At 70.1% G+C, this 57,403-nt stretch carries 52 protein-coding genes (2 of these 52 only partly in view); 37 read left to right on the plus strand and 15 right to left on the minus strand.

The features are described from left to right. The 3 genes from mqnC to OHA73_RS25270 all read left to right on the plus strand — a co-directional run. On the plus strand, nucleotides 1–325 hold the final stretch of the coding sequence (gene mqnC, locus OHA73_RS25260; protein WP_266712895.1) for a cyclic dehypoxanthinyl futalosine synthase. 875 nt of this gene lie to the left of the window's left edge; only the last 325 of its 1,200 coding nucleotides appear in the window; its start codon lies off the left edge, out of view; the stop codon is at nucleotides 323–325. A 7-nt stretch (nucleotides 326–332) separates the two neighbouring features. Beyond that, nucleotides 333–965, plus strand: a complete 633-nt coding sequence (locus tag OHA73_RS25265; protein ID WP_266712897.1) for a hypothetical protein — start codon at nucleotides 333–335, stop codon at nucleotides 963–965. A gap of 646 nt (nucleotides 966–1,611) precedes the next feature. After that, nucleotides 1,612–2,307 (plus strand): demethylmenaquinone methyltransferase, encoded by a 696-nt coding sequence (locus OHA73_RS25270; protein WP_266712899.1) that lies wholly within the window; start codon nucleotides 1,612–1,614, stop codon nucleotides 2,305–2,307. A 45-nt stretch (nucleotides 2,308–2,352) separates the two neighbouring features. On the opposite strand, the gene OHA73_RS25275 is transcribed toward OHA73_RS25270, so the two are convergent. Together OHA73_RS25275 and OHA73_RS25280 are read right to left on the minus strand one after the other, a co-directional pair. Then, on the minus strand, nucleotides 2,353–2,706 hold the full coding sequence (locus OHA73_RS25275) for a PASTA domain-containing protein (protein ID WP_266718779.1): 354 nt from the start codon (nucleotides 2,704–2,706) through the stop codon (nucleotides 2,353–2,355). Nucleotides 2,707–2,814: 108 nt separating this feature from the next. Further along, complete coding sequence (locus OHA73_RS25280; RefSeq protein ID WP_266712901.1) at nucleotides 2,815–3,318, minus strand: GNAT family N-acetyltransferase; 504 nt, start codon at nucleotides 3,316–3,318, stop codon at nucleotides 2,815–2,817. 96 nt (nucleotides 3,319–3,414) lie between these two features. Between OHA73_RS25280 and OHA73_RS25285 the strand changes: the two genes are divergently transcribed. Then, entirely contained in the window at nucleotides 3,415–4,707 is a 1,293-nt protein-coding gene (locus tag OHA73_RS25285) for a geranylgeranyl reductase family protein (protein WP_327656202.1), read from the plus strand. Between the two features lie 71 nt (nucleotides 4,708–4,778). Continuing rightward, nucleotides 4,779–5,105: a putative quinol monooxygenase gene (locus OHA73_RS25290; protein WP_266712905.1), complete on the plus strand. Its 327-nt coding sequence runs from the start codon at nucleotides 4,779–4,781 to the stop codon at nucleotides 5,103–5,105. Between the two features lie 193 nt (nucleotides 5,106–5,298). On the opposite strand, the gene OHA73_RS25295 is transcribed toward OHA73_RS25290, so the two are convergent. After that, on the minus strand, nucleotides 5,299–6,129 hold the full coding sequence (locus tag OHA73_RS25295) for a C40 family peptidase (RefSeq protein ID WP_266712907.1): 831 nt from the start codon (nucleotides 6,127–6,129) through the stop codon (nucleotides 5,299–5,301). Nucleotides 6,130–6,839: 710 nt separating this feature from the next. On the opposite strand from OHA73_RS25295, the gene OHA73_RS25300 reads away from it, so the two are divergent. From OHA73_RS25300 to recQ, 15 genes are all read left to right on the plus strand, one after another. Continuing rightward, a complete protein-coding gene (locus OHA73_RS25300) occupies nucleotides 6,840–7,199 on the plus strand; it encodes an NADH-quinone oxidoreductase subunit A (protein WP_266712909.1) in 360 nt (119 codons plus the stop codon). Between the two features lie 34 nt (nucleotides 7,200–7,233). Beyond that, entirely contained in the window at nucleotides 7,234–7,788 is a 555-nt protein-coding gene (locus tag OHA73_RS25305) for a NuoB/complex I 20 kDa subunit family protein (RefSeq protein WP_006133126.1), read from the plus strand. Next, nucleotides 7,785–8,537 carry an NADH-quinone oxidoreductase subunit C gene (locus OHA73_RS25310; protein ID WP_266712911.1) on the plus strand — a complete coding sequence of 251 codons (753 nt, stop codon included), beginning with the start codon at nucleotides 7,785–7,787 and terminating at the stop codon, nucleotides 8,535–8,537. Before OHA73_RS25305 ends, OHA73_RS25310 begins: the two co-directional genes overlap by 4 nt. Next, on the plus strand, nucleotides 8,534–9,856 hold the full coding sequence (locus OHA73_RS25315; RefSeq protein WP_266712913.1) for an NADH-quinone oxidoreductase subunit D: 1,323 nt from the start codon (nucleotides 8,534–8,536) through the stop codon (nucleotides 9,854–9,856). Before OHA73_RS25310 ends, OHA73_RS25315 begins: the two co-directional genes overlap by 4 nt. Continuing rightward, nucleotides 9,853–10,713, plus strand: coding sequence for an NADH-quinone oxidoreductase subunit NuoE (nuoE, locus tag OHA73_RS25320; RefSeq protein WP_266712915.1), 861 nt, complete (start codon nucleotides 9,853–9,855; stop codon nucleotides 10,711–10,713). Before OHA73_RS25315 ends, nuoE begins: the two co-directional genes overlap by 4 nt. Next, entirely contained in the window at nucleotides 10,713–12,080 is a 1,368-nt protein-coding gene (nuoF, locus tag OHA73_RS25325; RefSeq protein ID WP_266712917.1) for an NADH-quinone oxidoreductase subunit NuoF, read from the plus strand. The genes nuoE and nuoF overlap by 1 nt, the downstream gene beginning before the upstream one ends. Continuing rightward, on the plus strand, nucleotides 12,077–14,593 hold the full coding sequence (locus OHA73_RS25330) for an NADH-quinone oxidoreductase subunit G (protein ID WP_327656203.1): 2,517 nt from the start codon (nucleotides 12,077–12,079) through the stop codon (nucleotides 14,591–14,593). Before nuoF ends, OHA73_RS25330 begins: the two co-directional genes overlap by 4 nt. A 26-nt stretch (nucleotides 14,594–14,619) precedes the next feature. Then, nucleotides 14,620–15,993 (plus strand): NADH-quinone oxidoreductase subunit NuoH, encoded by a 1,374-nt coding sequence (gene nuoH / locus OHA73_RS25335; protein WP_266718780.1) that lies wholly within the window; start codon nucleotides 14,620–14,622, stop codon nucleotides 15,991–15,993. Then, on the plus strand, nucleotides 15,986–16,609 hold the full coding sequence (nuoI, locus tag OHA73_RS25340) for an NADH-quinone oxidoreductase subunit NuoI (RefSeq protein ID WP_266712921.1): 624 nt from the start codon (nucleotides 15,986–15,988) through the stop codon (nucleotides 16,607–16,609). Before nuoH ends, nuoI begins: the two co-directional genes overlap by 8 nt. After that, on the plus strand, nucleotides 16,606–17,448 hold the full coding sequence (locus tag OHA73_RS25345) for an NADH-quinone oxidoreductase subunit J (protein WP_266712923.1): 843 nt from the start codon (nucleotides 16,606–16,608) through the stop codon (nucleotides 17,446–17,448). Before nuoI ends, OHA73_RS25345 begins: the two co-directional genes overlap by 4 nt. Further along, nucleotides 17,445–17,744, plus strand: coding sequence for an NADH-quinone oxidoreductase subunit NuoK (nuoK, locus tag OHA73_RS25350; RefSeq protein ID WP_003974374.1), 300 nt, complete (start codon nucleotides 17,445–17,447; stop codon nucleotides 17,742–17,744). The genes OHA73_RS25345 and nuoK (OHA73_RS25350) overlap by 4 nt, the downstream gene beginning before the upstream one ends. Nucleotides 17,745–17,758: 14 nt before the next feature. After that, nucleotides 17,759–19,654, plus strand: a complete 1,896-nt coding sequence (gene nuoL / locus OHA73_RS25355) for an NADH-quinone oxidoreductase subunit L (RefSeq protein ID WP_266712925.1) — start codon at nucleotides 17,759–17,761, stop codon at nucleotides 19,652–19,654. Between the two features lie 5 nt (nucleotides 19,655–19,659). Continuing rightward, entirely contained in the window at nucleotides 19,660–21,234 is a 1,575-nt protein-coding gene (locus OHA73_RS25360) for an NADH-quinone oxidoreductase subunit M (protein WP_266712927.1), read from the plus strand. A gap of 8 nt (nucleotides 21,235–21,242) precedes the next feature. Continuing rightward, nucleotides 21,243–22,892, plus strand: a complete 1,650-nt coding sequence (nuoN, locus tag OHA73_RS25365) for an NADH-quinone oxidoreductase subunit NuoN (RefSeq protein ID WP_327656204.1) — start codon at nucleotides 21,243–21,245, stop codon at nucleotides 22,890–22,892. A gap of 212 nt (nucleotides 22,893–23,104) precedes the next feature. After that, the gene (gene recQ, locus OHA73_RS25370) at nucleotides 23,105–25,048 is read left to right on the plus strand and encodes a DNA helicase RecQ (protein ID WP_443063127.1); all 1,944 of its coding nucleotides are present in this window, start codon (nucleotides 23,105–23,107) and stop codon (nucleotides 25,046–25,048) included. A gap of 111 nt (nucleotides 25,049–25,159) precedes the next feature. Here the strand turns inward: recQ and fahA are convergent, their stop codons facing one another. After that, nucleotides 25,160–26,497: a fumarylacetoacetase gene (gene fahA, locus OHA73_RS25375; RefSeq protein WP_327656206.1), complete on the minus strand. Its 1,338-nt coding sequence runs from the start codon at nucleotides 26,495–26,497 to the stop codon at nucleotides 25,160–25,162. Nucleotides 26,498–26,742: 245 nt separating this feature from the next. On the opposite strand from fahA, the gene OHA73_RS25380 reads away from it, so the two are divergent. The 3 genes from OHA73_RS25380 to OHA73_RS25390 all read left to right on the plus strand — a co-directional run bounded on the left by OHA73_RS25380 (nucleotide 26,743) and on the right by OHA73_RS25390 (nucleotide 30,228). Further along, a complete protein-coding gene (locus tag OHA73_RS25380; RefSeq protein WP_266718782.1) occupies nucleotides 26,743–27,993 on the plus strand; it encodes a carboxylate--amine ligase in 1,251 nt (416 codons plus the stop codon). A gap of 71 nt (nucleotides 27,994–28,064) precedes the next feature. Continuing rightward, complete coding sequence (locus tag OHA73_RS25385) at nucleotides 28,065–29,267, plus strand: FAD-dependent oxidoreductase (RefSeq protein WP_327656207.1); 1,203 nt, start codon at nucleotides 28,065–28,067, stop codon at nucleotides 29,265–29,267. 157 nt (nucleotides 29,268–29,424) lie between these two features. Then, nucleotides 29,425–30,228 carry an HAD family hydrolase gene (locus OHA73_RS25390; protein WP_327656208.1) on the plus strand — a complete coding sequence of 268 codons (804 nt, stop codon included), beginning with the start codon at nucleotides 29,425–29,427 and terminating at the stop codon, nucleotides 30,226–30,228. 90 nt (nucleotides 30,229–30,318) lie between these two features. On the opposite strand, the gene OHA73_RS25395 is transcribed toward OHA73_RS25390, so the two are convergent. Further along, the gene (locus tag OHA73_RS25395) at nucleotides 30,319–32,343 is read right to left on the minus strand and encodes a CocE/NonD family hydrolase (protein WP_327656209.1); all 2,025 of its coding nucleotides are present in this window, start codon (nucleotides 32,341–32,343) and stop codon (nucleotides 30,319–30,321) included. Between the two features lie 9 nt (nucleotides 32,344–32,352). Beyond that, on the minus strand, nucleotides 32,353–33,849 hold the full coding sequence (locus OHA73_RS25400; protein ID WP_267069547.1) for a peptide MFS transporter: 1,497 nt from the start codon (nucleotides 33,847–33,849) through the stop codon (nucleotides 32,353–32,355). A gap of 224 nt (nucleotides 33,850–34,073) precedes the next feature. Here OHA73_RS25400 and OHA73_RS25405 point away from each other — a divergent pair, with 224 nt between their 5' ends. The 5 genes from OHA73_RS25405 to OHA73_RS25425 all read left to right on the plus strand — a co-directional run bounded on the left by OHA73_RS25405 (nucleotide 34,074) and on the right by OHA73_RS25425 (nucleotide 39,463). Continuing rightward, a complete protein-coding gene (locus OHA73_RS25405) occupies nucleotides 34,074–35,084 on the plus strand; it encodes a polyprenyl synthetase family protein (RefSeq protein WP_267069546.1) in 1,011 nt (336 codons plus the stop codon). Nucleotides 35,085–35,198: 114 nt separating this feature from the next. Then, nucleotides 35,199–36,104, plus strand: a complete 906-nt coding sequence (locus tag OHA73_RS25410) for a CHRD domain-containing protein (RefSeq protein WP_327656210.1) — start codon at nucleotides 35,199–35,201, stop codon at nucleotides 36,102–36,104. 253 nt (nucleotides 36,105–36,357) lie between these two features. Then, entirely contained in the window at nucleotides 36,358–37,596 is a 1,239-nt protein-coding gene (locus OHA73_RS25415; RefSeq protein ID WP_327656211.1) for a LolA family protein, read from the plus strand. Between the two features lie 66 nt (nucleotides 37,597–37,662). Next, complete coding sequence (locus OHA73_RS25420) at nucleotides 37,663–38,607, plus strand: ABC transporter ATP-binding protein (RefSeq protein WP_267069543.1); 945 nt, start codon at nucleotides 37,663–37,665, stop codon at nucleotides 38,605–38,607. Then, nucleotides 38,594–39,463, plus strand: a complete 870-nt coding sequence (locus OHA73_RS25425; protein WP_267069542.1) for an ABC transporter permease — start codon at nucleotides 38,594–38,596, stop codon at nucleotides 39,461–39,463. Before OHA73_RS25420 ends, OHA73_RS25425 begins: the two co-directional genes overlap by 14 nt. Nucleotides 39,464–39,482: 19 nt before the next feature. Here the strand turns inward: OHA73_RS25425 and OHA73_RS25430 are convergent, their stop codons facing one another. The 4 genes from OHA73_RS25430 to OHA73_RS25445 form a co-directional block, all read right to left on the minus strand. Next, nucleotides 39,483–41,093 (minus strand): hypothetical protein, encoded by a 1,611-nt coding sequence (locus tag OHA73_RS25430; protein WP_267069541.1) that lies wholly within the window; start codon nucleotides 41,091–41,093, stop codon nucleotides 39,483–39,485. 266 nt (nucleotides 41,094–41,359) lie between these two features. Beyond that, a complete protein-coding gene (locus tag OHA73_RS25435) occupies nucleotides 41,360–41,809 on the minus strand; it encodes a VOC family protein (protein ID WP_266712941.1) in 450 nt (149 codons plus the stop codon). Beyond that, a complete protein-coding gene (gene rarD, locus OHA73_RS25440) occupies nucleotides 41,806–42,819 on the minus strand; it encodes an EamA family transporter RarD (protein WP_266712942.1) in 1,014 nt (337 codons plus the stop codon). Before rarD ends, OHA73_RS25435 begins: the two co-directional genes overlap by 4 nt. Nucleotides 42,820–42,952: 133 nt before the next feature. Next, nucleotides 42,953–43,810 carry an SDR family oxidoreductase gene (locus OHA73_RS25445; protein WP_327656212.1) on the minus strand — a complete coding sequence of 286 codons (858 nt, stop codon included), beginning with the start codon at nucleotides 43,808–43,810 and terminating at the stop codon, nucleotides 42,953–42,955. A 135-nt stretch (nucleotides 43,811–43,945) separates the two neighbouring features. Here OHA73_RS25445 and OHA73_RS25450 point away from each other — a divergent pair, with 135 nt between their 5' ends. Next, nucleotides 43,946–44,290 carry a winged helix-turn-helix transcriptional regulator gene (locus tag OHA73_RS25450; RefSeq protein ID WP_266718784.1) on the plus strand — a complete coding sequence of 115 codons (345 nt, stop codon included), beginning with the start codon at nucleotides 43,946–43,948 and terminating at the stop codon, nucleotides 44,288–44,290. A gap of 60 nt (nucleotides 44,291–44,350) precedes the next feature. Here OHA73_RS25450 and OHA73_RS25455 read toward each other — a convergent pair whose 3' ends face one another. The 5 genes from OHA73_RS25455 to OHA73_RS25475 all read right to left on the minus strand — a co-directional run bounded on the left by OHA73_RS25455 (nucleotide 44,351) and on the right by OHA73_RS25475 (nucleotide 51,323). Further along, entirely contained in the window at nucleotides 44,351–45,352 is a 1,002-nt protein-coding gene (locus OHA73_RS25455; RefSeq protein ID WP_266718786.1) for a 2-oxoacid:ferredoxin oxidoreductase subunit beta, read from the minus strand. A gap of 121 nt (nucleotides 45,353–45,473) precedes the next feature. After that, nucleotides 45,474–47,420 (minus strand): 2-oxoacid:acceptor oxidoreductase subunit alpha, encoded by a 1,947-nt coding sequence (locus OHA73_RS25460; RefSeq protein WP_266712944.1) that lies wholly within the window; start codon nucleotides 47,418–47,420, stop codon nucleotides 45,474–45,476. A 246-nt stretch (nucleotides 47,421–47,666) separates the two neighbouring features. Continuing rightward, complete coding sequence (locus tag OHA73_RS25465; RefSeq protein ID WP_323179676.1) at nucleotides 47,667–48,326, minus strand: response regulator transcription factor; 660 nt, start codon at nucleotides 48,324–48,326, stop codon at nucleotides 47,667–47,669. Nucleotides 48,327–48,579: 253 nt separating this feature from the next. Further along, a complete protein-coding gene (locus OHA73_RS25470; protein WP_327656213.1) occupies nucleotides 48,580–49,989 on the minus strand; it encodes a sensor histidine kinase in 1,410 nt (469 codons plus the stop codon). Nucleotides 49,990–50,129: 140 nt separating this feature from the next. Beyond that, nucleotides 50,130–51,323, minus strand: a complete 1,194-nt coding sequence (locus OHA73_RS25475; protein WP_266712947.1) for a sensor histidine kinase — start codon at nucleotides 51,321–51,323, stop codon at nucleotides 50,130–50,132. 241 nt (nucleotides 51,324–51,564) lie between these two features. Here OHA73_RS25475 and OHA73_RS25480 point away from each other — a divergent pair, with 241 nt between their 5' ends. From OHA73_RS25480 to OHA73_RS25515, 8 genes are all read left to right on the plus strand, one after another. Then, complete coding sequence (locus tag OHA73_RS25480) at nucleotides 51,565–51,963, plus strand: NADH-quinone oxidoreductase subunit A (RefSeq protein ID WP_327656214.1); 399 nt, start codon at nucleotides 51,565–51,567, stop codon at nucleotides 51,961–51,963. 5 nt (nucleotides 51,964–51,968) lie between these two features. Beyond that, entirely contained in the window at nucleotides 51,969–52,625 is a 657-nt protein-coding gene (locus tag OHA73_RS25485; protein WP_443063128.1) for an NADH-quinone oxidoreductase subunit B, read from the plus strand. Beyond that, a complete protein-coding gene (locus tag OHA73_RS25490) occupies nucleotides 52,622–53,731 on the plus strand; it encodes an NADH-quinone oxidoreductase subunit C (protein WP_327656215.1) in 1,110 nt (369 codons plus the stop codon). The genes OHA73_RS25485 and OHA73_RS25490 overlap by 4 nt, the downstream gene beginning before the upstream one ends. Continuing rightward, entirely contained in the window at nucleotides 53,728–54,696 is a 969-nt protein-coding gene (locus OHA73_RS25495; RefSeq protein WP_266712951.1) for a complex I subunit 1/NuoH family protein, read from the plus strand. Before OHA73_RS25490 ends, OHA73_RS25495 begins: the two co-directional genes overlap by 4 nt. A gap of 110 nt (nucleotides 54,697–54,806) precedes the next feature. Beyond that, entirely contained in the window at nucleotides 54,807–55,406 is a 600-nt protein-coding gene (locus OHA73_RS25500; RefSeq protein WP_266712952.1) for a NuoI/complex I 23 kDa subunit family protein, read from the plus strand. Next, nucleotides 55,403–56,095, plus strand: coding sequence for an NADH-quinone oxidoreductase subunit J family protein (locus tag OHA73_RS25505; RefSeq protein WP_327656216.1), 693 nt, complete (start codon nucleotides 55,403–55,405; stop codon nucleotides 56,093–56,095). Before OHA73_RS25500 ends, OHA73_RS25505 begins: the two co-directional genes overlap by 4 nt. Next, entirely contained in the window at nucleotides 56,095–56,487 is a 393-nt protein-coding gene (nuoK, locus tag OHA73_RS25510; RefSeq protein WP_327656217.1) for an NADH-quinone oxidoreductase subunit NuoK, read from the plus strand. The genes OHA73_RS25505 and nuoK (OHA73_RS25510) overlap by 1 nt, the downstream gene beginning before the upstream one ends. Beyond that, nucleotides 56,484–57,403, plus strand: the beginning of a protein-coding gene (locus OHA73_RS25515; RefSeq protein ID WP_327656218.1) for an NADH-quinone oxidoreductase subunit 5 family protein. It continues 1,108 nt past the right edge of the window; only the first 920 of its 2,028 coding nucleotides appear in the window; it begins with the start codon at nucleotides 56,484–56,486; its stop codon lies off the right edge, out of view. The genes nuoK (OHA73_RS25510) and OHA73_RS25515 overlap by 4 nt, the downstream gene beginning before the upstream one ends.

Raw genomic sequence — 57,403 nt, forward strand, 5'->3', positions numbered from 1 at the left:
CCAGGGTTCGTGGCTGACCACCGGCAAGGAGGTCGGCCAGCTGTCGCTGCACTACGGCGCCGACGACCTCGGCTCGATCATGCTGGAGGAGAACGTCGTCTCCTCCGCCGGTGCCAAGCACCGCTCCAACCGCATGGAGATCATCGACCTGATCCGCAAGGCCGGCCGCGTCCCCGCGCAGCGCGCCACGACCTACGAGCACCTCGTCGTGCACGACGACCCGGCGAACGACCCGGTCGACGACCGCGTCACCTCGCACATCTCGTCGACGGCGATCGACGGCGGGACGGCTCACCCCGAGCTGAAGCTCGTCTCCACCAACTGAGCCCGCCTTGGCGACACTTCACGTCGACGGCGACGGGTTCTCGGTCCTCGTCGAGGGCGAGACCGTCAAGGCGCTCGGACCGTACGAGGAGCTGGCCGACGCGCTTCCCCAAGCTCTCGGCTCCGCTCGAGCAGGGGAGACCCCATTGCAGGCGCGGGTGCGGCGCTGGCCGGGCATCCTGACGCCGGGTCTCCTCAACCCGTACGGTCCCGAGATCCTGGAGCACACGTACCACCCGGATCCGCGTGAGGCGGATACGTACGGGACGGTGCCGATCGGTGGCGAACGGGCGCGGGAGATCTTCCGCGCGGACCCGTCCCGGCTGGGCGCGAGTGCCCGGCGGGGCGTGCAGCGGCTGTTCGCGCACGGGACGGTGGCCCTCGCGGGCGAGCTGCGCTCCAAGGCGGTCCTCGAGGTGGCCCGACGCTCCGGGCTCGCGTTCGGCGGCCGTCCCGCGCGGCTGCCGGGGCCGGTGTCCCTGTCCCCGAAGCCGATGGTGCTGTTGCCGGCGCTGACGGTGGGCGGGGCGGCGCGCTTCGCGGTGTTCGACGTCGCGGACCGCGCGGAGCTTGTCGCCAAGGGGGCGTCCACGTGCGTGGCGACGGTGGTGGCGGGCCGCCTGGTGTACCGCGCCCGGTAACCGGACCCCGCCGGTCCTACGCCACGGGGCTCCGCCCGGACCTCGGCGGGTGCCTACGCCTCGGGGCTCCGCCCGGACCCCGCGCCTCAAGCGCCGGCGGGGCTAGATTTGCCCACCCGCCGCGGGGCTTGAAGGATCGGGCTCCGCCCTGGCCCCTGCGCCTCGAGCCGCGACGGGGCTCAAAGATCGGGGCTCCGCCCCGGACCCCGCGGGCTCCCGTCCCAGAGCGGGGCTTGATCTGCCCACCCGCAGGCAATCGCTCTGGGCTCCCGCCCATCTCCCACCCACCGCTCCCTCCGGGGGCGTCGCCCCGACGGGGTACCGCCACCGACTTGGGCAACCTCCGCCGACCCCGACTCCCCCACCCGTCGCGGTCGACCGCCACCACCTTGGGCGATCCGCCGCAAGCACGGCTCCCCACCCCTCGCGGTCGTCGCGATCCCCGCCTTGGGCAGCGCCCACCACAGCTCCCCACCCGCTGCGGTCGGCCGCCACCGACTTGGGCAATCTGCCGCCTTGGGCGGCAGGGTGGGCAAGGCGGCGCCCCGGTGCCGTGCAATCAGGACGGTGGGCGTCGACCCCGGCGCGGTCCACGGGCCCCGGTACCGTCCGTCGGTGACCGGGGGCCGCCTGCCACAATGGCCGGGTGACCCGTGCATCCCTGGACAAGCAGCCCCACGAAGTCGCCTCGATGTTCGACGACGTGGCGGAGAAGTACGACCTCACCAACGACGTGCTGTCCCTGGGACAGACCCGGCTGTGGCGCAAGGAGGTCGCCAGGGCCGTCGACGCCCGCCCCGCACAGAAGGTCCTCGACCTCGCCGCCGGCACCGCCACCTCCTCGCAGCCCTTCGCGCAGGCCGGCGCCTACGTCGTGCCCTGCGACTTCTCCCTCGGCATGCTGCGCGTGGGCAAGCAGCGCCACCCGTGGATGCCGTTCACGGCGGGCGACGGCACGAAACTGCCGTTCAAGGACGACACGTTCGACGCCGTGACGATCTCCTTCGGGCTGCGCAACATCCAGGAGACCGAGGCCGCGCTGAGCGAGATGCACCGCGTCACCAAGCCGGGCGGCCGCGTCGTCATCTGCGAGTTCAGCCACCCGACGTGGGCCCCCTTCCGCACCGTGTACACCGAGTACCTGATGCGCGCCCTGCCGCCGGTCGCGCGCGCGGTGTCCTCGAACCCGGACGCGTACGTCTATCTCGCCGAGTCCATCCGCGCCTGGCCCACGCAGCCCGAACTGGCCACGCTGATGCAGAACGTCGGCTGGCAGCAGGTGGCCTGGCGGGACCTCACCGGCGGCATCGTCACGCTGCACCGCGGCTACAAGAAGGCGTGACACGGGAGGATCACAGGGCTGAGGCTCAGCCCGACCCCTCGCGCCTCACGGACACGGACTGAACGACCCCGTACGCGCCGGCGGCTCATCCGGCTCGCCGATCTCCCTGCGCATCCCGCCACCCCGCGGCCCCGGCGCCCGCGGCACCCGCACGCCCGCGCCGCCACCGCCCTCGCCCTCACCGAAGTCGAACCAGACCGTGACGACGGCGTCCCGCGGCACCTCGACGCCGGGCAGCGGGTACTGGCGGACCACGTACTCCACCGCCACCCGGTCGAAGTCGTCCCGGTCCGCCGCCGCGATCAGCACGCCGTGCTCACGCGCCGCCTGCCGCGCGTCGACCGCCATCAGGCCGACGAGCTTCGGCACGGGCACGTCCGGCGGCCCGGCATCCGGCATCTTGGGCGTCTTGGGTGTCTTCACCACAGATGTCACCCCCAGGAGGTACCGGGAGGATAGCCCGTGGGATGTGGTGTCCGGAAGGTCCGGTACCGGCTCCGGGCGGACTCAGAGCTCCAGGCGGAAGCAGTGGCCCTTCTTCCCGGTCGGCGTCACGAACGTCTCGGCCAGCTCCATGCCGAGCCGCCGGGTCACCGCGATCGAGCGCTCGTTGCGGGCGTCGACCATCGCGACGACGCTGCGCAGGCCCGCCGCCCGTACCTGATCCAGCGTCAGGCCCGCCGCCGCCGTCGCGTACCCCTGCCCCCAGTACGCCCGCCCGAGCCGCCAGCCGATCTCGATCTCGCCTACCGGCCCCCAGGTGCCCGGCCAGGGCTGCGCGCCCGTGAACCCGATGACGTCCCCCGCGCCGTCGGTCATCGTCCACAGGCAGAAACCGTGCTCCGCCTCGTGCCTGCGCTGCCGCGCGGTCAGCTCCTCGTACACGGAGAGCTCCGCCGACGCGCCTCCGTGGAACTCCATGACATCGGGGTGGTCGAACACCCTGTGCCAGGCGAGCGCGTCCTCATGGGTGGGGACGCGCAGATCCACGGCGGGCAGAACTCGACTCATGGGCTGGCCCTTCGGCTGAGTGGTCACGGTCGCTGAATAGACTGCCCATGTCCGTGCCGGACGGCACACTGTTTTCGAGCCTGGGGAGAACCCGCCGTGACCGAGCAGCCCAAGCCCCTCTCCGAGCACAGCGCGGACGTGATCGTCGTCGGGGCCGGACCCGCTGGTTCGACGACCGCCTACTACCTCGCCAAGGCCGGCCTCGACGTCCTGTTGCTGGAGAAGACGGCGTTCCCGCGCGAAAAGGTGTGCGGCGACGGCCTCACCCCGCGCGCCACGAAGCAGCTCGTCTCCATGGGGATCGACATCTCCGAGGAGGCCGGCTGGCTGCGCAACAAGGGCCTGCGCATCATCGGCGGCGGCGTCCGCCTCCAGCTCGACTGGCCCGACCTCGCCTCGTTCCCTGACTACGGTCTCGTTCGCAAGCGCGACGACTTCGACGAGCAGCTCGCGCGGCAGGCCCAGAAGGCGGGCGCCCGCCTGTACGAGCGGTGCAACGTCGGCGCACCGATCACCGACGAGCGCACCGGCCGCATCACCGGCGTGCACGCGAAGCTGGGCGAAGGGAAGCGCGAGGTCACCTTCCACGCCCCGCTCGTCGTCGCCGCCGACGGCAACTCGACCCGCCTCTCCCTCGCCATGGGCCTGCACCGCCGCGAGGACCGCCCCATGGGCGTCGCCGTCCGTACGTACTTCACGTCCCCGCGCCACGACGACGACTACCTGGAGTCCTGGCTGGAGCTGTGGGACCGGCGCGGCGCCGAGGACCGGCTGCTTCCCGGCTACGGCTGGATCTTCGGCATGGGCGACGGCACGTCCAATGTCGGCCTCGGCATCCTCAACTCCTCGAAGGCTTTCCGCGAATTGGACTGGCGCGAGGTCCTCAAGGCCTGGTGCGCGTCGATGCCCGAGGACTGGGGGTACACCCCGGACAACATGACGATGCCGATCCGCGGCGCCGCCCTCCCCATGGCCTTCAACCGCCAGCCGCACTACACCAAGGGCCTGCTCCTGGTCGGCGACGCGGGCGGCCTGGTCAACCCGTTCAACGGCGAGGGCATCGCGTACGCCATGGAGTCCGGCCAGATCGCGGCCGACGTCATCGTGCAGGCGCACGCGCGCGCCACCGACGCCCAGCGTGAACTGGCCCTGCAGCGCTACCCGAAGGTCCTCAAGGACACCTACGGCGGCTACTACACGATGGGCCGCGCCTTCGTGAAGATGATCGGCAACCCGAAGATCATGAAGATCGCGACGCAGCGCGGTCTGACCCACCCGATGCTGATGAAGTTCACGCTGAAGATGCTCGCGAACCTGACGGACCCGACCGGCGGCGACGCGATGGACCGGGTCATCAACGGACTGAGCAAGGTCGCCCCGAAGGCCTGACCTGGGCCTGACCTGGGCCCGGTGCCCGGCTCGACTTTGCCGGGCCGGGCGGCTCGGGGCAGGGTGGACCCATGATTTTCATCGCCGTGAAGTTCACCGTCCGCCCCGAGCACGCCGACTCGTGGCTGGAGAAGACCGCCGCGTTCACCGCGGCCACCCGCGCCGAGGAGGGCAACCTCTTCTTCGACTGGTCCCGCAGCGTCGAGGACCCGAACCAGTTCGTGCTCCTGGAGGGCTTCCGGGACGGCGACGCCGGCGCCGCGCACGTCGGTTCCGACCACTTCAAGGCGGGCCTGGACGCCATGGCGCCGCTCATCGCCGCCACCCCGGAGATCATCAACGCGGATATCCCGAACGAGGGTTGGGGCGAGATGGGCGAACTCGCGCCGCAGGCCTGAGCCGCAGTTCCGGCGCAGCGCTGTCCCGGTTTTTCCGGACAAACACCGAAGGCCGCCGCACCCCGCAGGGGGAGCGGCGGCCTTCGGCCTTGCGCGCTGTGAAGCCCTCAAGGGGCCTCAGGCGGCTGTGTGCGGCCTTTGAGTACCGCAGGGGCCCCGGAGGGCCCGGAAGTTCACGGAACCTCGGAGAGGCTCAGAGAACGCGCACCGCGCCGGTCGGCTGGTCGTAGGAGAGCGGCTTCTCGACGACACCGGTCGAGGAGTTCTGCGCGCCGACGAAGTTGCCACCGCCCACGTAGATCGCGACGTGGTAGGCGCTGCCGGAGCCGCCCCAGTACAGGATGTCGCCCGCCTGGAGGTTGTCCAGGCCGACCTGGGTGCCCTGCGTCGACTGGTCCTGCGAGACGCGCGGCAGGTCGACACCGGCCTGCTTGTACGCGGCCTGCACCAGGCCCGAGCAGTCCCAGGAGCTGGGGCCCGTGCCGCCGGACACGTAGGCGTCGCCGATGTGCGACTTGACGAACGAGACCACGGCGGCGGCGGAGCCGCTGGCCGGGGCGGGGGCCTCGTCGGAGGAGGACGCGGTGGTCGCCTGGAGCGTGGTGCGCTCGCTGGAGCGGGAGGCGGCGGCCTTCTCGGCGGCCTCGCGCTTGGCGGCGGCCTCGGCCTTGGCCTTGGCTTCGGCCTTCTTCTTGGCCTCGGCCTTCTTCTCGGCGGCGACCTGGTCCTTCTTCGCCTGGTCCGCGGCCTTGTCGAAGGCCGCCTGGCGCTCGGCCTGGACCTGGTAGTTCGCCGCGGCCTGCTGGGTGGCGTCCGCGGACTGGGCGACCTGCGAGGACAGGTCGGTGGTGAGCGTGGGCATCTCCATGGTCTGCGTCACCGGCTCGGCGGCGTTGGCCGAACCAGCCGCACCAGCGACTGCCAGGGTGCTGAGGACGCCACCGGTAACTCCGGCGCGCAGGGCCATCTTCGAGGCGCTGCGACGGGGCTTCCGGTGGCTGGGTATGTGAGCGGTGTGGGACATGAGACCAACCGGTATCAGGGCCTCCCCGATCCCTTCAAGAAACGTGTGGTGCGCCACAGTTGTGAAGCACGGGCACGAAACCCCGGCCCGACAGGCTTTATTGACGCCGTAACGGGCAAAGCGGACAGCCCTCCACGAGCCCCTGAACACGGGTTTTCTGCAATACGCCCGAATTGCCCGACGCTTACCACCCGTTGAGGCAGTTGGCCAAGCCCGGTTTCTGACGGTGTGACTACCACGTGACGCAGGTCACAAGTGGACCCCTAGGGGATGCGATGCACACGCGATGAACACATCTCGCGTCCACTCCCGTTCACACTCATCACGCCAACGTGTGAACGACGTCCAATATCAGCCAACCGCGTCCAGCACCAATTTGCTTGCGGTCTCCGCGCCTTGATAGTGGGCGCACCTCTGCGACCTGGGGTAACGCACCAAGTTGTCACCACTGGTGATCACTCAGGTGCTTCGCGTGTGAAGATCACCGCTCATCCGACTTCATGATCCTTCGTCAGGTGGTGGAGATCACAAAGTAGTTGGCGCACCCCGTGTCGCAGATCACAGAGTTGCAGGCATAGGATGCGGGGCAAGTTGGGCTTGTGACCCGCTTCACATGTAGGCGATCTTCGACTGTTCGCAGGACGTGGGGGGCGGGGCGCGAGCTCATGCAACCGCCAGCAGTCAGTGCCGACTGAGAGGAGCGAGGAGCGGTGAACGCCTATGCGCCCATCCTCGTACTGGGAGCCCTCGGGGCAGGCTTTGCGATCTTCTCCGTGATCATGGCCTCCCTGACCGGCCCGAAGCGGTACAACCGGGCCAAGCTCGAGGCCTATGAGTGCGGGATCGAGCCCACCCCCACGCCGGCCGGTGGCGGGCGCTTCCCCATCAAGTACTACCTGACGGCGATGCTCTTCATCGTCTTCGACATCGAGATCGTCTTTCTCTACCCCTGGGCCGTCACCTTCGACGCCCTGGGGGTGTTCGGGCTCGTAGAGATGCTGCTCTTCGTGCTCACCGTCTTCGTCGCGTACGCGTACGTATGGCGGCGCGGCGGCCTGGAATGGGACTGAGCCCCGTATAGGGGAGACCAGGAGCCACAGACCAATGGGACTCGAAGAAAAGCTGCCGAGCGGATTCCTGCTGACCACCGTCGAGCAGGCCGCGGGCTGGGTGCGCAAGTCGTCCGTCTTTCCCGCCACGTTCGGCCTCGCCTGCTGCGCCATCGAAATGATGACGACGGGCGCGGGCCGCTACGACCTGGCGCGGTTCGGCATGGAGGTCTTCCGCGGATCGCCCCGCCAGGCGGACCTGATGATCGTGGCCGGGCGGGTGAGCCAGAAGATGGCGCCCGTCCTTCGCCAGGTCTATGACCAGATGCCGAACCCCAAGTGGGTCATCTCCATGGGCGTCTGCGCCTCGTCGGGCGGAATGTTCAACAACTACGCGATCGTGCAGGGCGTCGACCATGTCGTCCCGGTCGACATCTATCTGCCCGGCTGCCCGCCCCGGCCCGAGATGCTGATGGACGCGATTCTCAAGCTCCATCAGAAGATCCAGTCCTCCAAGCTCGGCGTGAATGCCGAGGAGGCGGCCCGCGAGGCGGAGGAAGCGGCGCTCAAGGCGCTCCCGACGATCGAGATGAAGGGGCTGCTGCGGTGAGCGACGCGCACAGCGACAAGGGATCGAACGGGGTCAACCCCGAAAAGGACCTCAGCGCTGCCAACCTTCCGGGGCAGCGCGGGGATCAGGGCGAGGAGATCCGCGTCCAGCGCGGCATGTTCGGCGCCAACAACGGCGGCGACACCTCCGGCTACGGCGGCCTCGTCCGCTCGGTCCGGCTGCCCGGCGAATCCTCCCGCCCCTACGGCGGCTGGTTCGACGAGGTGGCGGACGAGCTGGAGGGCGCCCTGGAGGAACAGGACCTCGTCCCCGAGAACGCCATCGACAAGACGGTCGTCGACCGCGACGAGCTCACCTTCCACATCGAGCGCGAGCACCTGGTCCGCGTCGCCCGCACCCTGCGCGACGACCCGGCCCTGCGCTTCGAACTGTGCACGGGTGTCTCGGCGGTGCACTACCCCGGGGACAAGGGCCGCGAGCTGCACGCCGTCTACCACCTGCGCTCGATCACCCACAACCGGCTGATCCGCCTCGAGGTCTCCGTGCCCGACGCGGACCCGCACGTCCCGTCCCTGGTCCCGGTGTATCCGACGAACGACTGGCACGAGCGCGAGGCGTACGACTTCTTCGGGCTCGTCTTCGACGGCCACCCCGCGCTGACGCGGATCATGATGCCGGACGACTGGCAGGGCTTCCCGCAGCGCAAGGACTATCCCCTCGGCGGCATCCCCGTCGAGTACAAGGGCGCCCAGATCCCGGCTCCGGACCAGCGGAGGTCGTACTCGTGACCACACCCCACGCAACCCCGCGCGCGACCACGGAAGGCACCGTCTACACGGTCACCGGTGGCGACTGGGACGAGATCGCCGAGGCCGCGGTCAAGTCCGACGACGAGCGCATCATCGTCAACATGGGCCCCCAACACCCGTCCACGCACGGGGTGTTGCGCCTGATCCTGGAGATCGACGGCGAGACGGTCACCGAGGCCCGCTGCGGCATCGGCTACCTCCACACCGGCATCGAGAAGAACCTCGAGTACCGCACGTGGACGCAGGGCACCACGTTCGTGACGCGCATGGACTACCTGACGCCGTTCTACAACGAGACGGCGTACTGCCTCGCCGTCGAGAAGCTCCTCGGCATCGAGGACGAGATCCCGGACCGCGCCAGCATCATCCGCGTGCTCCTCATGGAGCTGAACCGGTTGTCCTCGCACCTGGTGGCCATCGCCACCGGTGGCATGGAGCTCGGCGCGACCACGATCATGATCTACGGATTCCGTGATCGTGAACTCGTTCTCGACGTCTTCGAGTTGATCACCGGCCTGCGCATGAACCACGCGTACATCCGGCCCGGCGGACTCGCCCAGGACCTGCCGCCCGGCGCGGTGGACCAGCTTCGCGAGTTCGTGAAGAAGATGAAGAAGAACCTTCCCGAGTACGACAAGCTCGCCACCGGGAACCCCATCTTCAAGGCCCGTATGCAGGACGTCGGCTACCTCGACCTCGCGGGCTGCATGGCCCTCGGCGCCACGGGACCGATCCTGCGCTCCGCCGGCCTGCCGCACGACCTGCGCAAGGCGCAGCCGTACTGCGGCTACGAGAACTACGACTTCGACATCCCGACCGCCGACACCTGCGACTCCTACGGGCGCTTCCTGATCCGCCTGGAGGAGATGCGCCAGTCGCTGCGCATCGTCGAGCAGTGCCTGGACCGCCTGGAGCCGGGTCCGGTCATGGTCGGGGACAAGAAGATCGCCTGGCCCGCCCAACTGGCCCTCGGCCCGGACGGTCTCGGCAACTCGCTCGACCACATCAAGAACATCATGGGCACCTCCATGGAGGCCCTCATCCACCACTTCAAGCTGGTGACCGAGGGATTCCGTGTCCCGCCGGGACAGACGTACGCGGCCGTGGAGTCGCCCAAGGGCGAGCTCGGTGTGCACGCCGTGTCCGACGGCGGCACCCGCCCGTTCAGGGTCCACTACCGCGACCCGTCCTTCACCAACCTTCAGGCCATGGCAGCGATGTGCGAGGGCGGCCAGGTCGCCGACGTCATCGTCGCCGTCGCGTCCATCGACCCCGTGATGGGAGGCGTCGACCGGTGACCACCAGTTCTTCGGAGCAGGGCGTAAGTCTGGGCATGCCACAACTGCCCGCGCCCGCGTACCCGGACGACGTCCGAACCCGTCTGGAGGCCGACGCGAAGGAGATCATCTCCCGCTACCCCGGCTCCCGCTCGGCGCTGCTTCCGCTGCTGCACCTCGTGCAGTCGGAGGAGGGTCATGTCACGCGCACCGGAATGCAGTTCTGCGCGGACATGCTCGGCCTGACCACCGCCGAGGTCACGGCCGTCGCGACCTTCTACACGATGTACCGCAGGAAGCCGAGCGGCGACTACCAAGTGGGCGTCTGCACCAACACGTTGTGCGCCGTCATGGGCGGCGACGCCATCTTCGAGTCGCTCCAGGACCACCTCGGCGTCGGCAACAACGGCACCACGGACGACGGCAAGATCACGCTGGAGCACATCGAGTGCAACGCCGCTTGTGATTTCGCTCCCGTGGTGATGGTCAACTGGGAGTTCTTCGACAACCAGACGCCCGAGACCGCCAGGCAGCTCGTCGACGATCTGCGCGCGGGGTCCGAGGTGTCACCCACGCGCGGCGCTCCCTTGTGCACCTTCAAGGAGACCGCGCGGATCCTGGCCGGGTTCCCCGACGAGCGCGCCGGCGCCGTCGAGGCCGGCGGCAGCGCCGGGCCCGCCTCGCTGATCGGGCTCCGCCTGGCCAAGGGCGAGACGGAGCCCGCGCGCGTGGTCCACCCGCGCGGCGAGGGCATCGAGGGCGAGGCGCCCCACGACCCGTCGCCCACCGAGCACTTGAGCTCGCACGACGCGCCGCAGGACACGTCGGCCTCCGACCCGCAGCACCCAGCGGGACCGACCGCCGAGGAGGGGGAGTGATGACCTTGGCAGCCGAGATCGACAACAACGACACCAGCCCGGAGAAGCTGCTCTCTCCGGTCCTGTCGGCCTTCTGGGACCAGGACAAGTCCTGGTCTTTGGATGTGTACCGCCGGCACGAGGGATACGAGGGGCTGCGAAAGGCCCTCGCCATGGCACCGGACGACCTGATCGCGTATGTGAAGGACGCGGGGCTCCGCGGGCGTGGTGGCGCCGGGTTCCCGACCGGGATGAAGTGGCAGTTCATCCCGCAGGGAGACGGCAAACCGCACTATCTAGTTGTCAACGCCGACGAATCGGAGCCGGGGACCTGCAAGGACATCCCGCTCCTCTTCGCGAACCCGCACAGCCTCATCGAGGGCATCGTGATCGCCTGTTACGCGATCCGTTCCGAGCACGCGTTCATCTACTTGCGCGGTGAAGTGGTCCCCGTACTGCGGCGCTTGCACGAGGCCGTGCGCGAGGCCTACGCCGCGGGGTATCTCGGGCAGAACGTCCTGGGCAGCGGTCTCAACCTTGAACTCACCGTGCACGCCGGCGCGGGCGCGTACATCTGTGGTGAGGAGACCGCACTCCTGGACTCGCTCGAAGGCCGCCGTGGTCAGCCGCGACTCCGTCCCCCCTTCCCTGCCGTCGCGGGCCTCTACGCCTGCCCCACTGTGGTGAACAACGTCGAGTCCATCGCGTCGGTTCCCGCAATCATCAATCGGGGCAAGGACTGGTTCAAATCGATGGGGAGCGAGAAGTCCCCGGGCTTCACGCTCTACTCGCTCAGCGGCCACGTCACGAGCCCCGGCCAGTACGAGGCCCCGCTCGGCATCACGCTGCGCCAGCTGCTCGACATGAGCGGCGGCATGCGGGCGGGCCACCGCCTCAAGTTCTGGACCCCCGGCGGCAGCTCGACGCCGATGTTCACCGAGGAACACCTCGACGTACCCCTCGATTACGAGGGCGTCGGCGCCGCCGGATCGATGCTCGGCACCAAGGCGCTGCAATGCTTCGACGAGACGACCTGCGTTGTGCGCGCGGTCACAAGGTGGACCGAGTTCTACGCCCACGAGTCCTGCGGCAAGTGCACGCCGTGCCGTGAAGGAACGTACTGGCTCGTGCAGTTGCTGCGGGACATCGAGGCCGGCAAGGGCACGATGTCCGACCTCGACAAGCTGAACGACATCGCCGACAACATCAACGGCAAGTCGTTCTGCGCCCTCGGCGACGGCGCGGCCTCGCCGATCTTCTCCTCGCTCAAGTACTTCCGCGACGAGTACGAGCAGCACATCACGGGCAAGGCCTGCCCCTTCGACCCGGCCAGGTCCACGCTGTGGGCCGGCCGGGGCGACAAGCACCGCACGGAGGTGAACGCGTGACCGTCACGACCAACGCTCCCTCCGGGGGCGGCGAAGCGGCTGTTCCGCCGGAGGACCTCGTCTCCCTCACCATCGACGGCATCGAGATCAGCGTCCCCAAGGGCACGCTGGTGATCCGGGCCGCCGAGATGCTGGGCATCGAGATCCCCCGGTTCTGCGACCATCCGCTGCTCGACCCGGCCGGCGCCTGTCGGCAGTGCATCGTGGAGGTGGAGGGCCAGCGCAAGCCGATGGCGTCCTGCACCATCACCTGCACCGACGGCATGGTGGTCAAGAGCCAGCTCTCCTCCCCGGTCGCCGAGAAGGCGCAGAAGGGGGTCATGGAGCTGCTGCTCATCAACCACCCCCTCGACTGCCCGGTCTGCGACAAGGGCGGCGAGTGCCCGCTCCAGAACCAGGCCATGTCGCACGGCCAGGCCGACTCGCGCTTCGAGGGCAAGAAGCGCACCTTCGAGAAGCCGGTCCCGATCTCGAAGCAGGTGCTGCTCGACCGCGAGCGGTGCGTGCTGTGCGCACGCTGCACCCGGTTCTCCAACCAGATCGCGGGCGACCCGATGATCGAGCTGCTGGAGCGCGGCGCGCTCCAGCAGGTCGGCACGGGTGAGGGTGACCCCTTCGAGTCGTACTTCTCCGGGAACACGATCCAGATCTGCCCGGTCGGCGCGCTGACCTCGGCGGCGTACCGGTTCCGCTCCCGCCCCTTCGACCTCGTGTCGTCGCCGAGCGTGTGCGAGCACTGCTCCGGCGGCTGCGCGACCCGCACCGACCACCGGCGCGGCAAGGTGATGCGCCGCCTCGCGGCCAACGACTCCGAGGTCAACGAGGAGTGGATCTGCGACAAGGGCCGCTTCGGCTTCCGGTACGCGCAGAAGCCCGACCGGCTCACCAACCCCCTCGTACGGGACGCGGAGAGCGGTGAACTGCGGCCCGCTTCCTGGCCGGAGGCGCTGGAGGCCGCCGCGCGCGGGCTCGCCGCCGCCCGCGGCCGCACCGGTGTCCTCACCGGTGGCCGTCTCACCGTCGAGGACGCCTACGCGTACAGCAAGTTCGCGCGCGTCGCCCTCGACACGAACGACATCGATTTCCGCGCGCGCGTGCACAGCAGCGAGGAAGCCGACTTCCTGGCGGCACGCGTCGCCGGTCGTGGTCGCGACCTGGACGGCAGTGGGGTCACGTACAAGGCGCTCGAGAAGGCGCCCGCGGTCCTCCTCGTCGGGTTCGAGTCGGAGGAGGAGGCGCCCGGCGTCTTCCTCAAGCTCCGCAAGGCGTGGCGGGGACACGGACAGAAGGTCTACTCACTTTCTACGTATGCGACGCGCGGCCTGGAGAAGGCAGGTGGCACGCTGCTGCCTGCTGCTCCCGGCACCGAGCCCGAGTGGCTGACTGCGTTGTCTGAAGGCGTGCTCGCCTCCGGTGTCGGCCTCGAAGGCGCCGGAGCGGACGCCGCGCAGGCGCTGCGCGGCGAAGGCGCCGTGATCGTCGTCGGCGAGCGGGTCGCGGCCGTGTCGGGCGGTCTCACCGCCGCCGTACGGGCCGCGTCCGCGACGGGGGCCGAGCTGGTGTGGATCCCGCGCCGGGCCGGTGAGCGCGGGGCCGTCGAGGCGGGCGCGCTGCCCTCGCTGCTGCCGGGCGGCAGGCCCGCGACCGACCCGCGCGCGCGGGACCAGGTCGCCGCCGCCTGGGGTGTGGCGGAACTGCCGCACCGTTTCGGGCGGGACACCGGGCAGATCGTGGAGGCCGCGGCCACCGGTGAACTGGGGGCCCTTGTGGTGGCCGGGGTCGAGGTCGCCGACCTGCCGTCCCCGGCACGCGCGCGTGAAGCCCTTCACGCGGTGGGTTTCCTGATCTCCCTGGAGCAGCGGCCCAGCGAGGTCACCGACCACGCCGACGTCGTCCTTCCGGTGGCCGCGGTCGCCGAGAAGGCGGGGACGTTCCTCAACTGGGAGGGGCGTGCCCGGATGTTCGAGGCCGCGCTGAAGCCCGACCAGATGACGCGTCGCGTCGCGCCCACGGACGCACGCGCGCTGCAGATGGTGGCGGACGCCATGGACGTCCACTTGGGGATCCCCGATCTTCGTTCGCTGCGCGGCGAGTTGGACCGCCTGGGCAACTGGGACGGGCCGCACGCCACGGAGCCCCTTGAGACGTCGGGCCAGCTGCCGCGCCCCTCCTCCGGAGAGGCCGTCCTCGCCGGACACCGGCTGCTGCTCGACCTGGGCCGCCTCCAGGAGGGCGACGACGCGCTCGCCGGGACCCGGCACGCCGCCCACGCGCGCGTGTCCGCCACGACCGCCACGGAGGCGGGCGTGAAGGACGGCGACGTACTGACGGTCACCGGGGCACTGGGCAGCGTCGCGTTCCCGCTCCAGGTCACCGAGATGCCCGACCGCGTCGTGTGGCTGCCGCTCAACTCCGAGGGCGGCGGCGTCGCTTCGGACACCGGGGCCGTCCCCGGCGACCTGGTGAAGATCGGCCCGGCCGTCGCCGCCGGAGCCCCGGAGGTGCAGTCATGAGTCCCATGGCACTGAGCCCGACAGCGCTGAGCCCACTGGCGCTCGAAGACCTCTCCATGTTCGGCCGCGACCCCTGGTGGCTCGTCGTCGTCAAGGCGGTCTTCTGCTTCGCCTTCCTGATGGTGACCGTGCTGTTCTCCATCGTGTGGGAGCGCAAGGTCGTCGCCTGGATGCAGCTGCGCATCGGCCCGAACCGGCACGGCCCCTGGGGCATGCTCCAGTCGCTCGCCGACGGCATCAAGCTGATGCTCAAGGAAGACGTGATCGTCAAGCGCGCGGACAAGGTGGTCTACGTCCTTGCGCCGGTCATCGCGGCGATCCCCGCCTTCATGGCGATCGCCGTGATCCCGTTCGGCCCGGCAGGCAACGAGGTCTCGATCTTCGGCCACCGCACGACGATGCAGCTCACCGACCTGCCGATCGCGATGCTCTACATCCTCGCGGTCGCCTCCGTCGGCATCTACGGCATCGTCCTCGCGGGCTGGTCGTCCGGGTCGACGTACCCGCTGCTCGGCGGCCTGCGGTCCTGCGCGCAGATGATCTCGTACGAGATCGCGATGGGTGCCGCGTTCGCCTCGGTGTTCCTGTACTCGGGCTCGATGTCGACCTCGGAGATCGTCGCCCAGCAGCACGACCGCTGGTACATCGTCCTGCTGCCCGTCTCGTTCCTGATCTACATCGTGACGATGGTCGGCGAGACGAACCGCGCTCCGTTCGACATGCCGGAGTCCGAGGGCGACCTCGTCGGCGGCTTCAACACCGAGTACTCGTCCATCAAGTTCGCGATGTTCATGCTCGCCGAGTACGTGAACATGGTGACGGTCTCGGCGGTGTCCGTGACGCTCTTCCTGGGCGGCTGGCGCGCACCGTGGCCCATCTCCACGTTCTGGGAGGGCGCGAACCACGGCTGGTGGCCGATGCTCTGGTTCGTCATCAAGGTCCAGCTGCTGCTGTTCTTCTTCATCTGGCTGCGCGGCACGCTGCCTCGCGTCCGCTACGACCAGCTGATGAAGCTCGGCTGGAAGGTCCTCATCCCGGTCTCCGTGGTGTGGCTGATGCTGGTGGCGACCGTACGGACGCTGCGCAACGAGAACTACGACTTCGCCTCCATCGCCCTGTACGTCGGCGCCGCGATCCTTGTGGTCCTGATCCTGTCGTTCGTCGTGGACATCTTCCGCGACCGCGGGGCCAAGCAGCGCGAGGCCGCCGAAGAGCCCGTCGCCTTCGACCCGATGGCGGGCGGATTCCCCGTGCCGCCGCTGCCCGGACAGACCCTGCCGCCCGTGCCGCGCAGGCGCTCCCGCCGGGAGCGGGAGCTGATTGTCAGTGGTGGCCCCGATACTCAGAGTGACGAATCGCTTGGCGGATCTCACGATGGAAAGGAGGCGTCCGATGGCTGACGAGACCGACTCCGGCCAGCAGAAGGACACCGAGCCGGGGTTCCAGAACCCCGTCGCCGGCTTCGGCGTGACCTTCAAGGCCATGTTCAAGAAGCGGCTGACCGAGCAGTACCCGGAACAACCGAAGACCACTGCTCCCCGCTTCCACGGCAGGCACCAGCTCAACCGCCATCCGGACGGCCTGGAGAAGTGCATCGGCTGCGAGTTGTGCGCCTGGGCCTGCCCGGCGGACGCGATCTATGTGGAGGGCGCGGACAACACGGAGGAGGAGCGCTACTCGCCGGGTGAGCGCTACGGCCGCGTCTACCAGATCAACTACGCCCGCTGCATTCTGTGCGGACTGTGCATCGAGGCGTGCCCCACGCGCGCGCTGACGATGACGAACGAGTTCGAGCTGGCCGACAGCAGTCGCGCCAACCTCATCTACACCAAGGAGCAGCTGCTCGCCGGGCTCGACGAGGGCATGGTCGACAGCCCGCACTCGATCTTCCCCGGCACGGACGAGCAGGACTACTACCGGGGTCTCGTCACCGAGGCGGCACCCGGCACGGAGCCCCAAGTGGCCGTCTCCAAGGGCGAGAAGCCTTCCGAGGACGCCGAGGGGGCGGACGTATGAGCGCGCAGCTCACCGCGGCGACCACGCTCGCCGCGGGCACCTCCACCGGTGAGGCCTTCCAGTTCTGGATCCTCGGCACGGTCGCCGTCATCGGCGCCCTGTGCACGATCCTGATGAAGAAGGCCGTGCACAGTGCCCTGTGCCTGGCCGGCACCATGATCATCCTGGCGATCTTCTACCTCGCCAACGGGGCGTACTTCCTGGGCATCGTGCAGATCGTCGTCTACACGGGCGCGATCATGATGCTGTTCCTCTTCGTGGTGATGCTCGTCGGCGTCACCGCGGCCGACTCCCTGACGGAGACCATCAAGGGACAGCGCTGGCTCGCCGCCCTGTGCGGGATCGGCTTCGGGGTGCTGCTCATCGCGGGCATCGGCCAGGCCTCGTTGACGCAGTTCAACGGACTCGGCAAGGCGAACGCCGGGGGGAACGTGGAGGGCCTGGCGGCCCTCATCTTCTCCAAGTACGTCTTCGCCTTCGAGATCACCGGCGCCCTGCTGATCACGGCCACCGTCGGCGCGATGGTGCTCACGCACCGCGAGCGCACCGAACGGGCCAAGACGCAGCGCGAGTTGGCGGAGGAGCGGGTGCGCGAGGGCAAGCACCTCCCGCCGCTGCCCGCCCCGGGTGTCTACGCCCGGCACAACGCGGTGGACATCGCAGGCCTGCTGCCCGACGGCACCCCCTCGGAGCTCACGGTCATGCAGACGCTGCGCGAGCGCGGTCAGATCCGGGATGTCTCCGGTGAGGCGATGAGCGATCTGAAGGCTCTGGAGCAGCGGTCGTCCGACCGCCTGGAGCGCTCGGATCGCGACCGGGCCGAGGAGGCTTCTAAGTGAATCCGGTCAACTACCTGTATCTCGCCGCCCTGTTGTTCACGATCGGCGCCACCGGCGTGCTCATCAGGCGGAACGCGATCGTCGTGTTCATGTGCATCGAGCTGATGCTGAACGCGTGCAACCTCGCGTTCGTCGCGTTCTCCCGGATGCACGGCAATCTCGACGGCCAGATCATCGCGTTCTTCACGATGGTCGTCGCCGCCGCCGAGGTCGTGGTGGGGCTCGCGATCATCGTGTCGCTGTTCCGTTCCCGCCACTCGGCCTCGGTCGACGACGCCAGCCTGATGAAGCTGTAAGGGGTCGCTGAATCGTGGAGAACCTGATTGCGCTGCTCGTCGCAGCGCCACTGCTCGGAGCGGCCGTACTGCTGTGCGGCGGGCGGGCGTTGGACCGGGTGGGTCATCTGCTCGGCACACTGCTCGCGGCCGTCTCCTTCGTGATCGCCGTCGTGCTCTTCACCGACATGCTCGGCATGGGCCCGGAGGACCGCACGCTCAGCCAGCACCTGTTCAGCTGGATCCCCGTCGAGGGCTTCCAGGCGGACGTCGCCTTCCAGCTGGACCAGCTGTCGATGACGTTCGTCCTGCTGATCTCCGGTGTGGGCACGCTGATCCACCTGTACTCGATCGGCTACATGGAGCACGACGAGCGGCGCCGCCGCTTCTTCGGCTACCTGAACCTGTTCGTCGCGGCGATGCTCCTCCTGGTCATCGCCGACAACTACCTGCTGCTGTACGTCGGTTGGGAGGGTGTGGGCCTCGCCTCGTACCTGCTCATCGGCTTCTGGCAGCACAAGCCGAGCGCGGCCACCGCCGCGAAGAAGGCGTTCCTGGTCAACAGGGTCGGCGACATGGGTCTGTCCATCGCCATCATGTTGATGTTCACGACCTTCGGGACGTTCGCCTTCAAGCCGGTGCTCGACAGCGTCGGTGACACCTCCGAGGGCAAACTCACCGCGATCGGTCTGATGCTGCTGCTCGCCGCGTGCGGCAAGTCGGCGCAGGTGCCGCTGCAGTCCTGGCTCGGGGACGCGATGGAGGGCCCGACCCCGGTCTCGGCCCTCATCCACGCCGCGACCATGGTGACCGCGGGCGTCTACCTGATCGTCCGCTCCGGCGCGATCTTCAACGGGGCGCCGGACGCACAGCTCGTCGTCACCATCGTCGGCGCGGTCACGCTGCTGTTCGGTGCGATCGTCGGTTGCGCCAAGGACGACATCAAGAAGGCGCTCGCCGGCTCGACGATGTCGCAGATCGGCTACATGATCCTCGCCGCGGGCCTCGGCCCCATCGGCTACGTGTTCGCGATCATGCACCTGGTCACGCACGGCTTCTTCAAGGCGGGCCTGTTCCTCGGCGCCGGTTCGGTCATGCACGGCATGAACGACGAGGTCGACATGCGGAGGTTCGGCGGCCTGCGGAAGTACATGCCGGTCACCTTCGTGACGTTCGGCCTCGGGTATCTGGCGATCATCGGATTCCCGGGCCTGTCCGGCTTCTTCTCCAAGGACAAGATCATCGAGGCGGCGTTCGCCAAGGGCGGCACCGAGGGCTGGATCCTCGGCTCCGTCGCCCTCCTGGGCGCGGCCATCACGGCGTTCTACATGACTCGCGTGATGATCATGACCTTCTTCGGCGAGAAGCGCTGGCAGCCCGACGCGGAGGGCCACGAGCCGCACCCGCACGAGTCGCCCTCGTCCATGACGATCCCGATGATCGTGCTCGCGGTCGGCTCGGTCTTCGCCGGTGGCTTCTTCTCCATCGGGGACCGCTTCCTGCACTGGCTGGAGCCCGTCACCGGGCACGACCACGGGCACGCGCCCATCAGCGCGGGCGTGGTCACCGGAGCCACCATGGTGTGCCTGGTGATCGGTGTGGGTCTTGCCTGGGTCCAGTACGGGCGCCGCGAGGTTCCCGCCGTCGCCCCGCGCGGCTCGCTGCTCACCCGCGCCGCACGGCGTGACCTGCTCCAGGACGACTTCAACCACGTCGTTCTGGTGCGCGGTGGCGAGCACCTGACGCGCTCCCTCGTATACGTCGACCACACCTTGGTCGACGGGGTGGTCAACGGGACGGCGGCCTCGGTCGGCGGCCTCTCCGGTCGGCTGCGCAAACTCCAGAACGGCTACGTGCGCTCGTACGCCGTCTCGATGTTCGGCGGCGCGGCGCTCATCGCCGCGGTGACCCTGCTGATGAGGGCGGTCTGATACCGATGTCCTTTCCTCTGCTGACAGCGACGGCGGTACTGCCGGCCGTGGGCGCGATCGCCACGGCCGCCGTGCCGGCGAAGCAGCGCACCGCGGCCAAGTGGCTCGCGCTGCTGTTCTCGCTCGCCACCCTGGTGCTCGCGGCGGTGGTCGCGGTCCGCTTCGATCCGGGCGGCGGACGCTTCCAACTCACCGAATCCCACGCGTGGATCGCGGACTTCGGGGTCCGCTACGAGCTGGGTGTGGACGGCATCGCGGTGGCGCTCATCGCGCTGACCGCGCTGCTGATCCCGTTCGTGATCCTCGCGGGCTGGCACGACGCCGACCCGCAGGAGACCGGGAACACGAGGTGGCGCCCGACGCAGGGCTTCTTCGCCCTGATCCTCCTCGTCGAGGCGATGGTGATCATCTCCTTCGAGGCCACCGACGTCTTCCTCTTCTACATCTTCTTCGAAGCCATGCTCATCCCGATGTACTTCCTCATCGGCGGCTTCGGGGACCGGGCGGGCCAGCACGGCGAGAAGGAGGCCGCGACCCAACGCTCGTACGCGGCCGTCAAGTTCCTCCTCTACAACCTGGTCGGCGGCCTCATCATGCTGGCGGCCGTCATCGGCCTCTACGTAGTCGCGGGGAACTTCTCGCTCCAGGAGATCGCCGCCGCGCGGGCCAACGGCTCGCTCGACATGGCAACCAACACCGAGCGGCTGCTCTTCCTGGGCTTCTTCTTCGCCTTCGCGGTGAAGGCCCCGCTGTGGCCGCTGCACACCTGGCTGCCGAACGCGATGGGGGAGGCCACCACCCCGGTCGCCGTACTCATCACGGCAGTTGTCGACAAGGTCGGCACGTTCGCGATGCTCCGCTTCTGCCTCCAGCTGTTCCCGGAGGCGAGCAAGTGGGCGACGCCGGTGATCCTGGTGCTCGCCCTGATCAGCATCGTCTACGGGGCGCTGGTCGCGGTCGGCCAGCGCGACATCAAGCGCCTGATCGCCTTCGCGTCGATCTCGCACTTCGGCTTCATCATCATGGGCATCTTCGCGATGACCAGCCAGGGCCAGTCCGGCGCGACGCTCTACATGGTCAACCACGGGATCTCGACGGCGGCGCTGATGCTGGTCGCCGGCTTCCTGATCTCGCGGCGCGGTTCGCGGCTCATCGCGGACTACGGAGGCGTGCAGAAGGTCGCCCCGGTGCTCGCCGGTACGTTCCTGATCGGCGGCCTCGCCACTCTCTCGCTGCCGGGCCTCGCGCCCTTCGTGAGTGAATTCCTGGTCCTGGTCGGCACGTTCACGCGCTACCCGGTGATCGGCATCATCGCCACCTTCGGCATCGTGCTCGCCGCGCTCTACACGCTGGTTCTCTATCAGCGCACCATGACGGGCCCGGTGAAGCCGTCGACCGAGGGCATCGCGGATCTGCGGGTGCGTGAGCTCGCGGTCGTCGTCCCGCTGATCGGCGTACTGATCTTCCTCGGCGTCTACCCGAAGCCGCTCACCGAGCTGGTGAACCCGGCGGTCAAGCACACCCTGTCCGACGTCCACAAGAAGGACCCGAAGCCGGAAGTGGAGGCGGCTCACAAATGAGTGCACTGGTGAGTGCTTCTTCCGTCCACAGCCTGTGGACAACGGCGGCCGATCCGATCTCCAAGATCGACGCACCGAAGATCGAGTACGCGCAATTGTCGCCGACCTTGATCGTCATCGGTGCCGCCGTCCTGGGGATCCTGGTCGAGGCCCTGGTGCCGCGCCGGTCCCGCTACTACGTGCAGGTGTTCCTCGCGGTCGTCGCGCTCGCGGCCGCCTTCGCGGCGGTCGTGGGGCTCGCGGCCGGCGGGTACGGGACGACGAAGGCGCACATCGCGGCCATGGGCGCGATCGCCGTCGACGGCCCGGCGCTGTTCCTCCAAGGGACCATCCTGCTGTCCGGGATCGTCGCGATCTTCACGTTCGCCGAGCGGCGGCTCGACCCGGAGGCGCACGGCAACCGCGTCGACTCCTTCGCCGCGCAGGCCGCCTCCGTGCCCGGCAGCGACAGTGAAAAGGCGGCCATAAAGGCCGGGTTCACCACCACCGAGGTGTTCCCGCTGGCGCTCTTCGCGATCGGCGGCATGCTGGTCTTCCCCGCGGCGAACGACCTGCTGACGCTGTTCATCGCCCTGGAAGTCTTCTCGCTCCCGCTGTACCTGCTGTGCGCCGTGGCCCGCCGCAAGCGGCTCATGTCGCAGGAGGCCGCGGTCAAGTACTTCCTGCTCGGCGCCTTCGCGTCCGCCTTCACCCTGTTCGGCATCGCGCTCCTGTACGGCTACGCGGGCTCCGTCTCGTACGCCACGATCGCGAGCGTCGTCGACAGCTCGATCCAGAACGTGGATCCGGCCCTCGCCGACACCATGGGCAACGACGCGCTGCTGCTCATCGGCATGGCGCTGGTCGGCATGGGCCTGCTGTTCAAGGTCGGCGCCGTCCCGTTCCACATGTGGACGCCGGACGTGTACCAGGGCGCGCCGACGCCGGTGACCGGGTTCATGGCGGCGGCCACGAAGGTCGCGGCCTTCGGCGCGCTGCTGCGTCTGCTGTACGTCGTCCTGCCGGGGATGCGCTGGGACTGGCGTCCTGTCATGTGGGCCGTCGCCATCGTCACGATGCTGGGCGGCGCGATCGTCGCGATCACGCAGACCGACATCAAGCGGCTCCTCGCGTACTCCTCCATCGCGCACGCCGGCTTCATCCTGGCCGGTGTCATCGCGACCACGCCCGACGGGGTCTCGTCCGTCCTCTTCTACCTGGCCGCGTACTCCTTCGTGACCATCGGCGCCTTCGCCGTGGTGACGCTGGTGCGCGACGCGGGGGGCGAGGCGACGCACCTGTCGAAGTGGGCGGGGCTCGGGCGCAGGTCGCCGCTGGTGGCAGCGGTCTTCGCGGTGTTCCTGCTGGCCTTCGCCGGTATCCCGCTCACCTCCGGGTTCGCGGGCAAGTTCGCCGTGTTCAAGGCGGCGGCCGAGGGCGGCGCGGGCGCGCTCGTCGTGGTCGGTGTCGTGTCCTCGGCGATCGCCGCGTTCTTCTACATCCGCGTCATCGTCCTCATGTTCTTCAGCGAGCCGAAGGCGGACGGCCCGACCGTGGCCGTGCCCTCGCCGCTGACCATGACGACGATCGGGGTGGGCGTCGCGGTCACGATCGTGCTGGGGCTCGCGCCGCAGTACTTCCTGGACCTGGCGGGCCAGGCCGGGGTGTTTGTGCGGTAGCGGTAGCGATACCGCCGCCGTCGCGCATGGTGAGGCCCGGTCCCTGGGAGGGGGCCGGGCCTCCATGCGTCCAAGGAATGCTCCCAGGTGTCCAAGGAATGCCCCCAGCCTGTGGATAACTTTCCGGGGTGTCAGTCCGGACCCCTATCGTTACTGGAGAAGTCGAGACGAGCTGGACGCACGGGGGCAGGGCGATGGACGGGACACAGGTTATGAGCGAGGTGACCGGGAGCGAGGCGCTAGCCACGCTCCACCGGGTCTTCGGGTACGACGCTTTCCGCGGCGAGCAGGAAGCGATCATCGATCACGTGGTGGGCGGTGGGGACGCCGTCGTGCTCATGCCGACCGGTGGCGGCAAATCGCTCTGCTACCAGATCCCGGCGCTGGTCAGAGCCGGTACGGGGATCGTCGTCTCGCCGCTGATCGCGCTGATGCAGGACCAGGTGGACGCGCTGCGGGCGCTCGGGGTGCGCGCCGGGTTCATGAACTCGACGCAGGACTTCGAGGAGCGCCGCCTCGTGGAGGCCGAGTTCCTCGCGGGCGAGCTCGACCTGCTCTATCTGGCGCCCGAGCGGCTGCGTCTCGACTCCACGCTCGGACTGCTCTCCCGCGGCAAGGTCTCCCTCTTCGCGATCGACGAAGCACACTGTGTCGCGCAGTGGGGCCACGACTTCCGTCCCGACTATCTGACGCTGTCCGTGCTCGGCCAGAACTGGCCCGACGTGCCGCGCATCGCCCTGACCGCGACGGCGACGCACGCCACGCACCAGGAGATCACCCAGCGCCTCGGCATGCCGGACGCCAAGCACTTCGTGGCGAGCTTCGACCGGCCCAACATCCAGTACCGGATCGTCGGCAAGGCCGACCCGAAGAAGCAGCTGCTCAGCTTCCTCAAGCAGGAGCACGAGGGCGACGCGGGCATCGTCTACTGCCTGTCCCGCAAGTCCGTGGAGGCGACAGCCGAGTTCCTCAGTCGCAACGGGATCGAGGCGGTGCCGTACCACGCGGGCCTGGACGCGGGCACGCGTGCGAGGCACCAGTCGCGGTTCCTGCGCGAGGAGGGCCTCGTCGTCTGCGCGACCATCGCGTTCGGCATGGGCATCGACAAGCCGGACGTACGGTTCGTCGCCCACCTCGACCTGCCGAAGTCCGTCGAGGGCTACTACCAGGAGACGGGCCGTGCCGGGCGTGACGGCATGCCGTCGACGGCATGGATGGCGTACGGGCTGCAGGACGTGGTGCAGCAGCGGAAGCTGATCAACATGGGGGAGGGGGACGAGGCGTTCCGGCGCCGGGCCTCCGCCCACCTCGATTCGATGCTGGCGCTGTGCGAGACGGCGCAGTGCCGCCGGGCCCAGCTGCTCACCTACTTCGGGCAGGAGGGCGCCGAGTCCTGCGGCAACTGCGACACCTGCCTGTCGCCGCCCGAGACGTGGGACGGCACGGTCGCCGCGCAGAAGATCCTGTCGACCGTGGTGCGGCTGGAGCGGGAGCGGCGACAGAAGTTCGGCGCGGGCCAGATCATCGACATCCTGCTCGGCAAGCGCAGCGCCAAGGTCATCCAGTTCGACCACGACCAGCTCTCCGTCTTCGGTATCGGCGAGGAGCTGGCCGAGACCGAATGGCGGGGCGTGGTGCGGCAGTTGCTGGCGCAGGGGCTCATCGCCGTCGAGGGCGAGTACGGGACGCTGGTGCTCACCGAGGAGAGCGGCTCCGTGCTGGGGCGGCAGCGGGAGGTGCGGCTGCGCAAGGAGCCGAAGCCGGCGCCTCGTGCGGCGGTGGCCCGTGAGCGCAAGGGCAAGGCGCCCGCGGTCGAGCTGCCGGCGGAGGTGGCGCCGGTCTTCGAGGCGCTGCGGGCCTGGCGCGGGGCGCAGGCGAAGGAGCACGGGGTGCCGGCGTACGTCATCTTCCAGAATGCGACGCTCAGCGAGATCGCGCTGCAACAGCCCACGTCTCTGGACCAGTTGGGCACGATCGGTGGGGTGGGCGAGAAGAAGTTGGCTACGTGGGGGGAAGGTGTGCTGGGGGTTTTGGCGGGGCTCCGGGGTGACGCGGCGCCCTCCGGGGGCGGGCGGGACGACGAGCCCTGGCCCGATTATGTGGGCCAGGAGCCGCCGCCGGAGGATGAGCCGGTGCCGGAGGATGTGGACTGGTAGCACGGGGTGGGCGTCTCGGGGCTCTGCCCCGGACCCCGCGGGCTCTCGTCCAAAGAGCGGGGCTTAATTTGCTCACCCGGCCGGAGGGGCTTGCCCCGCCCCCGGTGTCACTCAGGTTGAGGGCACGATGCGGCCCGTGACCTCGCCCAGTTGGACCCTCGCGCCGTCCGGGCCGGGGGCCCAGGCGGAGAGGGTGACCACGTCGCCGTTCTCCAGGAAGCCGCGTTTGCCGTCGGGGAGGGGGAGTGGCTGTTGGCCGTTCCAGGTGATTTCGATCAGGGAGCCGCGCTCGTTTTCCTCCGTGCCGCTGATCGTGCCTGAGCCGTAGAGGTCGCCGGTGCGCAGGGAGGCGCCGTTGACCGTCATATGGGCGAGCATCTGGGCGCCCGTCCAGTACATGCCGGAGAAGGGGGGTTCGGAGATGACCTGGCCGTTGAGGGTGACCGTGATACGCAGGTCGTAGCCGGCCGGGTCTGCGGTCGCCTCGGGGCCGCTGTCGTCCAGGTAGGGGAGCAGCGGCACTGTCCGCTCCGGCGGGCCCACGCGGGCCGCGTCCAGGGCTTCGAGCGGGGTGATCCACGCGGAGATCGACGTCGCGAAAGACTTGCCGAGGTGCGGGCCGAGCGGCACCGTCTCCCAGTTCTGGATGTCGCGCGCCGACCAGTCGTTGAGGAGGCAGAGGCCGAAGACGTGGTCCCGGTAGGACGCCAGCGGGACCGGTGTGCCCTGCTGCGACGGGACACCCACCACGTAGCCGACCTCCGTCTCGATGTCGAGGCGGACGGACGGGCCGAAGACCGGGGCCGGGTCGGCCGGGGCCTTGCGCTGGCCCGAGGGGCGCACCACGTCCGTGCCGGAGACGACGACCGTGCCGGAGCGGCCGTGGTAACCCACCGGCATGTGCTTCCAGTTGGGCTTCAGGGGCTCCTCGTCGGGGCGGAAGAGGCGGCCGAGGTTCGAGGCGTGGTTCTCGGACGCGTAGAAGTCGACGTAGTCCGCGACCTCGAACGGGAGGTGCAGCGTGACCGAGGAGAGGGGGTGCAGGAAGGGGCGGACGACCTCGCGGTGGGCCGGGACCGTGACCCAGGCCGTCAGGGCGCGGCGCACGTCGGACCAGGTCGTACGACCGGCCGCCAGCAGGGAGTTGAGGCTCGGGCGGGCCAGGAGCGTGACGTACGGGGAGCCGAGGGCCGCGGCGGCGCCGCCCGCGTCCAGGACGTGATCCCCTATCCGGACGCCCACCGAGCGCCCGGCGCCGCCCGAAGTGCCGCTCGAAGCGTCGCCCGAAGTGCCGCCCGAGCCGCCGCCGGAGGCGTCGTCGGCGAGGGAGAAGACTCCGTACGGAAGGTTGTGCGGGCCGAAGGGGTGGCCTTCGGGAAGGTCGAGTGGGTCGAGACGGCCGAGCGGGGTGGGCTCGGACGCGGACTCGGAGGTGGCTGCGGGTGCCATGCCTGCGGGCCTCACTTTCCATTCGGGTGCGCCACACGTTACGTGGGAGGTGCCGTATAGCGGCAGTGCCTAAAGAGTTCGCAATGTCCGAATGACCCGTTGATGGAGTGGTGGGTTCCGGCTTAGCGTCATTGTCCGGTGGGCACGGACGGGGCTGAGCCCTGCATTCAAGGTCCGGGTCCAAGGGGGGACGCGTGGGGGGACCCGTGGCCGGGAGCACCAGGAGTGACGGCAGTGCCGGAGGCGTGCCGTTCGCCGTGGACCGTGATGTCCCGGGCCTGATCGTGAAGTTCGGCGACTATCCGTTGCACCACGGAGGAGTGGGCGCGATCCGCAGCCTGGGGCGCCTCGGCGTGCCGATGTACGCGATCACGGAGGACCGGTACACACCCGCGGCGGCCTCGCGTTATCTGCGCCGGGCCTTTACCTGGCGCACGACGGGCACGGAGGAACCGGAGCGGCTTGTCGAGGGGCTGCTGCGCGCCGCCCGCCGGATCGGCCGGCCGACGGTGCTGATCCCGACGGACGAGGAAGCCGCGGTCCTCATCGCCGAGCACCAGGACCCGCTCGCCGGTGCGGGCCTGCTCTTCCCGCGGGTGGAGCGGGAGTTGCCGCGCCGTCTCGCGAGCAAGCAGGGGCTGCACGAACTGTGCGTGGAGCACGGCATTCCGTCGCCGACGGCCGCGTTCCCGATGTCGTACGCGGACATCGAGGAGTTCGCGGTGAAGGCCCGGTTCCCGGTCGTGGCGAAGAACCGGGAGGCGTTCACGCGGCGCTCGCAGCCCGCCGTCAACGGGACCACGAAGATCGCGACCCCGGCAGGACTGCGTCAACTCGCCCTCGACTGGGGCGAGAAGCCCGGCGTGATCCTCCAGGAGTATCTGCCGCGCGAGGACGCCGAGGACTGGATCGTGCACGCGTACTTCGACCAGGACTCCACGCCGCTCGCGATGTTCACCGGGGTCAAGGTCCGCTCCTGGCCGCCGCACGCGGGCATGACGGCGAACGCGTACGTCGTCGACAATCCGGAACTCGCGGACGTCGCCGCACGTTTCATCAAACAGATCGGCTTCACCGGAATCATCGACCTCGACCTGCGCTTCGACCGGCGCGACGGACAGTACAAGCTGCTCGATTTCAATCCGCGGATGGGCGCCCAGTTCCGCCTCTTCGAGAACGAGGCGGGCGTCGATGTCGTCCGTGCCATGCACCTCGCACTCACCGGCCGCACCGTTCCGGAGGGGGAACAGCGGGCGGGACACCGCTACGTCGTCGAGAACATCGACCTGCCGGCCCTGCTGGCGTACCGGCGCAGCGGCTATACGACCCCGCACGCCCCGTCCCGCGCGAGCGGCACGGAGCTGGCGTGGTGGGCGGCCGACGATCCGCGGCCGTTCTTCACGATGCTCGCCCGGCTCGTAAGGCCCGGAGCGAAGCATCTGTACCAGCTGTGGCGGACCAACCGCCGCGGCAGCAGCACCGGTTCGGCCGCCTAGTACACCCGGCGGCAGGGCCGGAACGAAGTGGACGAAGTAGGTGACACGGCGTCGTCCTGGGGAGGGGCTTCGTGAATCATCCGGTAGCAGTCATTGGGGCGGGGCCCTACGGCCTGTCCACCGCGGCGCATTTGAGGGCGCGCGGGATACCCGTCAGGGTCTTCGGGGAACCCATGGTGAGCTGGCGCTCGCACATGCCCGAAGGCATGATCCTCAAGTCGGTGCCGTCCGCGTCGAACATCGACGCGCCGCAGCGCGGACACAAGCTGGTCGACTACTGCGACGCGGCAGGGATCAAGCGGCTCGTCACGGACGAGGACCTGATATCCGCCGACACGTTCGTGGCGTACGGCGACTGGTTCCAGAAGAGGCTGGTGCCCGAGCTCGAGCGGGTGCGGGTCGTCTCCGTGGACCGGCGCGGGCGCGAGGGCTTCGAGCTGAAGCTGGACTCGGGCGAGCAGTTCACGGCGCGGGCGGTGGTCGTCGCCACCGGCCTGTCCGGCCTGGAGCACCTGCCAGGGGAGTTCGCCGCGGCTGTGCCGGACGGACCTGCCCTCACGGGCCCGGTCTCGCACAGCGCGCAGCACCACGACCTGTCGCGGTTCGCGGGCAAGGAGCTGATCGTCGTCGGTGCGGGCCAGTCCGCGCTGGAGACGGCGGCGCTCGCTGCGGAGGCGGGCGCGACGGTGACGGTGGTCGGGCGCGGCAAGGGCCGGGTGCGCTTCGGGGCGCCGCCGTGGCAGCAGCCGAAGTTCCGCCCGGAGACTCCGTTCGGCAACGCGTGGTCGCTCTACGCGCTCACGTACTACCCGCACCCGTACCGCCGTCTCCCGCCGCAGGCGCGGCACTTCCTGGTCCGGAGGGTGCTCGGGCCGCTGGGCGCGTGGTGGCTGAAGGAGCGGTTCGAGGGCAAGGTCGCGGTGCGCGACGTCGCGGGGATCGAGCGGGTGACGGTGTCCCAGGGGGCGCCCGTCCTGAGCGTGCGCACGCTCGGCGGGCGCGCCGACGACCTGTCGGCCGACCATGTCATCGCGGCGACGGGGTACCGGGTGGACCTGGCGGCGATGCCGTTCCTGGGCGAGGGGCTGCGCACGCGGCTCGCCACCAGCCGGGGCACGCCGCGGCTCGGCGCCGGCTATGTGTCGTCCGTTCCCGGCCTGTACTTCACGGGCATGCTGGGCGGGTCCTCGTACGGCCCTGTCATGCGCTTCGTGTGTGGCACGGAGTTCGCCTCGCCGCGGCTCGCCCGGCACCTCGCGTCGGCGCACGGTTGACGGGTGTCACCCGCAACTACCGGTGTTCTTGGACCGGTTGACCGATCCGGGGTGTAACCCGAACAGATGACACGACCACGTCGTGACCGGCCGTACCTTGCCAGGGCGGCCGGTACTCGACGGGTCGGGGGGACGGCCGGTCCGTATTCTTCGGATCATGTCCGCACCCGCATATGCACTCATCGCCACTGACCTGGACGGCACGCTGCTGCGCGCCGACGACACGGTCTCCGACCGGACCCGCGACGCCCTGGCGGCGGCCGTCGCCGCGGGCGCCCGGCACATCGTGGTGACGGGGCGGCCCGCGCCCCGCGTGAAGCCGATCCTCGACGACCTCGGCGGGAGCGGACTCGCCGTGTGCGCGCAGGGGGCGCAGCTGTACGACGGCGTGCGGGACCGGCTGCTGTGGTCGCTGACGATCGACCGGGACCTCGCCGAGCAGGCCCTCGGGAAGATCGAGGCCGAGGTCGGACAGGTGTACGCGGCTGTCGACCAGGACGGGGTGGAGGGCCTCACGCTCATCGAGCCCGGCTACCTCATGCCGCATCCGACGCTGCCGGCGGTACGGGTCCGGGGGCGCGCGGCGCTCTGGGCCGAGCCGATCAGCAAGGTGCTGCTGCGCCACCCGTCGCTGTCCGACGACGAGTTGGCGGCGGTGGCGAGAGCCGCGGTGGGGCCGCTCGCCATCGTCACGATGTCCGGGCCCGGGACGGTCGAGTTGCAGCCGCGGGGCGTGACGAAGGCGACGGGGCTCAGCCTGGCCGCGGAGCGGCTCGGTGTGGGAGCCGCCGGCACGATTGCCTTCGGCGATATGCCGAACGATGTGCCGATGTTCGCGTGGGCGGGGCGGGGCGTCGCCGTGGCCAACGCGCATCCCGAGCTCAAGGCGGTCGCCGACGAGGTGACTTCGTCGAATGAGGAGGACGGGGTGGCGGTGGTCCTGGACAGGCTGCTGGCCTGACGGACCCACGCCACGGGGCTCCGCCCCGGACCCCGCGCCTCAAACGCCGGCGGGGCTGGAAAAGCTCAAGCGCCGGAGGGGCTGGAATTGCTACCCCGCCGTCCGCGGAATGCGCTTCTCCCACGTCCGGTGGAACACCACCTCGTCCCCGTCCCGGCAGATCACCTCGCTCGACGTGACGAACTCCGTTGCCGTGCAGGTGATTTCGGAGTGGGTTTCGACGTGGGCGTCCCAGGCCTGGTCCGGGCGGTGCAGGCGGATCGTCCAGTCGGAGCGGGTGCGGGCCGACAGGGGGTCGGACTCGTTGATGACGTACGTCTCCAGCGCGTCCTCGGTGAACTCCAGGCCGTCCGGGTACAGGCGCGTGCCGCCGTAGCGCGGGTCGACCTCCATGCGCCACTCGCCCGCCGCGACGTCCCGTACGACGAGGCGTTCCGGGCGCGGGCCCTCCAGCGTCTCCGGGTAGACCACCCCGAGCGGCTCCGACTGCTCGGGGCCGGCGAAGGCGATGTCACCGCCCGGTTCGGCGCCGCGCACCGGGAGTTCCAGCGCGCTGCCCACCGGGTCGAGCGTGAACCCGGCCTCCGAACCGGCCTGCGGCCAGATCCACGGCCAGTACGCGGACGAGACCGCGAGCCGGATGCGGTGCCCGGCGGGGAAGGCGTGGCCGATGCCGTTCAGGTCGAACGTCACGTCCTCCGTCGTCCCCGGCTCCCACGGCACGTTCTGATCGCGTCCGTGTCGGGAGGACAGGTTGAGGACGCCGCGCGTCACCAGCGTCGAGGAGCCGTCCGGCGCCACGTCGCACACCCGCGCCACGACCTGTCCGCGTTCCACCGGGCACGTCAGCCGCAGCGTCACGCGCGGCCGGCCGAGCACCTGTACGTCCTGCGGCACCTCGAACTCGAAGCACGCCGACTTCGCGTCCTCCTCGCGCTGGTCGGGCGGCAGGTCCGCGTCGTTCCCGAACGGGAAGAAGCGGCCCGCGTCGAGGCCCGTGTGCTGCGGCGAACGCACGATCTGGGCCGGGCCCTGGAGCGCGTACCGGACGGGGGAGACGTTCGGGGACGGCCAGGACGGCTCGCCGACCCAGCGGCCCGGCAGCTGCTCGTAGACGGTCGCCGGCGGGTGCGAGTCGCTGATGTACGAGCGGAGCTTGGGCTCGGACATGACGCCCGTCTCCTCGCCCTTCAGCCAGTGGTCCCACCAGCGCAGCGTCTCCTGGAGGAAGCCGATGGCCGGGCCCGGCGGCAGCCCGCGGTCCGGGTACTGGTGCGACCAGGGGCCGATGATGCCGCGCATCTGCTCGTCGGGGAGGTGCTCCGCGAGCCGCAGCACCGTGTCCCGGTACGGGTCGTGCCAGCCGCCGACCGCGAGCACGCCCGCCTTGATCGCGGAGTAGTCCTCGCAGACGCTGCCGTGCCGCCAGTAGTCGTCGCGGGTCTGGTGGTCGAGCCACGTGTGGATGAACGGGTCGACGGCGTCGAGGCGCTTCGTCCACATGTCCTTCCAGGCGTCCCCGACGTACTTCGGGTCCGGCGGGCGCGACACGAACGCGAGCATCGTCGCCGCCCACGCGTGCATGTCCACGGCGAGCACGGAGCCGCCCATGTAGTGCACGTCGTTGTCGTAGCGGTCGTCCGCCGAGCAGACGGTCACGATCGCCTTCAGCGGCTCGGGGGCGAGGGCCGCGATCTGGAGGGAGTTGAAGCCGCCCCAGGAGATGCCGAACATGCCGACCTTGCCGGAGGACCAGGGCTGCGCGGCGAGCCAGTTCACGACCTCGACGCCGTCGGCGAGCTCCGTCTCGGAGTACTCGTCGGTCGGCATGCCCTCGCTGTTGCCGTGCCCGCGCACGTCCACGCGCACGGAGGCGTAGCCATGGCCCGCGTACCAGGGGTGCCGCTGCCAGTCGCGCGGCGCCGTCCAGTCGGAGGCCCGGTACGGGAGGTATTCGAGGAGGACCGGCACGGGATCGTCGGTCACGGGACGCCATACGCGGGCGAAGAGCGTCGTCCCGTCCGACAGGGGTACGCGGATGTCCTCGCGGACCGTTCCGAAGGGGAACTCGGTCCGGATCGTCGGCGAATTCGGCTGGGGGGTCGTGGGAGTCATGGGGAAACCTCAGTGAACGGGGTGCATGGTGCGGCGCAGCCAGGGCGCCAGGGCGATCACGGCGATACCGACCGCGACCGCGATGGCGCCGTTGACGCCGAAGTAGGCGGGGTTCGAGACCTCGCCGTAGAGCTTGACGACCTGGGCCTGGATCCCGTTCGCAAGTGCGAGCGAGAGGAACCACAGGGCCATGGTCTGGCTGGCGAAGGCCTGTGGGGCGAGCTTGGTCGTCGCGGACATGCCGGACGTCTCGACGAGGATGTCGCCGAGCCCGAGCAGCAGATACGAGCCGACGATCCACCAGGCCGCCATCTTGTACGTGTCACTGCTGTGGCCGGACGTCGGCAGCGCCATCAGCAGGAACGACAGGCCGCCCAGGATCACGCCGATCGCGATCTTGTTGGAGGCGTGCGGCTGACGCTTGCCCATCCGCACCCACAGGCCTGCCACGACCGGGGCGAGCAGTACCTCGAAGGCGCCGAGCGCGGAGGCGTACCAGCTGGTGGGGAAGTCGAAGCCGAGGATGGTCGACTCGGCGTTCGTCGAGGCCAGCAGCATCATCGTCGAGTACGCCTGGAACAGAATGAAGTTGAAGGCGACCGAGGCGATGAAGAGGACCAGATAGGGCCTGAGGCGGCCGCGTTCCTCCGCCGTGACCCGCGGGCTCTTGAACATCACCACGAAGTACACGATCGGCGCGATCACCGAGATGTACGTGAGGACGTCGACGAAGCGGCCCATGGTCAGCCACCCGGCCAGGGCCAGGACCACCGCGAGCGCGGCCACCACGACGGCGCCCGCGATCATCAGCCGCACCGCCCGGCGCATCCCCTCGGGCGGCAGCGCGTACTCGGCGGCCTCCGTGCGCCCGGCCAGGTGACGGCGTCCGGCGACGTACTGGATCAGGCCGAACGTCATGCCGATGGCGGCGGCCGAGAAGCCCCAGTGCCAGCCCTTGTGGTCGCCGAGCCAGCCGGTGATCAGCGGCCCGGCGAAGGCGCCGATGTTGATGCCCATGTAGTACAGGGCGAAGCCGGCGTCACGGCGCTGGTCGTCGGTCCGGTACAGCTTGCCGACCATCGAGGCGACATTCGGCTTGAGCAGGCCGGTACCGGCACTGATCAGGCCGAGCCCGACCCACGTCATCGTGGGTGTCGGCACCGCCATCGAGTAATGTCCGCAGGCGATGAGGATGCCGCCCCACAGGACGGCGCGGTACGAGCCGAGGATCCGGTCGGCGAGCCAGCCGCCCGCGACCGAGACGAGGTAGACGAGCGTGCCGTACGCCGCCGAGACCGAGGCCGCGTTGCCGGGGTCCATGCCCATGCCGCCGTGCGCGACGGTGTCGGCGAAGTACAGGACGAGGATGGCCTGCATGCCGAGGAACGAGAACCGTTCCCAGACCTCCAGGCCGGACAGCGTCAGCAGACCCCTCGGTTGGCCGAAGAAGGCCGTGTCGTCACCAGGGGGTGGCGTGGTGCCCGTGTCGTTCTCGGTGCGGGACAAAGTGCGTACTCCAGGTCGTCTGTGCTGATCAAGAACATACCGGTGGTGTCGCGAAGCCGCCTGGTCCGGGTTGTTCGGGCAGGTGCCACCTGTGATCGAAACGCGACCGGATACGCTGACTTGAGTGATGGCAGCGACACATCGACAAACCGTGTCATCGACCGAATGATCGACCGAGTTCGCCATGTGAGCGTCGTGATCGTCAGCAGACAGGAGAACCTCTCGTGACCGTCGTCGGGACTTTCGGTCTGAGCGTGCGGGACCAGGCCCTCGAGGCTGATGTTCAGGCTGGTTTGGCGGCTGTCGAGGAGGGACTGCTCGAAGCCACCAAGAGCGAGGTTCCCTTCATCACGGAGGCCGCCCAGCACCTGGTGCGCGCCGGGGGCAAGCGGTTCAGGCCGCTGCTCGTGACCCTCGCGGCCCAGTTCGGCGACCCGTATGCGCCGGGCATCGTGCCCTCCGCCGTCGTCGTCGAGCTCACGCACCTCGCGACGCTCTACCACGACGACGTGATGGACGAGGCGGACGTGCGGCGCGGGGTGCCGAGCGCCAATCAGCGCTGGGGCAACTCGGTGGCCGTGCTCACCGGCGACTTTCTCTTCGCGCGCGCCTCGCACATCCTCGCCGACCTGGGCCCGGACGCGGTCCGGATCCAGGCGGAGGCGTTCGAGCGGCTGGTCACCGGCCAGATCCTGGAGACCGCGGGACCGGCCGACGGGCGGGACCCGGTCGACCACTATCTGGACGTGCTCGGCGGCAAGACCGGCTCGCTCATCGCCGTGGCCTGCCGCTTCGGCGCGATGATGTCCGGGGCCGACGAGACCGTGGTCGACGTGCTGACCCAGTACGGGGAGCGGCTCGGCGTCGCCTTCCAGCTGGCGGACGACGTGCTGGACATCGCCTCCGACTCGCACGAGTCCGGGAAGACGCCCGGTACCGATCTGCGCGAGGGCATCGCCACGCTGCCGGTCCTGCGGCTGCGCGAGCGGGCCGAGCGGCTCGGTCTCGCCGAGGACAAGGAGCTGGTCGAGCTCCTCGACTCCGACCTCGGCGACGACGACCGGCTCGCGGAGGCGGTTTCGCGGCTTCGGGTTCACCCGGCGCTGGAGCAGGCCCGCCGCGACACGGTTCGCTACGCGGAGGAGGCGAGGTCGGCGTTGGCGCCTTTGCGGGAGTGCGAGGCGAAGGCGGCGATGGTGGAGCTGTGCGACGCGGTGGTGCATCGGGCGGGCTGAATCCGCCGGTTGCGGGGCTCTGGCCTGAATTGGCTGAGTGTGAGCCGGGCCCCGGCCGTATCTCCCCCGAAGGCCGACGCGGTGGGCGTCGGGTCGACAGGGGGAGAACTGAACATGGGCACACTGGGTACACGCATGATCGCGGTCTCCGCGGTCGTCGGCGCCGCCGCCGTCACCGGGCTCGCCGCCCCGCAGGCCCTCGCCGCGGAACCGGACGGCACCGGGACCGTCCTCGCCACCAGCCTCAACGGCGCCAACGAAGTGCCCGCCGGAGACAGGGACGGCGTCGCCCTGGAGTTCGTACGGGTCAAGGGTGACCAGGTGTCCGTGGCGGTGAAGTGGCAGGGGGTCGGGAAGCCGACGGCCCTGCACCTGCACGAGGGCGCCAAGGGGGCGAACGGCGACGTACGGGTCGACTTCACCAAGGTGCTCGGGGACGCCAAGGGGCACCGCGTCACGGGCAGCGTCACCGTCAAGGACACCGCGCTCCTCGGGCGGCTCACCACGGACCCCGGTGCCTTCTACGCCAATCTGCACACGGCCGCGTTCCCCAAGGGCGCGGTCCGCGGGCAGCTCCACCGGGTCACCGAACCGACCGACTTCGACCACGCCCTCGACAACTTCCAGGCCTCCGTGGTGCGCGGCCGGCAGATCTACGAGTGCAGGACGGACCCCGCCACCGGAAAGGCGGCCTTCGCGCAGCGCGATGTGAGCGCCGTGCTCGCGGGGCACATCCGGCACTCGTTCACCGCGCCCAACTCCGGTGTGCCGCAGTGGGTGGCGGCCGACGGAAGTGCCGTGACCGGGGCGGTCGTCTCCCGGACTCCCAACGGCGACGGCAACATCGCCGAACTGGACCTCAAGGCCACCCAGTCGGGCAAGTCGCACGGGCTGCTCGCGGACACCGCCGAGATCCTGCGCCTCAACACCGTGGGCGGCGTGGCCCCTTCGGGCAGCTGTGACCTCGGGGCGATCGTGGGCGTGCCCTACAAGGCGGACTACGTGTTCGTGAACGGCTGAGCACGCCCGATCCACGTACAGCGGTCGGCGGCGTCGCCCCCTACGGGTCGGGGGTGGCGCCGCCGCGATGTGTCATCCCGTAGACGTACGCGGAGTTGATCCCGGGGTCTGACGCTTCCTTGTGGCCGGTTTGGTCAGATTGGGTACACCACTCCAGACCAATCCGGGTGAGAATGGCGGCTTGGGGTGGACGCAAACTGGACGAGTGCACAGGACGGTAAGCCGCCGCCGATCACGGAGGTAGGGCAAGAACATGGCACCGTACGCATCCGAAGACAGCGAGAGCGCCGCGCGGCGCCGCAAGGCCGTGCGCTACGCGGTCCCCGTGGCCGTGGTGGGGTTGGCCGCGGCGACGATCGGGCTCGTTCCGGCGCTCGCCGACTCCGGCGACCCGGACCTTCCCGACATCACCGCGCGACAGCTCATCGAGAAGATCGCCAAGTCGGACACCGAGCAGCTCTCCGGCACCGTGAAGATCCAGACGGATCTGGGCCTGCCCTCGCTCGGCGGCGCCGCGGGCGGCGGCCTCATGGGCGGCGGGGAGCGAGGGGGCGGCAAGTCCTCTGCCGACCCGCAGTCGAAGCTGACCGAGCTGGCCACCGGCTCGCACACGCTGCGCGTCGCGGCGGACGGCGCGGACCGGCAGAAGCTGTCGATCCTCGACGACGCGTCCGAGTACAGCGTGATCCACAACGGCGACGACGTGTGGGCCTACGACAGCAAGTCGGACGAGGCGTACCACGCGACGCAGAAGCAGGGCGCGCACTCCGACGGCTCGGGCGACCACGCGAAGAAGGCCCCGAAGGGCGTTCCGGCGACGCCGAAGGAGCTCACGGACGAGATCCTGAAGGCCGGCGGCGACACCACGTCGTTCACGGTCGACGGCACCTCGCAGGTCGCGGGCCGGGACGCGTACCGGCTGCAGATCAAGCCGAAGCAGTCCGGTTCGACGGTCGGCGCGGTCACCGTGTCCGTGGACGCGAAGACCGGTACGCCGCTCAAGTTCAGCCTGACCCCGGCGGGCGGCGGCGCGGCCGTGGTCGACGCGGGCTTCACCAAGGTCGACTTCGCGAAGCCGGCCGCGTCCACCTTCGACTTCAAGCCGTCGAAGGGCACGAAGGTCACCGAGGCGGACGAGCTGGCGAAGACGCAGCGCAGCGAGCGCGGGGCCATGCCCAAGGACCTCAAGGCCGACAAGCTGAAGGCCGGCGGCCTCGACGACGTAAACGTCATCGGCAAGGGCTGGACCTCGATCGCCGAACTGAAGCTGCCGAAGGAGGCCAGTGGCCTGGCCGCGGGCAAGGGCTCGGCCGAGGTGCCGCCCGACGCGCAGAAGTTCCTGAACTCCCTGGGCGACCAGGTGAAGGGCGAGTTCGGCTCCGGCACCGTGTACTCGACCCGCCTCGTGAACGTACTGGTCACCGAGGACGGGAAGGCGTACGCAGGTGCGGTCACCAAGGACGCGCTGGTGAAGGCGGCGAACGCGGGCTGAACCAGCGGTGATTCACGGTGAGGGGGCGGTGCGCACCGCCCCCTCACTCGTATGCGGAGGAGGGGCATGGAAGAGCAACCGGTCATCGAGACGCGGGAGCTCAGCAAGCGGTACCGGGGCGGGCAGCTCGCCGTCGACGGGCTCAGTCTGAGTGTCCCGCCGGGCGCCGTCTTCGGCTTCCTCGGGCCGAACGGCTCCGGCAAGACCACGACCATCCGGATGCTGATGGGCCTGATCGAGCCGACCTCGGGGGCCGCACGCGTCCTCGGCCGACCCATGCCGCGCGCGGTGCGGACTGTGCTGCCGCAGGTGGGCGCGCTGATCGAGGGGCCCGCCCTGTACGGCTTCCTCAGCGGCCGGGACAACCTGCTGCGCTACGACTCCGCCGACCCGACCGCCGACCCCCGCACCCGCAAGGAGCGGGTCGGCGAGGCCCTCGACCGGGTGGGCCTGACGGCCGCGGCGGGCAAGAAGGCGAAGGCGTACTCGCTCGGCATGAAGCAGCGGCTCGGCCTCGCCTCGGCCCTGCTCACACCGCGACGGCTGCTCGTACTCGACGAGCCGACGAACGGCCTCGACCCGCAGGGCATGCGCGAAATCAGAAGCCTGGTGCGGGAGTTGGCCTCCGACGGCACCACCGTTTTCCTGTCGTCCCACCTTCTCGACGAGATCGAGCAGGTCTGCACGCACGCCGCGGTGATGGCGAAGGGCCGCCTCCTCACCCAGGGGCCTGTCGCCGAACTGGCCGCCGGAGTACGCGGAAAGCTCGCCGTCACCACCCCGGACCCGGCCGACGCCGCCCGCGTCCTCAAGGAGCACGGCCTCACGGTCCTCGACCTGGAGGACGAGCGCGTCACGGCCGAACCACCTCCTCCCGAAACGGACTTGGCGGATCTGAACACGGCACTGGTCGCTGCGGGCGTGCGCGTGCGCGGCTTCGGCGTCGAGCGGGCCTCCCTTGAGGACGCGTTCGTCGCGCTGACGGGGGAGGGCTTCGATGTCGCGGGTTGAGACGATGGGCGCGGCACCGGCGAACCCTCTGTGGACGCTCGGCCTGCTGCGCAGCGAGCTGACCGTGACCCTGCGCCGCTGGCGCACGCTCGCGCTGCTCGCGGTCCTCGCAGGCGTGCCGATCCTGATCGGTGTCGCCGTGAAGATCGAGACGAGCGGGGACGGGGCGGCCGGCGGGGGAGGGGGGCCCGCGTTCATCGCGCAGATCACGAACAACGGACTGTTCCTGGTGTTCACGGCGCTCGCCGCGACGCTGCCGTTCTTCCTGCCCATGTCGGTCGGCGTCGTCGCGGGTGACGCCGTGGCGGGCGAGGCGAGCGCCGGGACGTTGCGCTATCTGCTGGTCGCCCCCGCGGGCCGGACCCGCCTGCTGCTCACCAAATACGCGACCGTGCTGGCCTTCTGTCTGCTGGCGACGCTGGTGGTGGCGGTCTCCGCGCTCGTCACCGGGCTGCTGCTGTTCCCGCTCGGCGACGTGGTCACCATCTCCGGCACCCGGATCGGCTTCGGCGAAGGGCTGTGGCGGGCCTTCCTGATCGCGCTCGTGGTCGCGGCGTCCCTGGTCGGCATCGCGGCCGTCGGGCTGTTCATCTCGACGCTCACCGGCAGCGGTATCGCGGCGATGGCGACGACGGTGGGCCTGCTGATCACCGTCCAGATCCTCGACCAGATCCCGCAGCTGCACGCGATCCAGCCCTACCTGTTCTCGCACCAGTGGCTGTCCTTCGCCGACCTGATGCGAGCGCCCGTCTACTGGGACGACGTGGTCAAGAACCTTGAACTTCAGGCCCTGTACGCGGCGGTGTTCGGCTCCGCCGCATGGGCGCGGTTCACGGCGAAGGACATCACGTCGTGAACCGCGCCGGGGGATCCGGTCAGCCGGCCCTGGTGGCGTAGGGGGCCTCGGCCCGCTCCTGGGCCGCGGCGGCGCCCCGTGCCGGACGGTCGCCGCGCCGCGGCCGGGCGAGCAGGAAGCCGACGGGTGCGCCCACCAGCACGGAGGAGTGGAACGGCCAGAAGTTCCAGTCCAGGTCGGGGAAGAGCGCGTACGGCGTGCCCGACACCGAGGGGGAGAAGAAGGTGACGATCAGGATCGCCGCCGTGCTTCCGTAGACGCAGCGCTTCATGGCCGCCGCGGACATGGGGCGGTCGCTGCGCAGCCCGTGGATGACGAGCGGGAGGACCGTCGAGGTCGTCACGGTGTAGGACAGGATCAGCCAGAACTGTGGGCTGACGTCGGGGGTGAGGGCGGCGAGCAGAATGCTCACGCCGCCGATGGTGACCATGGTGAGACGGGCGCGGCCCGCGCTGACGCTCGTCGTGCCGTCGGCCTTGAGCCCTTCCGGCTTGGCCACCGCACCGCCCGCACTGAGGTCGCGGACGACGGAGGCGGCCGCGGAGAGCAGGAGGACGGCGGCAGCGGCGAGGACCATCAGGAAGGTGGCGCAGAGCACGAACAGCAGCCACTTGCCGAGCCCGTCCTCCCCTCCGTCCAGGGCGATGGCGAGGCGGGCGATGATGTTTCCGCCGAACTGCCCCTGCGCGACCAGCTTCTCCTGCGGCACGAGGGCCGCCGCGCCGAAGCCGATGAGGGCGGCCGCGGCGCACATGGGGCCGATGACGGCGAAGCCGACGCCCGCGATGCGGCGTGCGTCGGCCGGCTTCGGGGCGTCGGTGAAGCGCGCGATGAGGTACGGCATGAAGGCCGCGCCGGTCAGCACGCAGAGGCAGAACGCGGCGAGATCGACGAAGCCGACGGGGCCGTCGCCGAAGAGCTGGCCCAGCTCCAGATAGCCGGCCGAGCCGGACCGCTGCCGGTCGGCGGCGTCGAAGATCGCGCCGAAGCTGCCGCCGAACCTGATCAGGACGAGCAGGCCGAGGAGCGGGGCGATGATCACCAGACCGGCCATCTTGGCCATCTGCAGCACGGTCGCGCCGCGGGTGGCGCCGATCGCCGCGCAGGAGACGATCAGCGCGCCCATGAGCACGATGAGCAGCTGCCGGGTCCTGAGGTCGGTGATGCCGACCATCTGGGCCGTGTCGCCGAGGGGCTGGAACTGGGCGGTCAGCAGCGGCACCGTCGCGGCCAGCATGGCGAAACCGGCGGCGCGGCGGCCGGGCCCCGGCGGCAGATGGCGGGCGACGGTCTCGCCGAACGAGCGTCCGCCGACGCCCGCGAGGCGCTTCGCCAGCCACTGCCGCATCAGCAGCGGGGACAGTGCCGCGGCCAGGGCGACGAACAGGCCGTCCCCGCCGGCCACGGCGACGACCCCGACGAGGTACATGACGGCGGCGGCGTTCGCGATGTCGCCGGAGTAGGCGAACCCGGTCAGGCGGGTGCCGAGCCGCTTGTTCTCGCCGACGCGGAAGAACTCGTCCCCGACGCGGAGATCGGGGCTGGCCCACATCGACAGGAACAGGCAGGCGCCGATGAAGAGGAGGAACAGGAGCAGGGCGATCACGAGTCCGCCGGTGAAGTCCCCCATCACGCACCGCCCCCGTGGGCCGGACGCGGTGCGGTGCAGGCGCCCAGGAGGCGTGCGTAGGTCAAGGCTCCTCCAGGAGCAGAACGAGTGGCTTCAGGCGCGGGCGGGACGCGACATCGGCATCGACCGCCCAGAGGTTCGAACACACGTTACCGGCGGTTAGAAGGAGCGCTACGAGGTGAACAGGGTGGATTCAGCGAAGAGTTGGTGACCACCCGGCGGGCCGACGGGTCGGCGGACGGCCGGGTGGGGTCTGCCGCACCGGGTCACTGGATGCAGAACTCGTTCCCCTCGGGGTCGGCCATCACCAGCCACTCCCCGCCCTGCGACTTCACCTCGTTCAGGACGCGCGCGCCGAGGCCGGTGAGCCGCTCGGCCTCGGCCGCCCGCTGCCCGGCCTCGGCGTGTACGTCGATGTGCAGCCGGTTCTTGCCGCTCTTGGCCTCGGGCACCCGCTGGAACAGGATCCGGCGGCCGAGCCCGGTGCCGGTGTCCGCGTCCACCGGGTCGTCGGGGTGGCGCACGGCGACCAGGTCACGGAAGGCGCGCCGCCCCCACCGCGTCACGGTGTCCGCCTCGCTCACCGCCCCGAACCCGAGGAGCCGTTCGATCAGCGCGGCGTTGTCCTCGACCTCGTAGCCGAGGGTGGCTGCCCAGAATTCGGCCTGGTTGTGCGGATCGGCGGCGTCGACGACGAGCTTCCAGTGCAGGGTCATGCACCAGTTATAGGCCGAACTTCCTCCGTGGGGGCGGAAGTTGGCGTCTGACGCGCCGCCTCCGCGGCCGCTTGGGCCAGCCGGGTCCGGTTGATCCGCGCCGTGCGCAGCGCGTCCCAGGTCAGCAGGATGAGCGCCAGCCACACCAGGGAGAACCCGGCCAGCCGCTCGGCCGGCATCGCCTCGTGGAAGTACCAGATCCCCAGCAGGAACTGGAAGACGGGCGTCAGGTACTGCAGGAGTCCCAGCGTCGACAGCGGCACCCGGATCGCCGCCGCCCCGAAGCACACCAGCGGGAGGGCCGTGATGAGTCCGGACGACGCGAGCAGCGCGGCGTGCCCCACGCCCTCCGTCCCGAAGGTCGACCGGCCCTGCGCCGTCAGCCACGCCAGGTACGCGAGCGCGGGCAGGAACTGCACGGCGGTCTCGGCGGCGAGCGATTCGAGCCCGCTGAGGTTGACCTTCTTCTTCACGAGCCCGTACGTGCCGAACGAGAACGCGAGCACCAGCGAGATCCACGGCGGCTGCCCGTACCCGACGGCGAGCACCAGGACGGCGACGACGCCCGTCGCGACGGCCGCCCACTGCGCGGGCCGCAGCCGTTCCTTCAGGAGCAGGACGCCGAGCGCGATCGAGACGAGCGGGTTGATGAAGTACCCGAGCGAGGCCTCGACGACATGGCCGGAGTTCACGGACCAGATGTAGACGCCCCAGTTGACCGTGATCACGGTCGCGGCGATCGTGACGAGCCCCAGCCGCTTCGGCTGCCGGATCAGCTCGCGCGCCCAGCCCCACTTCCGTACGAAGAGCAGCGCGATGCCGACGACGACCAGCGCCCACACCATCCGGTGGGCCAGGACCTCCACGGCGCCCGCGGGCTTGAGCAGGGGCCAGAACAGCGGGACGAGGCCCCACATCCCGTACGCCGCGAACCCGTTCAGGAGCCCGATGCGCCCCTCGTTCGCGCCCTGGCCCCCTGGCTTCGGCTCCGTGCCCGCCCCGTCCTGCATGAACCCTCCCTCGTGACACCCGGCAGCCCCGCGGCGGCCCCCACGAAGGTAGCGCCGCCGGGCCCCGCACGTCATGCCCGTATCGCCATACGGTCCTGACGGATGTGCCGGGGCGGGGGCGTCCGGAAGGGGGTTAGCGCAGTGCGGCGGCGATGGCGTCGGCGATCGGGGTGGTGGGGCGGCCGATGAGGCGGGTCAGGTCGCCGTTCTGCCGGGCGAGCAGCCCCTGCCCGATCGCGGTGTCCACGCCCACGAGGATGTCGGCGAAGGTGGCGGGCAGGCCCGCGCCGAGCAGGATCTCGCGGTTCTGCTCGGGCGTGACGGCCCGGTAGCCGATCTCCTTGCCGGACTGCCGCCCGACCTCGGCGGCGTACTCGGCGAGCGACCAGGCGACGTCGCCGCTCAGCTCGTACGCCTTGTTCTCGTGGCCCTCGCCGGTCAGTACGGCGACGGCGGCCGCGGCGTAGTCGGCGCGCGAGGCGGAGGCGATTCGGCCCTCGCCCGCGTTCGCCACGACGGCGCCGTGCTCCAGGACCGGGGCCAGGTTCCCGGTGTAGTTCTCGTGGTACCAGCCGTTGCGCAGGAACGTGTACGGCAGGCCGGAGTCGAGGATCGCCTGCTCGGTGACCTTGTGCTCGGCGGCGAGCTCGAAGTCGGCGTCCGGGCCGCCGAGTACTCCGGTGTACGCGAGGAGTTCGACGCCGGCCGTCTTCGCCGCGTCGATCACGGCCTGGTGCTGGGCGACGCGCTGCCCGACCTCGCTGCCGGAGACCAGCAGGACGCGGTCGCCCGCGCGGAAGGCGCCGTCGAGCGTCCCGGGCGCGCTGTAGTCGGCGACGCGCAGCTCGACCCCGCGGTCGGCGAGGTCGGCGGCCTTGTCCTTGTCCCGCACGACGGCGGCGATCCGTGCGGCGGGGACGCCCGCGTCGAGCAGTTGCGCGACGACCAGACGGCCGAGGTGGCCGGTGGCACCGGTGACGACGAAGCTCATGTCTGAAATCTCCTTGATGAGGCGGTTCTCCTTCACCGTAGATCGGGTACTAAGGATTCGTAAGTACCCACTTTGAAGTAAGGTACTGGCGTGACAGTGAGCAGGGTGCGGGAGTGGACGACGGCCGGCGAGGGTATGTGCCCGCAGCGGCTGGTCCTGGAGCACGTCACCAGCCGGTGGGGCGTCCTCGTGCTCATGGCACTGGAGGAGCGGTCGTACCGGTTCAGCGAGCTGCGCCGGGAGATCGGCGGGGTCAGCGAGAAGATGCTCGCGCAGACCCTCCAGACCCTGGAGCGCGACGGAGTCGTCCACCGCGACGCCAAGCCCGTGATCCCGCCCCGTGTCGACTACTCGCTCACCGGACTCGGCCGCGAGGCCGCCGCGCAGGTCCGCGCGCTCGCGGACTGGACGGAGCGGCGACTGCCCGAGGTGAAGGCGGCGCGCGAGGTGTACGACGAGGGGCGCGCTGACGGCGCGTAACGCAGGAAGTCCGGGCGCGCGGTGGCCGCGCGCCCGGACTTCGCCCTGTTTGCCGGGCGCTCAGCCCACGACGGTCCAGGTGTCGCCACCGGCGAGCAGCGCACCCAGTTCGCCCTTGCCGTCCCGCTCGATCGCGGCGTCGAGCTGGTCGCTCATCTGCACGTCGTAGACGGGCCGTTCGACATCGCGCAGGACGCCGATCGGGGTGTGGTGCAGGGTGTCGGGGTCGGCGAGCCGGGAGAGCGCGAAGGCCGTGGTCGGGGACGCCGCGTGGGCGTCGTGGACCAGGATGTCCGCCTTGTTGTCCTCCGTGACCGGCACGACGCTGAGGTCGCCGGTGGCCGTGTCGCGCACGACCCCCTTCGAGGCCTCGGTCCCGAAGGTGATCGGCTGCCCGTGTTCGAGGCGAATGACGGCTTCCTCGGCCTGCTGCTTGTCCTTGAGGACCTCGAAGGCGCCGTCGTTGAAGATGTTGCAGTTCTGGTAGATCTCGACGAGCGCCGTGCCCTGGTGGTCGGCGGCCGCACGGAGCACCGACGTGAGGTGCTTGCGGTCGGAGTCGACGGTGCGGGCCACGAAGGACGCCTCGGCGCCGATGGCGAGCGACACCGGGTTGAAGGGCGCGTCGAGCGAGCCCATGGGCGTCGACTTGGTGATCTTGCCGACCTCGGACGTCGGGCTGTACTGGCCCTTGGTGAGCCCGTAGATCCGGTTGTTGAACAGCAGGATCTTCAGGTTCACATTGCGGCGCAGGGCGTGGATGAGGTGGTTGCCGCCGATGGACAGCGCGTCGCCGTCACCGGTCACGACCCACACGCTCAAGTCCCGCCGGGACGAGGCGAGTCCGGTGGCGATGGCCGGGGCGCGGCCGTGGATGGAGTGCATCCCGTAGGTGTTCATGTAGTACGGGAAGCGGGACGAGCAGCCGATCCCGGAGACGAAGACGATGTTCTCCTTCGCCAGACCGAGCTCGGGCATGAAGCCCTGCACGGCGGCGAGGACCGCGTAGTCGCCGCAGCCCGGGCACCAGCGCACTTCCTGATCGGACTTGAAGTCCTTCATGGACTGCTTGGCCTCGGCCTTGGGAACCAGCGACAGAAGCGTCTGAGCGCCGTCCCCGGTCTCCCCCGGGGCCTCTTCCGCGGCCTGGCCGCCGGCCTCCCGGGACTCCCTGGTCTGCGTATCAGCCATCGATGGCCTCCTTGAGAGCGGTGGCGAGCTGCTCAGCCTTGAACGGCATTCCGTTGACCTGGTTGTAGCTGTGCGCGTCCACCAGATACTTCGCCCGTACGAGGGTGGCGAGCTGACCGAGGTTCATCTCGGGGATCACCACCTTGTCGTAACGCTTCAGGACCTCACCCAGATTCCGCGGGAACGGGTTGAGGTGGCGCAGATGGGCCTGCGCGATGTGCTCACCGGCCGTGCGCAGGCGACGCACCGCGGCCGTGATCGGGCCGTACGTCGAGCCCCAGCCGAGGACGAGGGTGCGGGCCTCGCCGGTGGCGTCGTCGACCTCGATGTCGGGCACGTCGATGCCGTCGATCTTCGCCTGCCGGGTGCGGACCATGAAGTCGTGGTTGGCCGGGTCGTACGAGATGTTGCCCGTGCCGTCCTGCTTCTCGATGCCGCCGATCCGGTGCTCGAGGCCCGGCGTGCCGGGGATCGCCCAGGGGCGTGCGAGGGTCTGCGGGTCGCGCTTGTACGGCCAGTAGACCTCGGTGCCGTCCTCGGTGGTGTGGTTCGGCCCGGAGGCGAACTGGACGCGCAGGTCCGGGAGTTCGTCGACCTCGGGGATGCGCCAGGGCTCCGAGCCGTTGGCCAGGTAGCCGTCCGAGAGCAGCATCACCGGGGTGCGGTAGGTGACGGCGATCCGGGCCGCTTCGAGCGCGGCGTCGAAGCAGTCGGCGGGTGTGCGGGGGGCGACGAGCGGGATCGGGGCCTCGCCGTTGCGCCCGTACATGGCCTGGAGCAGGTCGGCCTGTTCGGTCTTCGTCGGCAGTCCGGTCGAGGGGCCGCCGCGCTGGATGTCGATGACGAGCAGCGGCAGTTCGAGGCTCACGGCGAGGCCGATGGTCTCGGACTTGAGCGCGACGCCGGGCCCTGAGGTCGTGGTGACGGCGAGGCTGCCGCCGAAGGCCGCACCGAGCGCGGCACCGATCCCGGCGATCTCGTCCTCCGCCTGGAAGGTGCGCACGCCGAAGTTCTTGTGCTTGCTGAGCTCGTGGAGGATGTCGCTCGCGGGCGTGATCGGGTACGAGCCCAGGTACAGCGGCAGGTCCGCCTGCTTCGAGGCCGCGATCAGCCCGTACGAGAGGGCCAGGTTCCCGGAGATGTTGCGGTAGGTGCCGGGAGGGAAGGCGGTGGAGGCGGGGGCGACCTCGTAGGAGACCGCGAAGTCCTCGGTCGTCTCACCGAAGTTCCAGCCCGCGTGGAACGCCGCGAGGTTCGCCTTCATGATCTCGGGCTTCTTGGCGAACTTGGCCTTGAGGAACTTCTCCGTGCCCTCGGTCGGCCGGTGGTACATCCACGACAGCAGGCCGAGCGCGAACATGTTCTTGGAGCGCCCCGCGTCCTTGCGCGAGAGCTCGAACTCCTTCAGCGCCTCGACGGTGAGGGTCGTCAGCGGCACGGGGTGCACGTGGTACCCGTCGAGCGAACCGTCCTCCAGAGGGCTCTCCGCGTAGCCCACCTTCTGCATCGCCCGCTTGGTGAACTCGTCGGTGTTGACGATGACTTCGGCGCCGCGCGGCACGTCCCCGATGTTCGCCTTCAGCGCGGCCGGGTTCATCGCCACCAGCACGTTCGGCGCGTCGCCCGGCGTCAGGATGTCGTGGTCGGCGAAGTGGAGTTGGAAGGAGGACACGCCCGGCAGCGTCCCTGCGGGGGCGCGGATCTCGGCCGGGAAGTTCGGCAGCGTGGAGAGATCATTGCCGAACGACGCGGTCTCAGAAGTGAAGCGGTCCCCCGTGAGCTGCATGCCGTCACCTGAGTCACCCGCGAACCGGATGATCACCCGGTCGACGCGCCGTACGTCCTTGCTCGAATGTCCTGCCGACGTGCGCTGCCCGCCGACAACTGCGCTGTCGGTCCCGTCGGCCTGCTCGGTGGTGCTACTGACCTGGCTGGTCACTGAACTGGACCTCCCTCGAGGCGGCTGTGCGGGCACGGCCGTCCCACCGGCCTTCCCACGGCTCCACCCTACGTCTGTAAGGGTCGCCTTCCCGAGGCGATTTGCATGGTGGACCACCAAATGAGACGGCGGGTCGCCCCGATTTGTGTGGTGATTCCCCCTGTGGAGACGCGCTCGGTCGGTCGATGGTTCTGTGGTGCCCCCATTATCTGACAGGGCGTCAGGTAATCAAGGCAATCACGGCACTCATGAGTTCAGATAGGTCAGAACCGCCAGTACGCGGCGGTGATCCCCGTCACTCTGGGACAGCCCCAGCTTCAGGAAGATGTTGCTGACGTGCTTCTCGACCGCGCCGTCGCTCACCACGAGCTGCCGGGCGATCGCCGAGTTCGTACGTCCCTCCGCCATCAGGCCGAGCACCTCGCGCTCGCGGGGCGTGAGGTTCGCCAGCACATCCTGCTTGCGGCTGCGGCCGAGCAGCTGCGCGACCACCTCGGGGTCGAGCGCCGTGCCGCCCTCGGCGACCCGCACCACCGCGTCCACGAACTCCCGCACCTCGGCGACCCGGTCCTTGAGCAGGTACCCGACGCCACGGCTCGAACCGGCGAGCAGCTCGGTGGCGTACTGCTCCTCCACGTACTGCGACAGGACCAGCACCCCGAGGTCGGGGAACCGGGCCCGCAGCCGCACCGCCGCGCGCACACCCTCGTCCGTGTGCGTGGGCGGCATCCGGACGTCCGCGACGACCACGTCGGGCAGCTGTCCCTGTTCCCCCAGCTCGATGATGGTCTTGATCAGCGCTTCGCCGTCGCCGACGCCCGCGACGACCTCGTGCCCGCGGTCCGTGAGCAACCGGGTCAGGCCCTCCCTGAGCAGCACTGAATCCTCGGCGATGACGACCCGCACCTTGTCCTCCACGTTCTCCGGCCCCCCAGCGCACGAACGTCCCGACGCGGTGCGCGCCGAGATCGTTCGATCCTGCCCCCAGCATTCCAGGATCGGGGGGTGTCCGCGGAGTGTTCTTCGGGCGGGTGTCGGGTGGCGGGTGTCCGGTGTCCGGTGTCGGGTGGCGCGATGCCGCGCGATGGAGAGTTGGGCCCGGCCACGGGTAACCAGGGGTGGGCGGTGCCGCGGAACCACCCCCGGGCTCACCCCCGTGTCACGCGCGGCGCCACGGCAACTCCGCCGTCACCCGCGTCGGCCCACCCCCGGGCGACTCGACCACCAGAATCCCGTCGACCGCGTCGAGCCGCCCGGCCAGCGCCGCCAACCCGGACCCGCCGGAGGCCACCGCTCCGCCGCCCCCGTTGTCGTACACCTGCACCATCAACCGGTCCCGCGTCCGCCACACGTCGACCTCCGCCCGCGTCGCCCCGCTGTGCTCGCTCACGTTCTGGAGCAGCTCGGAGACCGTGAAGTACGCGATGCCCTCGATGGCCGGCGCCGGCCTCTCCGTCAGGTCGACCTCCACCCGCACCGGCACCGCACACCGCGACGCCACCGACGACAACGCCGCATCGAGCCCCCGGTCGGTCAGCACCGCCGGATGGATCCCGCGCGCCAGGTCCCGCAGCTCCTGCAGCGCCGTCTTCACCTCACCGTGCGCCTCGCCCACCAGGCGCGCCGCCGTCTCCGGGTCCTCGCTCAGCTTCTCCTTGGCGACCCCGAGGTCCATGGCCAGGTTCACCAGCCGGGCCTGCGCCCCGTCGTGCAGATCCCGCTCGATGCGCCGCAGGTCGGCCGCCGCCGTGTCGACCACGACACCCCGGTCCGACTCCAGCTCCACCACGCGCGACGCGAGCCGCGAGGGGCCGAGCAGCCCGATCACCATCAGCCGGTCCACCGTCGTCAGCGCCCGGATCACCCACGGCGTGACCAGCGTGACGAGCAGCCCGAGCCCCGCGGTCACCGTGATCTCGAAGGGGTTGTCGAGGTAGATGGCGTGGCCGGCGTCCCCGTACAGCTGGATGCCGTCCTGTCCCACGTACGTGGGAAACACCCAGCGCCACAACGGATACGTGAGCATCGTCCAGCCGGTCACCCAGAAGCTCAGCCCCACGGCGAACCCGAACACCGCCCACGGCATGTGCAGTACCCCGTACAGCAGATGCCGCCACGAGACGCCACTCTTGAGCGTCGCCCCGATCCACCCCATCGGCCCGCCTGTGCGCGGCCGCAGCGGCTCCGGCGTACCGACCTCGACGCCGAGCAGCCCGCGCGCCCGCACCCGCTCCAGCGCCCCGAGCCCCCGCGACCCGGCGAGCGCCGCCGCGAGTACCGGAACCCCGATGAACGTGATCAGCAGGCCCACACCGAGCGAGGTCATCGTCACGGCCCACACGAACCCGATGATGCTGAGCGGCAGGCTGAGCAGCAGATACCCGAACTCCCGCCACGTCCGCCCCTCGATCGGCGCCCGCAGCCCGGCCGGCAGCCGGTTCAGGCCATGACGCGGGCCCGAACGGTCGTCGTGGCCACCGTCGAAGCCGTGGCCGGCGTCGCGGTTCTCGTCGTACGAGTACGCGTACGCGTCGCTCTGGTCGCGATATCCGTACTGGTGCGTGGCCATCGTGTCCGTCCGTTCTGCTCAGTACCGCTCAGGTCTGTCGGGGAGCCGTCGCTCTGCTTTCTTGGGCTCTGCTTCAAGCTTCCGCGCGGGCGCGCCCCGCGGCCATGCGGCGGGTCGGCGTCTTCGACCGGGGGTTTTCCCTACCTCTGCCGTATCGGCTCGGTCCTGTCGCGCCACGGCAGCTCCGCCGTGATCGTGGTCGGGCCGCCGTCCGGCGAGTCCACGACGAACAGGCCGTCGACCGCGTCGAGCCGCTCCGCGAGGCCCGACATACCGGTCCCCTTGTCCAGGCTCGCGCCGCCCCGCCCGTCGTCCCACACCTGTATGAGCAGCCGGTCCTGCGAGCGCCACACGTCCACCGAGGCGGACCGCGCGCCGCTGTGCTTGCTCACGTTCTGGAGCAGCTCGGAGACCGTGAAGTACGCGATGCCCTCGATCGCCTCCGCCGGCCGGCCCGGCAGATCCGCCGTCACCTTCACCGGCACCGTGCAGCGCGTGGCCACGGAGGACAGGGCCGCGTCGAGCCCGCGGTCGGTGAGGACCGCCGGATGAATGCCGCGCGCCAGGTCCCGCAGCTCCTGCAGCGCGAGCTTGACCTCGCCGTGCGCCTCGTCGACCATCGCCGCGACCGCCTCGTCGGCCTGGCCCTCCAGGAGCTTCTCCTTCGCGAGACCGAGCCCCATGGCCAGATTGACCAGCCGGGCCTGCGCCCCGTCGTGCAGATCGCGCTCGATGCGCCGCAGGTCGGCGGCGGCCGTGTCGACGACGACGCCCCGGTCCGACTCGAGCTCCTCGATCCGCCGCTCCAACTCGTCGGAGGGAGAGAGCAGCGCCCGCACCATCGCCCGGTCCGCATTGCCCAGACCGCGCGCGATGAACGGCAGTACCGGCCACAGCACGAACAGCCCGACCAGCGTCAGGGCGAACGTCAGCACGGCCCACGGCAACCGGATCACTTCGTACAGCACCGTGCGCCAGCCCACCGGGTCCTTGAGGCCGGTCCACAGCCAGCCGAAGAAGCCGCCCGTGCGCCGCATCGGCAGCGGGCTCGGCTCGTCAATGCGCACGCCGAGCAGGGCCCTTGCCCGCCCGCGCTCCGCCTTGCCGAGCAGCCGCGCGCCCCTGAGGCCTGCGGCGATCAGCGGAAGCCCGATCACCGTGACCGTGAGCCCCGCGCCGAGGGCCACCATCGTGACGGCGTACACGAATCCGAAGATGGACAGCGGGAAGCTGCTCAGGAGATAGGCGATCTCCTTCCACGTGGCGCTGTCGTACCCCAGTCGTGGCGGTGGCAGCACCGGATGGTCTTCGGAAGTGTCGAGTGGCTCGGTCATAGCGGCAAGAGTGCCCTGGCCCGGGGCGGGGCGCCATGAGGACGGCCGCCAAGTTGAGCGGGGGTTAACCCCACCACGAGCCCCACCTCGAGTTCGCTCTTGAGTTCCCCTCGAGTGCCTCCTCGGGTCACACCTCGCCCAAGCCGCTCGGCCCCGGGCTGCTTACCGTCCCTTTAACAGGGCCTAGACTCCCGTGCGTACAGATCGTCGAACACAACGAACTCGCGAGGGGCGCAGGTACGTGACGGGATCGGACGGGACCGTCATCGCGGCGGACTACTTCCAGTCGTACTCGGTCGTCGGGCTGCTCGCCGTCGGCGGCGTGCTCTTCGTCGCCGTCGCCTTCGGCTCGGGGAAGCTGCTGCGCCCGGTGGTTCCCACCAGGGAAAAGTTCCTCACGTACGAATGCGGCGTCGACCCCGTCGGGGACGGCTGGGCGCACACCCAGGTCCGCTACTACGTGTACGCCTTCCTCTACGTGATCTTCGCGGTCGACTCGATCTTCCTCTTCCCTTGGGCCACGGTCTTCGCCGCGCCGGGATACGGCGCGACGACCCTCGTCGAGATGTTCATCTTCCTGGGCTTCCTCACCGTGGGCCTGCTGTACGCATACAAGAAGGGCGTCCTTACGTGGACGTGAGTGCCGTGACTCCTGCCCCCGAGCCCGCTCCTGCCCCCGTGGACCTGCCGGACCCCGTCGGACCTGTCGGACCTCTCGGGCCGAAGAAGTTGGGCGTGCTCTCGCGGCTCGCCCCCGAGCCGATGAAGGTGGTCCTCAACTGGGGCCGCCGCTACAGCCTGTGGGTCTTCAACTTCGGACTCGCCTGCTGTGCCATCGAGTTCATCGCCGCGTCCATGGCGCGCCACGACTTCATCCGGCTCGGCGTGATCCCGTTCGCACCGGGCCCGCGCCAGGCCGACCTGATGGTGGTCTCGGGCACGGTCACCGACAAGATGGCCCCCGCCGTGAAGCGGCTGTACGAGCAGATGCCCGAGCCGAAGTACGTCATCTCGTTCGGCGCCTGCTCCAACTGCGGCGGCCCGTACTGGGATTCGTACTCGGTGACCAAGGGCGTCGACCAGATCATCCCCGTCGACGTGTACGTGCCCGGGTGCCCGCCCCGTCCCGAGGCGCTGCTCCAGGGCATCCTCAAGCTCCAGGAGAAGATCGCCCGCGAGTCGCTCGGCGAGCGGTACGCCTCCGCCGACGCGGCGGCCGGGCGGCCCTCGGCGGCCGCGCTGAGCAGCGGACTCGTCCAGCCGCCCGCGCCCTCCGGGAAGCCGTCCGGGGGTGACCGATGAGCTGGCTGCCGGCCCCCGTGGAGGAGCTGTTCGGCGCCGAGGCCACGGTCGAGGAGGCGTACGACCTGCTGACCGTCGATGTGCCGGCGGCCGAGTGGATCGCGGCTCTGACGACGGCCCGTACGACGCTGGAGTGCACGTATTTCGACTGGTTGAGCGCGGTCGACGAGCCGGAGGCCGGGTTCCGCGTGTGCGCGCACGTCGCCGCCGTGGCGCCCCGGTCCGTACGTCGCCTGCTGCTGCGCACGACCGTTCCGCACGCGGCACCCGTGCTCGCGTCGGCGGTCGACGTGTACGCGGGCGCCGCCTGGCACGAGCGCGAGACGCACGAGATGTTCGGCGTCGACTTCACCGACCACCCGGGCCTCGACCCGCTCCTGCTGCCCGACGGCTTCGAAGGCCACCCGCTGCGCAAGGACTTCGTGCTCGCGGCGCGCGTCGCGAAGGCGTGGCCGGGCGCGAAGGAGCCGGGGGAGTCCGAGCACGGCGGCCCCAAGCGGCGCCAGATACTGCCACCCGGCGTCCCCGACCCGAACGAATGGGGCCCGCTGAAGGGGCAGTTGCCGCCTGCACCGGCCCGGCCCGCGCGGGGTGCGCGCGCCGCGGGCGCCGGTGCGGCGGGGCGTGCGGCGGGCGCCGCCGGTGCCGAGGGACGTGCGGCGGGGGAGCGGCCCGCGCGGCGCGCCCGGTCCGCGAGCCAGGGCTCGGCGAGCCAGGCGGCCGCGTCTGCGGGTGAAACCTCGGAGGCCCCGAAGGTGCCGGAGGCCCCGAAGACACCGGAAGCCCCGGAAGCGTCGCCGCGTCCGGCACGGCGCTCCCGCAGCGCCTCGCAGGGCTCCGCCTCCCAGAGCTCCGCCTCGCAACGCGAGACGCCCACCGAACCCCCGGCCCAGAGCCCGGAACCCGCACCGAAACCCCGCTCGAGCGACGCGCCCTGGCACCACGCCAAGCCCGCGTTCGACGAGGAGTCGAAGAAGCCGGAGCCCACCCCGGACGAGCCCCCGGCGGACAAGCCCGAGACTCCGACAGGCAACCCGGCAGACAAGCCCGAGACCCCGACAGACACCCCCGAGACCCGGCCGGACAACAACGGAGGCAACGAGTGAACGACGCCCTCGACGTCGCGCTGCGCCTCGTCGTCGTCTTCGTCGCCTTCCTGGTGCTGCCCCTGGTCGTCGGCCAGACCGAACACAAGGTCATGGCGCACATGCAGGGCCGCCTCGGTCCCATGTACGCGGGCGGTTTCCACGGCTGGGCCCAACTGGTCGCCGACGGCGTCAAGTTCGCGCAGAAGGAGGACGTGGTCCCGACCGAGGCCGACCGCCGCGTCTTCCAGATCGCCCCCGCGGTGGCCCTCCTCCCGTACCTCCTCGTGCTGCTCGCCATCCCGGTCGGGCCCGGCGACGGCGCGGTCGGCGCCGTCATCGACGCGGGCATCTTCTTCGTCCTCGCGGTCATGGGCGTCGGCGTCCTCGGCTCGCTGATGGCGGGCTGGGCGAGCGCCAACAAGTTCTCCCTCCTGGGCGGCCTGCGCACGGCCGCCCAACTCCTGGCGTACGAACTCCCGATGCTGCTCGCGGCGGCCTCCGTTGCCATGGCCGCGGGAACGGTCTCCCTCCCCGGCATCCTCGACGCCTTCGAGTGGTGGTGGCTGCCCTGGCAGATCGTTGGCGCCCTCGTCTTCTTCGTGGCGGGCCTCGCCGAACTCCAGCGTCCTCCGTTCGACATGCCGGTCGCCGACTCCGAGATCATCTTCGGCGCGTACACCGAGTACACGGGCCTGCGCTTCGCCCTGTTCCTGCTCGCCGAGTACGCGGGCATCGTGGTGCTCTGCGGACTGACCACGGTGCTGTTCCTGGGCGGCTGGCACGGACCGTGGGGCGCGGACGGCCTGGGCTGGGTGTGGACCCTGCTCAAGACCGCGGTCCTGGCCTTCGTCGTCATCTGGCTCCGCGTCACGTACCCCCGACTGCGCGAGGACCAGCTGCAGAAGCTCGCCTGGACCACCCTCGTCCCCCTCGCCCTCGCGCAGATCGCGCTCACCGGAATCGTGAAGGTGGCGATCAACTGATGGCCCGCCCGTCGCCCGACCCCCGCCCCTCAACGACGCCCTCCGGGCGGCCCCGCCGATCTGTCCCGGGGTCCGGCCTGGCCAAGGGCCTCGCCGTCACCCTTCGCACGATGACGAAGAAGACCGTCACCGAGCAGTACCCGGAGCACCAGCCCGAACTCCCGCCCCGCACCCGCGGCGTCATCGGGCTCTTCGAGGAGAACTGCACGGTCTGCATGCTGTGCGCCCGGGAGTGCCCGGACTGGTGCATCTACATCGACTCCCACAAGGAGACGGTCCCGCCTGCCGTCGAGGGCGGCCGCGAGCGCAGCCGCAACGTCCTCGACCGTTTCGCCATCGACTTCTCCCTCTGCATGTACTGCGGTATCTGCATCGAGGTGTGCCCCTTCGACGCGCTGTTCTGGTCCCCGGAGTTCGAGTACGCCGAGACCGACATCCGCGAGCTCACCCACGAGCGCGACAAGCTCCGCGAGTGGATGTGGACGGTCCCGTCCCCACCCGCCCTCGACCCCGCGGCCGAGGACCCCAAGGAACTGGCGGCGGCCCGCAAATCCGCGGACAAACTGGCAGCGGCCCAAGAGGCAGCAGCCCAGGAGCCCCCGGTCGGCGGCCCCGCAGCCGGGGACCCGTCGGCACCGGCCGCCGGACCGCAGGCCACCCCCAACGACCCCAATAACCCCAACGCCCCCGGAGAGGAGCCCACCGCATGACCCTCGCCGCATCGGCGGCCGTCGCCACGGCAGTCGACAGCCCTGGGTTCCTCTCCCCGTCCGGCGTCGAGATCGCCTTCGTGCTCGTGGGCCTCGTGACCTTCACCGCGGCGATCGTCACCGTCACCACGAAGCAACTGGTGCACGCCGCCCTGTGGCTGGTCGTCGCCCTCGGCGGGCTCGCCGTCGAGTACCTCCTGCTCACAGCCGAGTTCATCGCCTGGGTACAGGTCCTCATCTACGTCGGTTCCGTCGTGGTCCTCCTCCTGTTCGGCCTGATGCTGACCCGCGCGCCCATCGGCCGCTCCCCGGACGCGGACAGCCCCAACCGCTGGGCCGCCCTGACCGTGGCCGTCGCTTCCGCCGCCGCCCTGATCTGGGTCGTCGTCGACGCGTTCCGCACGACCTGGATCGACCTCGACGGCCCGGTGCAGGGCAGCACGGACGTGACCGGCTCGATCCTCTTCAAGCACTGGGTCCTGCCGTTCGAGGCGCTCTCGGTCCTGCTCCTCGCCGCCCTGGTCGGCGCGATCGTCCTGTCCCGCAGGAACAACACCGCCTCGGCCCCGGGAGCGGCCGAGGCGCCTGGGACGCCCGAGTCGACCAAGTCGACCAAGTCGACCAAGTCGACCAAGTCGACCAAGTCGACCAAGTCGCCCGAGTCGCTCGAAGGCGAGGGAACCCGCTGATGCACCTCGCCTACCCCGCCGTCCTCTCCTCCCTCCTCTTCTGTACGGGCCTGTACGGCGTACTGGCCCGCCGCAACGCGATCCTGGTCCTGATGTCGGTCGAGCTGATGCTCAACGCCGTCAACCTGAACCTCGTCGCCTTCGACGTCTGGCTGCGCGACACCCTCCACGCGGGCCAGGCCCTGACCCTGTTCACCATCGCCATCGCCGCCGCCGAGATCGGCATCGGCCTGGCGATCGTCCTGGCCGTCTACCGGAACCGCGGCACGTCGGACATCGACAAGCTGCGCGACTCCGCCGAGCCCCACGACCCGGACGACGACCCGCACGACCCGTCCGAGACACCGGCCGTCGCCGGCACCGCGGACGAGAAGGCCGAGGCCACCGCGTGACCACGACGAACCTCGCCGTCCTCGTCCCCCTCCTGCCGTTCCTCGGCGCCGTCGCCGGTCTGCTCCTCGGCCGCACGGCCCCGGGCTTCGCCCGCCCGCTGGCCGTCCTGCCGACGCTGGCCGCGCTGGCCCTCGCCGCTGTCGTCGCCCTCGACCAGGGCGGCGGCACGGGCAACGGCACCGCCGCCCTCGACGCGCACACCCAGCTCGCCCCGACCGGCTCCGTGCCGATCGAACTCGCCCTGCACATCGACGGCTTCGCCGCCCTCGTCGCCGTCCTCGTCGGCCTGGTCGCGACCTGCGTGCAGATCTACTCGACGGGCTATCTGCGCAACGACCCGCGCTACCCCTCGTACGCCGCGCTCGTCTCGCTCTTCACCTCCGCGATGCTCCTGGTCGTCTACTCGGGCGACCTGATGGTCCTGCTGGTCGGCTGGGAAGTCATGGGCATCTGCTCGTACTTCCTCGTCGGCCACTACTGGGAGACCCCCGAGGCGCGGGCCGCCTCCCTCAAGGCGTTCCTGGTCACGAAGCTGGGCGATGTCCCCTTCCTCATCGGTCTGTTCGCGCTCGCCGTGGACACGGGGTCGTTCCGCATCACGACGATCCTGGGCAAGGTCACGACCGAGGGTGGCCTCGACCACCCGACCCTGATCGCCCTCCTGCTCCTCGCCGGTGTGGCGGGCAAGTCCGCGCAGTTCCCGCTGCACACCTGGCTGCCCGACGCGATGGCGGGCCCCACGCCTGTCTCCGCGCTGATCCACGCCGCGACGATGGTCGCCGCCGGTGTCTACTTCGTCGCCCGTCTCCTCCCGGTCTTCGCCGCCTCGCAGGCAGCGCTGATCGTCCTCGCGCTCATGGCCGCGGTGACCATGCTCGGCTCGGCCCTGGCCGCGCTCGCCCAGGACGACATCAA

The sequence above is a fragment of the Streptomyces sp. NBC_00483 genome, assembly GCF_036013745.1.
Taxonomy (GTDB): Bacteria; Actinomycetota; Actinomycetes; order Streptomycetales; family Streptomycetaceae; genus Streptomyces.

Bases quoted from the DNA above. Each gene is read 5' to 3' on its own strand.
- OHA73_RS25275 (WP_266718779.1), bottom strand. From the start codon at position 2,706: ATGCCGGATGCCGGGCCGCCGGACGTGCCCGTGCCGAAGCTCGTCGGC.
- OHA73_RS25280 (WP_266712901.1), bottom strand. From the start codon at position 3,318: ATGAGTCGAGTTCTGCCCGCCGTGGATCTGCGCGTCCCCACCCATGAG.
- OHA73_RS25290 (WP_266712905.1), top strand. From the start codon at position 4,779: ATGATTTTCATCGCCGTGAAGTTCACCGTCCGCCCCGAGCACGCCGAC.
- OHA73_RS25295 (WP_266712907.1), bottom strand. From the start codon at position 6,129: ATGTCCCACACCGCTCACATACCCAGCCACCGGAAGCCCCGTCGCAGC.
- OHA73_RS25305 (WP_006133126.1), top strand. From the start codon at position 7,234: ATGGGACTCGAAGAAAAGCTGCCGAGCGGATTCCTGCTGACCACCGTC.
- nuoF (WP_266712917.1), top strand. From the start codon at position 10,713: ATGACCTTGGCAGCCGAGATCGACAACAACGACACCAGCCCGGAGAAG.
- nuoI (WP_266712921.1), top strand. From the start codon at position 15,986: ATGGCTGACGAGACCGACTCCGGCCAGCAGAAGGACACCGAGCCGGGG.
- OHA73_RS25345 (WP_266712923.1), top strand. From the start codon at position 16,606: ATGAGCGCGCAGCTCACCGCGGCGACCACGCTCGCCGCGGGCACCTCC.
- OHA73_RS25360 (WP_266712927.1), top strand. From the start codon at position 19,660: ATGTCCTTTCCTCTGCTGACAGCGACGGCGGTACTGCCGGCCGTGGGC.
- recQ (WP_443063127.1), top strand. From the start codon at position 23,105: ATGAGCGAGGTGACCGGGAGCGAGGCGCTAGCCACGCTCCACCGGGTC.
- fahA (WP_327656206.1), bottom strand. From the start codon at position 26,497: ATGGCACCCGCAGCCACCTCCGAGTCCGCGTCCGAGCCCACCCCGCTC.
- OHA73_RS25390 (WP_327656208.1), top strand. From the start codon at position 29,425: ATGTCCGCACCCGCATATGCACTCATCGCCACTGACCTGGACGGCACG.
- OHA73_RS25395 (WP_327656209.1), bottom strand. From the start codon at position 32,343: ATGACTCCCACGACCCCCCAGCCGAATTCGCCGACGATCCGGACCGAG.
- OHA73_RS25410 (WP_327656210.1), top strand. From the start codon at position 35,199: ATGGGCACACTGGGTACACGCATGATCGCGGTCTCCGCGGTCGTCGGC.
- OHA73_RS25415 (WP_327656211.1), top strand. From the start codon at position 36,358: ATGGCACCGTACGCATCCGAAGACAGCGAGAGCGCCGCGCGGCGCCGC.
- OHA73_RS25420 (WP_267069543.1), top strand. From the start codon at position 37,663: ATGGAAGAGCAACCGGTCATCGAGACGCGGGAGCTCAGCAAGCGGTAC.
- OHA73_RS25425 (WP_267069542.1), top strand. From the start codon at position 38,594: ATGTCGCGGGTTGAGACGATGGGCGCGGCACCGGCGAACCCTCTGTGG.
- OHA73_RS25430 (WP_267069541.1), bottom strand. From the start codon at position 41,093: ATGGGGGACTTCACCGGCGGACTCGTGATCGCCCTGCTCCTGTTCCTC.
- OHA73_RS25435 (WP_266712941.1), bottom strand. From the start codon at position 41,809: ATGACCCTGCACTGGAAGCTCGTCGTCGACGCCGCCGATCCGCACAAC.
- rarD (WP_266712942.1), bottom strand. From the start codon at position 42,819: ATGCAGGACGGGGCGGGCACGGAGCCGAAGCCAGGGGGCCAGGGCGCG.
- OHA73_RS25445 (WP_327656212.1), bottom strand. From the start codon at position 43,810: ATGAGCTTCGTCGTCACCGGTGCCACCGGCCACCTCGGCCGTCTGGTC.
- OHA73_RS25450 (WP_266718784.1), top strand. From the start codon at position 43,946: ATGTGCCCGCAGCGGCTGGTCCTGGAGCACGTCACCAGCCGGTGGGGC.
- OHA73_RS25455 (WP_266718786.1), bottom strand. From the start codon at position 45,352: ATGAAGGACTTCAAGTCCGATCAGGAAGTGCGCTGGTGCCCGGGCTGC.
- OHA73_RS25470 (WP_327656213.1), bottom strand. From the start codon at position 49,989: ATGGCCACGCACCAGTACGGATATCGCGACCAGAGCGACGCGTACGCG.
- OHA73_RS25475 (WP_266712947.1), bottom strand. From the start codon at position 51,323: ATGACCGAGCCACTCGACACTTCCGAAGACCATCCGGTGCTGCCACCG.
- OHA73_RS25490 (WP_327656215.1), top strand. From the start codon at position 52,622: ATGAGCTGGCTGCCGGCCCCCGTGGAGGAGCTGTTCGGCGCCGAGGCC.
- OHA73_RS25500 (WP_266712952.1), top strand. From the start codon at position 54,807: ATGACGAAGAAGACCGTCACCGAGCAGTACCCGGAGCACCAGCCCGAA.
- OHA73_RS25505 (WP_327656216.1), top strand. From the start codon at position 55,403: ATGACCCTCGCCGCATCGGCGGCCGTCGCCACGGCAGTCGACAGCCCT.
- nuoK (WP_327656217.1), top strand. From the start codon at position 56,095: ATGCACCTCGCCTACCCCGCCGTCCTCTCCTCCCTCCTCTTCTGTACG.